The following is a 57,671-nucleotide window of genomic DNA, read 5'->3' as shown; positions in this document are numbered from 1 at the left end:
GTGCCGTTCCTCGTGCAGGAACTTGAGCGCCGCCAGCGAGACGCCCGGGAAGCGCGCGAGCTTGGCGAGTTCGGGGTCCGGCCAGCGCTTCGACCAGTCGGAGCGCACCATCACGACCGAACCCTCCGGAATGCGGCCGTTCGCCTTCTCCCACGCTTCGATGTCCTTGGCCTGCAGCGCGTAGTTGTCATCGGTCCGCAACTGCTCGACAATCGGGATCACCGCGAGCGGGCGCACGGCGTAGGTCGGCGGCAACTCGTCGATCGCCGGATATTCCGGCGCCCAGTGCGCCGGCGGGTCGAGCTGCGTGCCGAGCTGGTCGGTGGTCAGGCGGTACTCCGTCGCCTCGAAGCCGTTCTTGGCCCAAGTGAAGGTCTCGCCCTTCGTCGCGAAGCCCTCGACATCCGCGCCCGCCTTCGCCGGACCGAAGCTCGGCGGCCCGAAGCCCGCCCAGACCGGAATCTTCGGCGTGATCGTATGTGTCAGGTCGACGTATTTCGCCGATTTCAAGCCGTTGTCGTAAAGACTCCAGAGCCCTTTCGCGTCGTCGGCCTTCGCCGCCGCGCCCGCCGCCAGAAGCACGACCATCGAGACGGCCGGCAGCTTTTTCCATGCGGTCATTTCGCATCCCCCCGATCGATCCGCCGGATCGAGCCCGGCAATTCGGATGGGACGCGATTCGACGACTGTTTGTCGAGGGTTTTCCGGGCTTCGACGGAGCGCGCCGGAGACGTCTATTCCTTCCGGACCTTGGAAAACAGCACGATCGAACTCGGCTCGATCCGAAGGCCCTGGACGCTCGGCCCGGCCACCGCGTTCTCGCGCTCGCTGGCGACGAAGGCGAAGGGCGCGTCGTCCTGCACGATGCGCTGCAGGTCGCGATAGAGCGCGGCGCGCGCCTTGCGGTCGCCGATACGCCGCGCCGCTTCGACGAGCCGGTCGACTTCCGGGTTCGAGTAGTAGCCCGCGTTGAAGCCGCCTTCGTTCGGCATCGCCCCGCTGCGCAGCGCCAGGAACGGCAGGGTGTCGGGGTCCTGCGTGGTCCAGGCCATCTCTGCCATGTCCGCCCGGTCCGACAGGCCCGGATTGACGTTGGCGAGGAAGGTCGTCCAGTCGTAGGTCTGGACCTTGACGTCCAGCCCGACCGCTTCGAGGTCGCGCTCGATCGCGTCCGCCATCGCGCCGGGATCGAGCATGCCGACGCCGTTCTGCGCGACGAGGAAGGACAAGCGCGCGCCTTCCGCGCCGGCCTGGCGGATCAGCTCGCGCGCCTTCGCCGGATCGTAGGGATAGGGCCGGAGCGACTTGTCGTCCGCCCAGTCGAAGGCGGACGGCACCGGATCCCCGGCGACCTCCGCCCCGCCGCCGAGCACGTCCTCGACGATCCGCCGCTTGTCGATCGCGTAGTTCACGGCCTGCCGCACCCGCTTGTCGGAAAGCGGTCCCTCGCGCGTGTTGAGGATCAGGAACCAGAGATGCGGCGCGGTCGTGGTGGCGACGGTGAAGCCCGCCTGCGTCCCGATCTCGGGGAGGTCGCGGAAGGGCGCGTCCATCATCACGTCGATCTGGCCGGACTGGAGTGCGGTGCGACGGGCGCGGGGATCGGCGATCGGCCGGAACACGAGGCGCTTCAGGGTCGGCGGCTCGCCGACGAAGGCGCCGTTCGCGGCAAGCGCCACCTCGGTGTTCGGCGTCCAACTCTCGAAGGCGAACGCACCTGTGCCGACCGGATGGCGGCCGAACTCCGCGCCGTACTTCTTCACCGCCGTCGGCGAGACGATGGAACCGGTCGGCGTCGCGAGCGCCGAGAGCAGCGGCGCGTAGGGCTGGCGCAGGCGGAATTCGACGGTCGTCGCATCGATCGCATGGACGCTCTCGATCGCGCCGAAGGTGAAGGCGAGCGGAAAGCTGCCGGTCGCGTGCTCTGGGTGCTTCGGATCGAGCATCCGCTCGAACGTATACTCCACCGCCGCAGCGTCGCAGGGCGTGCCGTCCTGGAACCGGATGCCGTCCCTGAGAATGAAGCGCCAGACGAGGCCGTCGGGCGAAACCGTCCACGAGGCGGCGAGCGCCGGCGCGACGTCGAGCGAGCCGCGCTTGAACCGCACCAGCCCGTCGAAGACGTTGGCGACGATGCGCATGTCGTTCGGGGAAACGGCGGCCTGCGGGTCGAGGGTCTGCGGTTCCGCGACCGCGCCGACCACGAGGACGTCGTCGGCGGGCTTCGCCGGGGCGGCGGCGGGCGCGAGCGATGGCGACAGGCCCGCGACGGCGACGGCGATCGCGAACCGGACGAACATCATGCCATTCATGGAATCATCCGGAGGTGACGGAAGGCCGCCACGAACACGATGAATGTGTTCGCAGCGTGGGAGCCGGCCGCGGCGAATGCTGGAGAGCGTATCCGCCGCGGTCGGCGTCGCTGCGAACCGATTTTATTCCGTGCCGCTCGGGAACCCGCTCTTTACGCGGTGCATGTGCCGCGACAGAACAGCGTCCGACGATGACTGCCGAAGTTCCGGAAGAAGGCGAGCGAGCATGATCAGAACCGAGACCGTCAGGAAGATCCTCTCCTGGTACGAAGGCGAAACGCCGGGGCTGAAGAGTAACCTGTCGCGGCTACTCATGCACGGCCGGCTCGCCGGCACGGGGCGCGTCGTCATCCTGCCCGTCGATCAGGGCTTCGAGCACGGCCCGGCCCGCTCCTTCGCGCCGAACCCCGCCGCCTACGACCCGCACTATCTCTACGAGCTCGCGATCGAGGCCGGCGTGTCCGGCTATGCCGCGCCGCTCGGTCTTCTGGAGCACGGCGCCGATGCCTTCGCCGGCGAGGTGCCGCTCATCATGAAGATGAACAGCGGCAATTCGCTCGCCGCCAATTCCAGCGATCAGGCTCTGACCGGCACGGTGGACGACGCGATGCGCCTCGGCTGCGTCGGCGTCGGCTTCACCATCTATCCGGGTTCCGACCACGCCTACGACATGATGGAGGAGCTGCGCGAGATCAGCCACGAGGCGAAGTCGAAGGGCCTGCTCAGCGTCGTCTGGTCCTATCCGCGCGGCGGCAAGATCAGCAAGGAGGGCGAAACGGCGCTCGATATCGTCGCCTATTCCGCCCACATGGCGGCGCTGATGGGGGCGACGATCATCAAGGTGAAGCTCCCGAGCAACCGCATCGATCTCGACGCCGCGAAGAAGACCTACGAGAAGAACCACATCCCGAGCGAGACGATCGCCGACCGCGTCCGCCACGTCATGCAGGCGAGCTTCGCCGGCAAGCGCGTCGTGGTGTTCTCCGGCGGCGAGGCGAAGACGCGCGAGGACCTGCTCGAAGAGGTTCGCGGCATCCGCGAAGGCGGCGGCAACGGCTCGATCATCGGCCGCAACTCGTTCCAGCGCTCGAAGGAGGACGCGATCGCGCTTCTGCGCGAGGTGATGGACATCTACGCCTGATGCGACGTCGCGATTTCCGTTGCGGCAGATGCACGGAAGATCGTTGACGTCAATATAACGGACTCGTGATCCCCGCCGCTCGGCATGACGCTGGCCGGCGGGGTTTTCGTTTCCGAAAACCGTTTGAGATCAGTGCACCGACACCGCTCCGTTGCACGAAGACCGGCGCCTTGCGGCTCCGGATCTGTGGCGTTCGGGATACACCGGTCTGGAATAAGGGTTCGCTGCCGCTTGATAGCCGCATCTGCGTGGATCACTTGCCCCGACAGACGAGTTCGGATGCCAGCGGAATCATCGCGCCGGCGACGAGCCGAACGGATGTCGAATAAGTGCCGCCTCCGGGCGGAAAGAAGATTGGAGTACGGATCATGAAGCGTTTTGCCATTTTGCTGGCAGCCACTGCCCTCGCCACCCCGGCCTTCGCCGCCGACATCATCACTGAGGAACCGCCGGCGCCGGCGCCGGTCGAGATCGCCCCGGCCTACAACTGGACGGGCCTCTATGTCGGTGGACAGGCGGGCGCGGCCTTCGGCGGCTCGTCGGGCGCCATCGGAACCGATCTCGGCGTGCCGCTGGACGCCGTGACGTTCCAGAAGGATACCGATGTCGGCTTCACCGGCGGCGTCCACGTCGGCTACGACTACCAGCTTCCGAGCAACATCATCATCGGCGGCGTCGTCGACTTCAACTACATCGACAACGACCGTAAGGTCGGCGTCGATCTGGTCGACGGAACGGGCGACAACACGACCTTCTCGAACAAGGTCGACCTCGACTACTTCGGCACGGTGCGCGGCAAGGTCGGCTATGCCTTCGATCGCGTGGCCGTCTACGGCACGGGCGGTCTCGCCTACGGCAACCCGAAGAACAAGGTGAACGACGGCGAAGCGCTCGCGCTGCTGGGCACGGGCTTCACTTCGGACACCAACTCCGACAAGGACAGCATCGGCTATTCCGTCGGCGGCGGCGTCGATTTCCTGGCCACCGAGAAGCTCTCGTTCGGCCTCGAATACCTCTACACCGACCTCGGCAAGGCGAAGACCGAGACGACGTTCACCAACGTCGCCACCGGCGACGCTTTCTCGGTCGACACCAAGACCGACGTCGACTTCCACACGGTGATGGCGAAGGCCTCGTACCGCTTCAACTGAGGTCGCCGCGACCTCACGAAATCGCTATCGCGCTTCGCCCGCCGGACGCCTCGTCCGGCGGGCATTTTAATTCAAAGGAAAGGGTTCGGCCTTAGGAAGGATTCACCAACGCGGGTCCGCAAGCTTCAGGCAAGCGGAAACTGCATCGGAGCGGCCAGGGTGATTCGCACCTGCCGGCCCGAAGGAGAACCCGTCCGACTCCCCGCGAGCCGGGCACAACATCCCGTCTTGGGACCGCGATGCCCCCGCATCGTCCCGAGGCCCAAGGAGTACCCAAGTTCCATGAAACGTCTTGCGATTCTCTTCGCGGCCACCGCCTTCGCCGCTCCGGCCCTTGCCGCCGACATCACCTATGACGAGCCCCCGGCGCCCGCGCCGGTCGACATCGCCCCGACCGCGAGCTGGACCGGCGCCTATGTCGGCGGCCAGGTCGGCGGCGCGTTCGGCGGCTCGAAGGGCGCGGCCGGTGCGGACGACTTCGGCGCGGCCACCGACACGTTCCACAAGCGCAGCGGCGGCGTGACGGCGGGCGTCCAGGCCGGCTACGACTACCAGATGCCGAACAACGTCATCGTCGGCGGCGTCGCGGACTTCAACTACATCGACCACGAGCGCAAGAGCGGCGTCGTCCTGCAGCAGGGCGGTTCCGCGACCGGCCAGGACTACGACACCAAGACCGAGATGAAGTATTTCGGCACGGTGCGCGGCAAGGTCGGCTACGCGATGGACAACGTCGCGGTCTACGGCACCGGCGGCCTCGCCTACGGCCACGCCAAGGTGAAGACGGACGGCGACAACTTCAACACGCAGGCCGACGGCACCGGCACGACCTACACGGTCGACTCGGACACCAGCAAGGACAAGGTCGGCTACACGGTCGGCGCCGGCGTCGACGTGCTCGCCACGCCGAACGTCTCCTTCGGCCTCGAATACCTCTACACCGACCTCGGCAAGGCGAAGTCGGAGAGCACCTTCACCGAGGCGAACGGCGGCGCGACGCCGGACACCTTCACCACGAAGTCGAAGACCGACCTCGACTTCCACACCGTCATGGCGAAGGCCGCGTACCGCTTCAACTGACAGCGGATCGCCTCGCCCAGGAAGGCCCGCCGGAGACAATCCGGCGGGCCTTTCCTATTTGCGGGCGGGGAGAGCGGACAGGCCGAGATCGGCCCGGCGCGGCAGGTCCGCCCCGCGACGGGTGCAGGTGACGGCGGCTGCCCGGATCGCCGCGCCGAGCAGCGCCTGCAGGTCCGCCTCGCCGAAGCTCGTGACCGCCTCGCGCGACAACGCGCCGTCCTCCGACAGCTTGGCGAGCGTCATGGCGAGGAAGGTGTCGCCCGCGCCGACCGTGTCGACCACGTGCACCGAAACGCCGGGGAGCGACGCGCCCGTGCCGGAAGCCGCCAGCGCGACCGCGCCCTTCTCGCCGCGCGTGACGATGCCGAGCGCCGCGCCCGCCGCGACCCAGTCGGCGAGAACCGCGTCGATCGAGCGGCCGGGATAGAGCTGCGACAGGTCCTCGTCGCTCGCCTTGACGAGGGTCGCGAGCGGCCCGAGCTCCGCGACCTTCGCCCGCCAGACGTCGAGATCCGGCACGACGGAGGCGCGGATGTTCGGATCGTAGGACACGAAGCGGCGGTCCCGCTCCTGCCGCACCAGCTTCAGGATCGCCGCGGCCGTCGGTTCCGACACGGTGGAATAGGAGCCGCCGACATGCACCGCTTCGATCTCGTCCGGCAGCGGCGAGGGCACCTCGTCCGGCTCGACCGAGCGGTCGGCGGTGCCCTCGATGTAGAAGGAATATTCCGGCACGCCGGCCTGCGACAGCGACACCATCGCGAGCGTGGTGTTGCGCGTAGTCGGGATCAGGAAGCGCTGGTCGATCTCCTCCTGTTCCATGAAGGCGCGGAGTCGCCGGCCGTAGAGATCGCCGGAAATCTTGGAGAAGTAGGCCGAGCCGTGGCCGAGCCGCGCGAGGCCGAGCGCGGCGTTCAGCGCCGAGCCGCCGATGCGGGCGGAAAGCCCGATGCGCGAGACGTCGGCATCGAGATCGGCGAAGACGTCGAACAGCGAGTCGCCGCAGGACAGGAACATCTCGGGTTTCTCCTCCGGGCGGCGGTTCCCTGCCGCCCCATCGTTCCGCTCCGGCTAGCAGGAATTCCGCCGGCGCGAAACAAGCTGGACGATCAGCCCGTCCACCGGGCCGACAGGCGCGGTTCCGGCATGAAATCGAAGTCGCGCCGAAACGGGAAGGCCGGCTCCCGACGCCGCCGGTTGGCCAAGCGCGGAATGTCCTGGTTCACGACGCCATCGGTCAGCGCCATCAGGTTCGGGTTCGCGACGGGTCTGAGTTCCGGCGACAGGTAGCCGGACTTCACGACGAGGAGCCGCACCGCCTTCGGATCGAGCCCAAGCCGGCGGAAGTCGGCGATGTCGTGATAGGGCCGGCGCCGCGCCGCGAGGACCACGGTGATGCCGCCGACCCGCACGACGGCCTGCCGCTCGCGCGCTTCGCCGGAATCGTCAAGCCGCACGACCGCGGCGTCCACCTCCGCCGGCTTGGAGGACGGATCGAGGCTGGAGCCGATGCGCAAGCGGAGCGTCGCGCCTTCGCCGGCCGCGAAGCACGCTTCGACCGCAGGGCGGTCGGTGATGCCGGCGAGGAGCGCGTCCTGCCAGTTCCGCTCGATCAGGGCACGCAGCACATCCGCGCGGTCGCCGACGCCGCCGCCGGTCGGGTTGTCTCCGGAATCGGCGAGGATGACGGGGCGCGTCTCGGCTTTCGCCGCGATATCGAGCATCTCCGCGAGCGGTCCCGTCACTGGGCCGAAGCCGAAGCGCTCGCGCGTCTCCCAATAACCGATCGCGATCTCGGCGGCGGCTTCCTTCGCGGCGTCCCGGTCGAAGCCGGTGACGACGGCGGCCGCCGTCGCCCGCGGCTCGTCGGCCCAGACGTAGCCGATCATCAGGTTGGCGTCGGCGATGCCGGGGCGGCGGTCGAAGTCCGACAGGCGAGCGTAAAGCGAGGCGGCCGGCTCGTCCTCGGTCGAGGTGCATTCGCCCGGCAGCAGCACCGGCACCGACGCCCAGGCGATGCCCGGCTTTTCGCCGGAGCGGAGCGCTTCCACCAGCATGTTCCAGGCGCGCAGCATCGTCGGGCGCACGTCGATATGCGGCGCGGTGCGGTAGGCGGCGAAGATGTCGAGGCCGTCGACGACGCGCTGCGAGACGTTGCCGTGGAGATCGTAGCTCGCGGCGACGACGCAGGTCTCGCCGACCGTGGCGCGCGCGGCGGCGATCCAGTCGCCCTCCGCATCGTCCATGCCCTCGACGTTCATCGCGCCGTGCATGGCGAGGTAGAGGCCATCGAGGGGGAGGGCGGCCTGGAGGCGGTCGAGGAACTCAGCCTTCAACGCCTCATATGTTTCACGTGAAACCGGCCCACCCGGCACGGCGCGGGCATGGAGTAGCGGCAGCACCTCCACGCCGTCCGTCGCGAGGAAGTCGAAATAGGCCGCAGCTAGGAGGTCGCCGTCGCGGAGGATGCGGAAGTCCTCGACCTCCATCAGCACCGGCGAATAGGTGCTGCATTCGGTATGGATACCGCCAACGGCGATGCGCATCAGAGCACCGGGCTCAGCGGAACGATGGCGGCGAAGCGCTCCCAGCTCTTGTTCTCCGCCGGCGTCCAGGCCGCTTCCGCGATGGCGGGCAGGCGCGGGAAGACGAGGCGGTTGAAATAGCCGCGCGACAGGAAGTGCTCCGACCAGATGCAGGCCTGGACGCCCTTCAGGAGATGCCGCAGCTCCTCCGGCAGGTCGCCGGCCGCCTCGTAGGCGTAGGTGTGTGCGGGCGGCACCGTGCCGGCCCAGCTAGCGCCCGGCTCCTGCCATTCCTCGGCCTGCACCATGTCGAGATAGTAGGCCTGGCCCGGCGTCATTACGACGCCGTAGCCTTGGCCGGCCAGCTCGATGCCGACTTCCGGCTTCTCCCAGGCCATCAGGATCGTGTCCTTCGGATCGACGCCGCCGCCATGCGCGACCTCGTTCCAGCCGACCAGCACCTTGCCGCGGCGGGTCAGCATCTCCTTCACGCGCTTCAGCAGATAGGACTGCAGCTCGAACGTGCCGCCAAGGTTCTCCTTGCGCATCAGCTCCTTGGCGAGCGGCGAGGCGAGCCACGCGCCGTGCGCCACCTCGTCGCCGCCGACATGGACGTAGCGCGAGGGAAAAAGCTCGGCGACCTCGTCGAACACCTTCTCCAGGAACTCGTAGGTCAGCGGAATTGCGGGGTTCAGCGCGTTGTTCGCGTAGCCCTGGACGGAGCGGTAGCTGTCCGGCGCTTCTTGCCCGTCGGTGAGGTCCGGCAGGGCGACCAGCGTCGCGGCGTTGTGGCCGGGAATCTCGATCTCCGGCACGATCTCGACATGGAGCCCGGCTGCGTGCGCGACGAGCATGCGGACGTCCGCCTTCGAGTAGAAGCCGCCGACCGGCTCCGCGCCGTTGCCGAGCTGCGGGCGGAGCGGCTCGTCCGGTCCGCGCAGCACGCCGAGCGTAGTGAGGGCGGGATAGGCCTCGATCTCCAGCCGCCAAGCCTCGTCGTCGGTCAGGTGCCAGTGGAGGATGTTGAGCTTCAGCCAGGCGAGGATGTCGACGAAGCGCGACACGTCGGCGACCGGGTAGAACTGGCGCGACACGTCGAGATGGCAGCCGCGCCATTCGTAGCGCGGCGCATCGGCGATCGTGCCGGAGGCGGGGAAGCCGAACTTCGCCGGCTCGGAGCGCGCGCCGTGGAGAAGCTGGGCCAGCGTCGTCAGCGCGTACTGGCGGCCGGCGGCGTCGCCATAGGCCAGCTCGACCACATCGGCGGCGAAGCGCAGCTCGTAGGCCTCGCGGCCGAGCTTCGTGTCGGAAGTGAAACGGATCGCGCGCCCTTGCGCGTCGGCTGCGAGCGAGAAGGGCGCGTGGCCGCTCGCGAACAGCCGGCGGAACAGCGCCAGCACGCCGTCGACCGCGCGGACATCCTCCAGCGCCGAAGCCTCGGCGGGGTAGAGCACGGTGGGGAAGGTCGCGCCGGCCTCGCCTGTCGCGTCCATCCGTTTCGGCCAGGGCTGGATCGCGAAGGGGAGGTCGAGCCTGCCTTCCGGCAGGAGGCGCGGCGGCGGCTCGCTGGTGCGGCCGTCGAGCAACATATCCGACACCGAGACCGGCAGGTGGCTGCCGTCGGCGAGCGTCAGGTAGGCGGACTTCGGCCCGTCCGTGCAGTGACGCGCGGCGCGTTGCAGGCCGCCGGCCGAGAAGCGCCAAGCCGCCCCCGGCTCCAGCCGGAAGCCGTCCGGGGCGGCGAACTCGTGATAGTTCGCGTCGCGCAGGGTCAGCCGGGCGTTCTCGACCGCCCCGTCCTCCACGACTCGCGTCAGCGAGGTGTAGACGAGCTTGAAGCCCTCGATCGCGGTTTCCCCGAGGTTGAACAGCGTCAGGACGAGCCGCCCGTTGCCGCCGTCCTCCGGGCGGAAAGCGCTTTCGAGCCGAAACGGTACGGATGCCATGCTCATGCCTCGCATGCTGGAAAGGGTGGCGGCGCCTCAAGCGCCTATTGGATAACCCCTCGGGTCGGTTCGGCGGTGCTTTTCCGCCGTCGCTACGTTGCCGAGCCTCGCCGATGCCGCCGGCATCACTCATGTTCGGCGCCTCGCGAGCGACGAAAAATCCCTCGCCGACCCTCCGCCGGCGGGTTGTCCAATAGGCCCTCAGGCGGCGGCCGCCTTCATGATCGCGAGATCGACGTCGGTGAGATCGACGCGCCGCTCGAAGGCCATCCCCTTCTCGTCGAAGAGGTGGCAGTCGCCGGCGCGGATGCCGGCCTCGATCGCCTCGCCGGGGCGCACCGCCGCGGTGCCCGGCAGGATGGCGCAGAAGTTCTCGGCCTCCGCGCCGCCCAGCGCCGCATAGGCGACCGTGTGCGCGCCGAGACGCTCGATGACGGTCGGCATCATGGACAGGCGGAAGTCGCCTTCGCCGGCCTGGACGTGCTCCGGCCGGATGCCGAGCGTCAGCGTACGGCCGACGGCGTTGGCGTCCGGCGCGACGGGGATCGTCGCCTTCTGGCCCATCAGGTCGACTTCGAGGCCGGCCTCGCTCGCAGCGGTACAGGCGACGGGCAGCATGTTCATCTTCGGATTTCCGATGAAGCCGGCGACGAAGACGTTGTCCGGCTTGTGGTAAAGCTCCAGCGGCGCGCCGGTCTGGGCGATGTGGCCGCCGTCGAGGACGACAATGCGGTCGGCCATGGTCATCGCCTCGATCTGGTCGTGCGTGACGTAGATCATCGTCGCCTTCAGCTCGCGATGGAGCTTGGCGAGCTCGATCCGCATGTCGGACCTGAGCGCCGCGTCGAGGTTCGACAGCGGCTCGTCGAACAGGAAGATCTTCGGCTCCCGCACGATCGCGCGGCCGATCGCGACGCGTTGGCGCTGGCCGCCGGAAAGCTGGCCCGGCCGCTGCTCCAGCCGCGCGTCGAGGTGGAGGATGCGCGCCGCGCGCTCCACCCGCGCCCTGAGCTTGTCCTCGGCCATCTTCTCGACCCGCAAGGGGAAGGCGATGTTCTCGAAGACGCTCATGTGCGGGTAAAGCGCGTAAGACTGGAACACCATCGCGATGCCGCGCTTCACCGGCGGCAGGTCGTTGACCTTGCGGCCGTCGATGGCGATCTCGCCGGCCGTGATGTCCTCGAGGCCCGCAATCATGCGGAGCAGTGTGGACTTGCCGCAGCCGGACGGTCCGACGAACACGACGAACTCGCCGTCGCGGACGTGGAGGTCGACGCCCTTGATCACTTCGAGCGCGTCGTAGGATTTCCGCACCTTGGCGAGGGCTAGCTGTCCCAATCCATGTTCTCCGGTCGCCGAGCGGGGTGGCCGATGGGGGAAATGGGCTGCGGGGGCGAGCCCCGCAGCCCGGCTCGATGCTACTTGTACTGCTCGACGTCGGCGGCCGCCTTCTTCAAGGCGTCCTCCGGGCTCGCCTTGCCGGTCACGACCGACTGGACCATCGCGATCATCGCGTCCTGGAAGCCCTTGTAGTCGGTGAACAGCGGCTCCGGACCGCCGTACTGGATTCCCTCGACGAAGGGCTTCCAGGCCGGATGCTTCGCGACGAACTCGTCGACGGTGGCGGACGGGCGCAGCGGCACGAGGCCGTCGTTGCCCTGCAGCTCGTATTCCTCCTGCCGCTTCGGCTCGGTGATGAACTTGGCGAACTCGATCGCCTTGTCCTCCATGCCGGTGCCCTTGAAGACGGCGAGGCTGTCGGTGATCAGGAGCGTGCCCGGGCCTTTCGCGTCCGGCCCGAGCGGCAGGTTCGCGACGCCCCACTTCAGCTTGGTGCCTTCCAAGCGGCTGATCGCGCCGGTGGAGTTCTGGATCATGCCGGCCTTGCCGTCGAGGAAGATGGCGCGGACCTCGTTCTGCTCGTAGGCGGTCGGGCCCTCTTCCGAGTACGGCGTGATGTCCTTCACCGCTTGGAGCGCCGCGAGGATCTGCGGGCTGTCGAGCGTGACGTTGCCGTCCGCGTCCGTCACCTTGCCGTCGTTCGTGTACACGTAGTGCAGGAACTGGTGCATGGTGTTGTCGAACGTCTTGGCGGGCAGGCCGTAGCCGGCGATGCCGGTCTTCTCCTTGATCTGCTTGGCGAAGGCGATCTCTTCGGCCCAGGTCTTCGGCGGCTTTTCCGGGTCGAGTCCGGCCTTCTCGAACAGCTCCTTGTTCCAGAACAGCGCCTTGGTGGAGAAGGCGATCGGCACGCCCCACTGCTGGTCGTCGAAGGTGACGGTGTCGACGATGTGCGGCTGGTAGCTCTTCTTCTCCTCGTCCGTCATCGGGATCGGCACGATGAGGTCGTTCTGGGCGAACTGCTTCAGCGTGCGCGAGCCGACATAGGCGAGGCCGACCGGGTTGCCGGCGGCGGCGAGGGTCGTCGCCTTGTCCTGGCACTGCTCCCAGCCGACGAGTTCCGGCGCGACCTTCGAGTCCGGGTTCTTCTCGTTCCACTCCTTGAAGGCCTTGTCGTGGACCGGGTTGATCGCGTCGCCGCAATAGATGAACGAGATATCGGCCGCGCTCGCCGCGGAGGGCAAGGCCGCCGAGGCGAGGAGCGCCGCGGCGCCCGCGAGAAGGGATAGGCTGGTTCGCATTTTCACGGTCTCCGACAGTCGGGAACAGGGAAGGGTGGTCACTGCTTCACCGCCCCCGCTGTGAGGCCGGCGACGAGGTAGCGCTGCAGGAGAAAGATCACGACGAGCGCGGGCAGGATGCCGACGAAGCTCGCCGCCATCAGCTCGTTCCAGATCACCTCCTGCTTGCCGAAATAGCCGAAGAGGCCGACCGGCAGCGGCATGTATTCCGTCTTGGAATTGAACGTCAGCGCGTAGATGAACTGCTGCGCGTAGGAGCCGATGAATGTCGTGATCGTGACGACGACGATGCCCGGCATCGCGAGCGGCAGGATCACCCGGCGAAACGTGTAGAGGTAGCTCGCCCCGTCGACATAGGCCGCCTCCTCCAGCTCGCGCGGGATGCGCAGCATGTAGGTGCGAAGCAGCCAGACGGCGGAGGGGATGAGAAAGGCGACGCCCGGCACGATCATCGCGAAGTAGGTGTTGAGGAGGCCGAGCGAGCGCATCAGCCGGTAGAGCGGGATCAGCAGCACCGCGCCGGAGAACATGTTCACTGCGAGGAATATCCCGAGCAGCGGACCCCGGCCACGAAAGGGGAAGCGCGCGAAGACGTAGGCCGCCGGCACGACGAGAAGGAGGACGACCGCGGTCGCGGTGAAGGAGATCAGGAAGGAGTTGAAGATGTACCAGCCGAAGCCCGGCACGCTCTGCCACATCGTCCGGTAGGCGGCGAAGGAGCCATTCTCGGGCCAGAAGCGATAGGGCGAGGAGAACAGGAGGCTGAGCGGTTTCAGCGAGACGAGGAAGCCTTCGACGAAGGGCGCCAGCAGGAAGGCGAGGAAGACCGCGATGCCGCCGTAGATGAGGATCGTCTCCCACCAGCGATAGCGGTTGATCAGCGCCGGCCGCCCGCTCATCGCGCCGGCTCCGTCGACAGGCGGCTGGTGACGCGGAAGTAGAAGTAGCAGAACACCGACAGGAACAGGCAGATCAGCACCGCCCGCGCGGCGCCTTCGCCGTATTTGTACGAGCCGATCGCGGTCTTGTAGGTGTCGATGATCATGGTCGTGGTCGATCCCGACGGGCCGCCCTTCGTCAGGATCCAGATGATATCGAAGGAATTGAAGGTGGAGATCAGCGAGATCATCGACATGGTGATCATCGCCGGCACGATCAGCGGCAGGGTGATGCGGCGGAAGCGGTAGAAGCGGCCTGCACCGTCGGTCCAGGCGGCCTCGTAGAGGTCCTGCGGGATCGCCTGCATGGCGGCGAGGAGGTACAGCGTGACGAGCGGCACGCCGATCCAGACATCGGTGACGATGGTCGCCCAGAAGGCGCTGGTGCCGTAGGCGAGGAAGGCGACCGGCCCGCCGACCAGCCCGAGGTTCTGCAGGACGCCGGAGATCATGCCGAACTGGCCGTTGTACATCCAGCCCCACATGAAGATGCCGATCGCCATCGGCACGATCCAGGGCGGCATGGTGAGGATGCGGAACAGCGTGCGGCCGGGCACGGCGGCGTTGAGCAGCACCGCGCCGCAGGTGCCGATGATCATCTTCAGCAGCACCGAGAAGAAGGTCCAGACGAAGGTGCGCACCACCACGTCGGCGAAGGTCTCGTTGAAGATCCTGGCGTAGTTGACGAAACCGACCCAGTTGGTGGTCCGCTTCAGCGAGGCGTCGGTGAAGGACAGGATGCCGGTCTCGACCAGCGGATAGGCGACGATCAGCGCGAGGTAGAGCGTCGCGGGAGCCAGAAGGGCGAAGGCGAAGACCGTCGCGCCGCGCTTGTCGAACAGGGCTCCCACGGCGCCGCTCAGGCGGCCCGGCGGAGGAGCGCTTCGTCGAAGCGGTCCCAGACGGGCCGGAGATCGACGACGGAGCGCTTCGCCCGCGCTTCGTCCATCGAGAGCGCGAGGATGCCGGCCTCCAGCGCATCCTGCGTCGAGACGGGCAGGTCGACGCCCTGCTGCAGGTGCGCGACGATGTCGGCCGCCATCTGCTCGTCGGCACCGTAATGCTGCGACAGGGCAGTCTCGTTGGCGTAGCGGTTCGACACCGCCTTCTCGCCGGTCAGCATGCGGTGCACGTCGAGATAGCCGCGCACGAAGTCGCCCTCCGCCATGCCGCGCGAGCCGATGACGCAGAAGCGGCGGAACTGGTCCGGCACGTTGAGGTTCGTGTGGAAGTTCATGCCGACGCCGTTGGCGTATTCGACGATCGCCACCTGGTAGTCGATGATGTCGGCATCGGAATCGAACACCTTATCGGTCGATTCCCAGCCGCTCGGCTTGCGGTAGAAGAGCTCGAGGTCGTTGACGCCTTCCTTCGCCGGGTCGTTCGCGGGCACGAAGCTCTTGCGGCCGCCGAAGCTAGCCACCCGTTCCGGCCGCGCGCCCGCGACCCCGTTGTAGAGGTCGAGGTCGTGGCAGCACTTCTCCAGCATGAACGAGCCGGAATAACGCTCGTAGCGCCGCCAGTCGCGCATGAAGAAGGCGCCGTGATAGGGCTCGATATGCTCGGACGCCTCGATCGACACGACGTCGCCGAGGAGGCCTGCGCCTTGCGCCGCACGGAGGTCGCGGTAGAGCGGCGAATAGCGCAGCACGAGGCCGACCATCAGCCGCTCGTGGCCGTGCCGTCCCATGAGGCCCGCGAGTTCCAGGCTGTCCTCGATCGTGGTGACGATCGGCTTCTCGCAGAAGACCTTGAGGCCGGCTTCCAGCCCGATCCTGATGTGGTCGAGATGCAGGTGGTTCGGCGAGCCGATCATCAGAAGGTCGAGACGCTCGCCCGCGATCAGCTCGGCGGGCGAGGCGTACTGCCGGCCGGCGGAGACGCCCTTCGCTTCGAGCTCGGCCAGGCCGGCCGGCGCGGGGTCGACGTAGCCGGCGATCTCGAAGCTCTCGTCGATCGCGCGGAAGACGTAACCGAGATAGCCGAGCCGATGCCCGAGCCCGATGATTCCGACCCGCATGCCGTTCGATGACCCCACGCGACGCAAGTTGTCGGACAAGCTTGGTATGGATTGGTATGGTGCGTCAACCGAAAATCCGACGCCTATGCAGCTTGTGACCACTCCGACAGCCGGCTTGCAATGGAAAAGCGGAAGCGGGCTGCATAGAAACGGGGCGGTTCCGGACGGCGCTCAAAAATTCGCAAGACCAACTCTTGACCACCGCCGTAAGCTTCGCTCCTACTTCCTCCCGGTGTGCCGAGCCGCCGGCGATGGCGGTGATTCGAGTCGACGGCGGGAGATCGCGATGTCCTGGAAGACCCTGGCGCTTTGCGCTTCCGTGCTCGTTCCAATGGCGGCGGCGGGCGGCGCGAAGGCCGAGACGATCACCATGTTCTGCGGTGCGACCGACTACGACCTCTGCGTCAAGGCGGCGAAGAACTGGGGCGAGAAGACTGGCAACACCGCCAACATCAACAAGATGCCGGCGCAGCTCGACGACGCGATCCCGCTGTTCCAGCAGCTTCTCGCGGCGAAATCGACGGACGTCGACGTCCTGTTCCTCGACGTGATCTGGCTCGGCATCTTCAAGAACAACCTCCTCGACCTTTCGACGCTCGTGCCGAAGGAAGAGCAGGACCAGCACATCAAGGCGACGCTCGACGCCGGCCTCCTCGACGGCAAGCTGATCTCGATGCCGATGTATATGGACGTCGGCCTGATGTACTACCGCAAGGACCTCCTCGACAAATACGGCATGCAGCCGCCGAAGACCTGGGACGAGCTGGCGAGCGACGCCAAGACGATCCAGGACAAGGAGCGCGCGGCCGGCAGCGCCGACATGTGGGGCTATACCTGGCAGGCGAAGAGCTACGAGGGCCTGACCTGCGACGCGATCGAGCTCGTCGCCTCCAACGGCGGCGGCACGATCATCGACCCGGACGGCAAGGTGACGATCGACAATCCGGCGGCGGCCGAGGCGATCGGGAAGGCGAAGGACTGGATCGGCTCGATCAGTCCGGAAGGCACGTTGAACTACGACGAAGAGGCGTCCCGCGCGGTGTTCGAGGCGGGCAACTCGGTGTTCCACCGCAACTGGCCCTATGTCTGGGGTACCTCGAACGGCGACGGCTCGAAGGTCGCGGGCAAGGTCGGCGTCATGCCGCTGCCGGTCGGCAAGGAAGGCCAGAAGTCGAGCGGCTGCCTCGGGCCGATGTACGTCGCGATCTCGAAATACTCGGCGCATCCCGACGCCGCGGCGAGCTTCGTGCGCTATATCACCGGCCCGGAGATGCAGAAGATCCGCGCCGTCGACGGGGCCTACAATCCCTCGATCACCAGGCTCTACCAGGACCCCGACATCCTGAAGAAGCTGCCGTTCCTGAAGGACAACACCGTCGCCTTCCAGGACGCGGCGACGCGTCCCTCCGGCTATACCGGCTCCAGCTACAACCGCGTGTCGCAGACCTTCTATCGCGGCGTCCACGACATGCTGACCGGCGGCGACATCCCTGGGGGCCTGAAGTCGATGGCGGCGCGGCTGGAGAAGCAGAAGGAAAGCCGCTGAAGGCTCCGGCGGCATGGCATCGGTCGAGCTTCGCGGCGTCTCGAAGAGCTTTCATTCGGTCGACGTCATCCGCAACGTCGACCTCACCGTCGCCGACGGCGAGTTCGTGGTCTTCGTCGGCCCGTCCGGCTGCGGCAAGTCCACGCTGCTGCGGCTCATCGCCGGGCTGATCTCGGTCTCCTCCGGCGAGGTCGCGATCGACGGCGAGGCGGTGACGGACGTGCCGGCCTCCGCGCGCGGCATCGCCTTCGTCTTCCAGTCCTACGCGCTCTATCCGCACATGAACGTCGAGCGGAACATCGGCTTCGCGCTGGAGACGTCCGGCCTGAAGCGCGACGCGATCCGCGCCAAGGTCATGGAGGTGGCGAAGCTCCTGAAGGTCGACCACCTGATGGGGCGCCGGCCACGCGAGCTTTCGGGCGGACAGCGGCAGCGCGTCGCCATCGGCCGGGCGCTGGTCCGCAAGCCCGAGGTGTTCCTGTTCGACGAGCCGCTGTCGAACCTCGATACCGACCTTCGTGCCGAGATGCGCGTCGAGATCGCGCGCCTCCACAAGGACCTCGGCGTCACCACGATCTATGTGACGCACGACCAGGTGGAGGCGATGACGCTCGCCGACCGGATCGTCGTGCTGAACGCCGGCGTCATCGAGCAGGTCGGCACGCCGCACGAACTCTACCACTCGCCGCGAAGCCGCTTCGTCGCGGGCTTCATCGGTAGCCCCCGCATGAACTTCCTCGCCGTCCGCGAGGCCGGCGGCGTGCTGGGCGGCGCCGGGGAACTGTCGATGTTGGTCGCGGCGCAGGGCGTCGCCGAGATCGGCGTCCGCCCGGAGGCGCTGACGCTGGTCCCGGCCGGCGAGGGCGCGGTCTCCGGCACGCTGGAGCGGATCGAGGATCTCGGCCACGAGCACCACGCCTATGTGCGCCTGTCGGAGGACGACGTCTGGGCGCTGCGGCTGCCCGGCCGCGTGCCGGCGGTCGCGATCGATGCGCGCGTCGGCCTCGCTTTCCGGCCGGAGGACGCGCTCCTGTTCGGCGCGGACGGCCGGCGGCTGGAGCCGGGCGCGTCGGCGGCACTGCGGCCGGCGGCGGTGCCGGCATGAGCACGAAGCTCGAGCGCCGCGACCATCGCGCCGCCTGGCTGTTCCTGGCGCCGATGGCGGCGGCGCTCCTGCTCGTCGCGGTCTGGCCGCTCGGGCGCACCTTCTTCTTCGCCTTCACCGACGCCTATCTCGACGATCCCGCCACCTATTCGATGGTCGGCTTCGAGAATTTCCGCGAAGTCTTCGGCGATCCGAGCTGGTGGCAATCGGTGCGCAACACGCTGGTCTTCACCGTGGTCTCCGTCGCGATCGAGACGCTGCTCGGCCTCGGCATCGCGCTCCTGATCAACGAGGCGATTCCCGGCCGCGGGCTGGTGCGGGCGGCGATGCTGATCCCGTGGTCGATCCCGGTCGTGGTCGCGACGAAAATCTGGGACTGGATGCTGAACGACCAGTTCGGCGTGGTGAACAAGGCGCTGTTCGAGATGGGCGCGATCGATCGCGGCATCGCCTGGACGTCCGGCTCCTGGCTGATCATGGGCGTCACGATCTTCATCGACGTCTGGATGACGACGCCGTTCATGGTGCTCCTCATCCTCGCCGGCCTGCAGCTCATGCCGGCGGACATCCTGGAGGCGGCGCAGGTCGACGGCGTGCCGGCCTGGAAGCGCTTCTGGTCGATCACCCTGCCGCTGCTCCGCCCGGCGCTGGGCGTCGCGGTGCTGTTCCGTGTGCTCGACGCGCTCCGGATGTTCGACCTCGCCTACATCCTCTCGGCGAGCAACGAGAACATCATGACGATGTCGATCTACGCCCGAAACCGGCTGATCTCGTTCCAGGAGCTCGGCGCCGGCTCGGCGGCCTCGACCTGGGTGTTCCTGATCGTCGCGCTGATCGCCGTCGTGCTGATCGGCCTCCTTCGCCTCGACCGCGCGGCGGGGGAAGTCTGATGGCGTCGGACGCCGCGCTGCGGCTTCCGGCGACCTCGGCACGCCGCCGCGCTGCTGGCAGCTTCCGCCGCCAGCGGCTGGTGAAGCGCATCCTCTTCTACCTCGCGGTCGCGCTGTCGCTGTTCTACACGCTGTTTCCCTACTACTGGGCGATCGTCTCCTCGACGAAGCAGGGCGACCGGCTGTTCGACCGCGCGCTCCTGCCGGATTTCGACTTCACGCATTACCGGGCGCTGTTCGAGAACGCCTCCTTCATGCGCTCGCTGCTGAACTCGGTCTTCGTCGCGAGCGGCACCACGGCGGTTTCCCTCGTCCTCGGCATCTCCGCCGCCTACGCGCTCGGGCGGATCAGCTTCCCGCAGCGACGCTTCGTCCTGATCCTCATCCTGATGATCTCGATCTTTCCGCAGGTCGTGGTGCTGTCCGGCATGTTCGAGCTCGTGCAGTGGCTCGGCCTGTTCAACCGGCCGAGCGCGCTGATCCTGACCTACCTGCTGTCGACGGTGCCCTTCACCACCTGGATCCTGACCACCTTCATCCGGGAATTTCCGCGCGAGCTGGAGGAGGCTGCGATCGTCGACGGCGCCTCGCACTGGCGCATCCTGACGCGCATCCTCCTGCCGCTGATGGGGCCGGCGCTGGCCTCCACCGGCATCCTCGCCTTCATCCTCGCCTGGAACGAGTTCCTGTTCGCGTTGACCTTCATCCTCACCGACGAGAACCGCACGGTGCCAGTCGCGATCGGGCTGATCTCCGGCTCGTCGCGCTACGAGTACCCGTTCGGGCAGATCATGGCGGCTTCCGTCACCGTGACGCTGCCGCTGATCGTCCTCGTGCTCCTGTTCCAGCGCAAGATCGTCTCCGGCCTCACCGCCGGCGCGGTGAAGGGGTAGGCCCCGTATCGATCGACATGCCGGCCGAGGCCGAGCCGGTCTGCGCCGACGATCCGGGACCGCGACCGTAGCGCCGCCCGGCCGGCCTCACGCCGCCTTCGAAGCCTTCATGCCTTCGCTGTCCAGCGCCGCGAAGTCCGCGTCGGAAAGCTCGATCGCGGCGGCCGCGACGTTCTCCTCCAAATGCTGGATGCTGGAGGTGCCGGGGATCGGCAGCATCACCGGGCTGCGCTTCAGCACCCAGGCCAGCGCCAGTTGGCCCGGCGTCGCGCGGTATTGGCCGGCCATGCGATCGAGCAGCGCGCCGGGCTTGGCGAGGTCGCCGGCCGCCAGTGGATACCACGGGATGAAGCCGATGCCGTTCCGCTCGCAATGGTCGAGCACGTCCTCGCTTGCCCGGTCGGCGAGGTTGTAGCGGTTCTGGACGGTCGTCACCTGCACCAGCTTCGAGGCCGCCTCGATGTCCTCGACGGAAACGTTGCTGAGGCCGAGATGCTGGACGAGGCCCTGGTCCTGCAGTTCCTTCATCGCGCCGAACTGCTCGTCGCGCGGCACCTTCGGATCGATGCGATGGAGCTGCCAGAGCGGGATGCGGTCGAGCTTCAGGTTGCGCAAGCTCTTGTGCGCCTGCTGGATCAGGTATTCCGGCCGGCCGACCGGGATCCACTGGCCGGGGCCGGTGCGCGTCAGGCCGCCTTTCGTCGCGACGATCACCCCCGCCGGATAAGGATGGAGCGCCTCGCCGAGAAGCCGCTCGGAAACGTCCGGGCCGTAGGAGTCGGCCGTGTCGATGAAGTTCACGCCGAGTTCCGGCACGCGCTTCAGGACGTCGAGCGCTTTCCGCCGGTCCGCCGGCTCGCCCCAGACGCCTTGGCCCGTCACGCGCATCGCGCCGAAGCCGAGGCGGTTCACTTCCGTCTCGCCGCCGATGCGGAAGGTGCCGGACTGCTTCGCGTTCACGTCGGCCATCGCCTGTTCCCTCCGCTGGTTCCGCGCGGGAGATGGCGCGCATCCGGCGAACGGGAACCGTCCGCTTCCGATCGCGGTGGAACGAGATGGCGAGCCGGCCACGGAAGCTTGTTCCCGGTGCGGCGCGTCTGCCATGAAGGCATGGGGAGCGGGAAGGGGGCGGCGAGGATGAGCGAGGATGGAGGGGCGCCGACGCTTCGCGACGTCGCTCGGCGCGCCAATGTCAGCCTCGCCACCGCCGACCGTGTTGTGAACCGACGCGCCGGCGTCCGGCCCGTCACGATCGACCGCGTCGAGGCGGCGGTGCGCGAACTCGGCTTCGAGCGCCATGCCGGCGCTGCGGCGCTCGCCCGCCGGACGGGCTTTCGCGTCGCCGCGATTCTGCCGCGCCTCGCCAACCCGTTCGTCGCGCGGCTGGCGGAGGAACTCGGCGAGGCCTGCCGGATCGAGGGGCAGCGGCGGCTCGCTTTGACCCTGCACGAGATGGAGGGCTTCGCGCCCGAACCCCTCGCTAGAGCGGTGCGCCATGCGGCGGAAGCGGCGGACGGCATCGTCGCGATGGGGTTGGACGACGCCGAGGTCGGGGCGGCGATCGACGCGGCGGCGTTGCGCGGGGTGCCCGTGGTCACGCTCGTCTCCGACGTGCCTGGCTCTGCGCGGCACCGCTATGTCGGCATCGACAACCGCGCGGCGGGCCGCGTCGCGGCGTCGCTGGTCGGCCGGTTCGCGGCAAGACCCGATGGCCGCGTGCTGGTGGTTCTCGGCTCCCGGAACCTCCGCGACCATCGCGACCGGCTGGAGGGCTTCGAGGCGGCGCTCGGCGAAAGCTTTTCCGGCATGCGCATCTGCGGCGTCGCGGAAGGCCGCGACGACGTCGCGTCGACGCGTGAAGCGGTTCGGGAGGCGCTCGATCGGTGGGGAGCGCCCTGTGCCATCTACAGCGCCGGCGCGGGAACGTCGGGGCTCGCCGACGCGCTCGCCGATGCCGCGATCCGGCCGGTGGTGATCGCGCACGAGCTGACGGCGGAAACGCGACCGCTGCTGGAAGCGGACAGGCTCGATGCGCTGATCGTGCAGGACCCCGGCCACGAGGCGCGCTCGGCGGTGCGGATCCTGATGGCGGCGCTGACCGGCACCGCAGTCAACGACGACCAGGAACGCATCCGCATCGAGATCATCCTGAAGGACAACCTGCCGAAATGAGGAATTGCCTGCCGCTGCCGTTCTGAGGTACGTAGCTCAAATCGAATCGGGGAGGCATCGCATGGCAACCGAAATCGGTTTCTTCGGACTGGAAAAGCCGGTCAGCTTCGAGGGCGAGGGCAGCCGCGACCCGCTGGCGTTCCGCTTCTACGACAAGGACCGGCAGGTCGCGGGCAAGCGCATGGAGGACCAGCTCCGGTTCGCCGTCTGCTACTGGCATTCCTTCACCTGGCCGGGCGGCGACCCCTTCGGCGGCGAGACCTTCATGCGTCCGTGGATGCAGGGAGGCGATCCGATGGCGCAGGCCCGCGCCAAGGCCGATGTCGCCTTCGAGCTGTTCCGCCTCCTCGACGTGCCGTTCTTCACCTTCCACGACGCCGACGTCGCGCCGGAAGGCGAGAACCTGTCGGGCTCGATCGACAACTTCAACCGCATCGTCGACGTGTTCGCTCAGAAGATGGAGACCGAGCGGGTGCGCCTGCTCTGGGGCACGGCGAACCTTTTCTCGCACCGCCGCTACATGGCGGGCGCGGCAACGAACCCGGACCCGGACGTCTTCGCCTATGCGGTCGGCCAGGTGAAGGCGGCGCTCGACGCGACGCATCGCCTGAAGGGCGAGAACTACGTCTGCTGGGGCGGGCGCGAGGGTTACGAGACGCTGCTCAACACCGACATGAAGCGCGAGCTCGACCAGCTCGGCCGCTTCCTGTCGATGCTGGTCGACTACAAGCACAAGGTCGGCTTCCAGGGGCCGATCCTGATCGAGCCGAAACCGAAGGAGCCGACGAAGCACCAGTACGACTTCGACACGGCGACGGTCTTCGGCTTCCTGCAGAAGTACGACCTCGTCAGGGACGTGAAGCTGAATCTCGAGCAGAACCATGCGATCCTCGCCGGCCATTCCTTCGACCACGAGGTGAAGCTCGCCTACGCCAACGACCTGTTCGGCTCGCTCGACATCAACCGCGGCGACGACCTCCTCGGCTGGGATACGGACCAGTTCGCGATGAATGCGAGCGAGATGGCGCTCGTCTTCCACGAGATGCTGAAGCACGGCGGCTTCTCGACAGGCGGCCTCAACTTCGACGCCAAGATCCGCCGCCAGTCGATCGACCCGCAGGACCTCGTCATCGCGCACGCCGCCTCGATGGATGCCTGCGCGCGGGCGCTCGTCGCGGCCGAAGCCATGCTGGCCGACAAGGCGCTGGAGGGCCCGCTGGCCGAGCGCTACGCCGGCTGGGATTCGGCCGAGAACAAGGCGATCCTCGCCGGCGAGCGGAGCCTCGAACAGGTGGCGGAGCGCGGGCGCACGCTGAACCCGCAGCCGCGCTCCGGCCGGCAGGAATATCTGGAAGCGATCGTCAACCGCTACGTCTGAGGGCGGCGGTTTCCGGGAAGTCGTGCCAAGTCTTCCCCTTTCGTCATCCGGAACGGGCTCCCGGATGACGGCCTCCCGAAGGGAGCGAAATTGCAGCCGGGGCGGTGGGCTGTCGTGGTTGGCCTTCGCCGAGGCCGCCTCGCGGATGCCGGCCTACGCTGCCCACTCGCCGCGGCGGAAGACCGGTGTGCGGCTGCCGTCGGCGCCGACGCCGTCGATGTCGATCTCGCCGGAGCCGATCATCCAGTCGATGTGGATCAGGCTCTTGTTGCCGCCTTGGGCGGCGATCTGATCCGGCGTCAGCGACGCCCCGTCGCGGAAGCACTTCGCGTAGCACTGGCCGAGCGCGATGTGGCAGGCGGCGTTCTCGTCGAACAGCGTGTTGAGGAACAGGAGCCCGCTCTGCGAGATCGGCGAGGAATGCGGCACCAGCGCCACCTCACCGAGCCGCCGCGCGCCCTCGTCAGTGTCGAGCACCTTCAGGAGCACCGCCTCGCCCTTCGAAGCATGCGCTTCCACGATGCGCCCGCCTTCGAAGCGCACCCGGATGTCGTCGATCAGCGAGCCCTGGTGCGACAGCGGCTTGGTGCTGGAGACGTGCCCGTCGACGCGTCGCGCGTGCGGCGTCGTGAACACCTCCTCGGTCGGGATGTTCGGGTTGCAGGTGATGCCGTTCTTCGCGGTCGAGGCGCCGCCCTGCCATTCGTGGCCGTCGGCGAGGCCGATCGTCAGGTCGGTGCCCGGCCCGGTGAAATGCAGCGAGGCGAAGTTCTGTCCGTTCAGCCATTCGGTGCGGCGGTGAAGCTCGGCATTGTGCCTATCCCACGCCGCCACCGGATCGTCGCTACCGAGCCGCGAGGCCGCGAAGATCGCCTCCGCCAGCTTCGCCACCGCGACCGCCGGCTCGTCGTTCGGGAAGACGCGCGCCGCCCAGGACGCGCCGGGATAGGCGACGATGTTCCAGTTGATGTCGAAGCCCGCGATCTTCTGCAGCGCCGGCTCGTAGGCCAGCGCGTTCGCCTTCGCGGCCCGTCCGACCTTGGCCGGATCCTCGTTGGACAGCAGCATCGGGTCGTCGCCGACGATGGCGAGCCGCGCCGTGTTGCCGTCGAAGCCCTTCGCGACGCCTTCGTAGAGCCAGCCCGGCGCGCGGTCGAAGCTCTCGTCGCGGGCATGGCGATAGCGGGCGAGCGTCACCTCCTCGTCCGACAGGATCGGCGTGACGAGACCAGCGCCCGCCCGGTAGGCATGCTCGGCGATCAGCCGAACCAGCGGCAGCGCAGTCGCCGGCGCGGTCAGGAAGAGGTCCTGCCCCGGCCGCAGCCGGAGGCCGACATTGACGGCGACCGAGGCGAAACGGTCGAGCATGGCCGGGTCGATCGCCGGCGTGAGGTTCTGGGAATGGATAGTCATTTCTTCGTTCTCGCAAACCCGTCGAATGCCTGCAAGGGTGTGGGCCGCGCTGGCGTCAGGTCGAAAGGATGCGCGGCTGCGCGAAGAGGCCGGAGGGCACCGGCTCGATGACGTCGAGGTCCTGCAGGACGGCGCGCTGGCCGAACTTGTCGGCGAGCGCCGCCATGTCCGGCAGCGTGCCGCCGGCCGCCATGCGGTTGATGCTGGTGTTGAACACCTCGATCTCGACCTCGTTGTCGCCCTCACGCAGGAGTTCGGTCACGTCCCGCCGGAACGGCGGTGCCCAGACGGTCCCGGCGTCCCGCCCGTTGACGCGCAGCCGCGCCACCTCACCGACCGGCGCATGGATGAGCGCCGCGAAGGAATTGCCGCGCAGCGTGCCGTTCGGCAGGGGCTCGGGCTCGCGCGGCCGGCTCTCGCCGAGGTCGAGCCAGTAGCGCTTGCCGGTCTCCACCCGCGCCAGCTGGACGCGACCGGCGAAGAGCGCCGAGCCGGAATAGAAGCGCGTCGGCTCGCGGCTCGCCCAGTCGTAGGGGAGGCTGACGGTGCGCTCCGGCTGGTCGCCGATCCGCGCCGTCCAGCTTCCCCAGTCCTGCGGCGCCTCGCCCTTCGGCATGGCGACCGGTGCCGTTCCCGGCCAGGGCGCATCGTGGAAGACGACGATCCGTGCCTCGTAAGGCTGGAGCGTAAGCGCGACGGTGTCCGCCGTTTCGGCTGCGGCGACGGTATCGGTCATCGCGTCGAGGATCGTCGCGTGGGCGCGGCCCCTTCTCGGCCGCAGCCGGACGGTGCGCGGCGTGTTGCCGGTGTTGGCGACGAAGAAGATGTCCTCGGCTTCCGTCGCCCGGTGCGCGAAGCCGACCCGACTTCCGCCGCCTTCGATGCCAAGAGCCGGGCCGATCGCACCAGTGAGCCAGGCGGAGAGGTTGCCCGCGTCGACCGCCTGGAAGCCGTCGACCTCGGACCTGTCGGCGGCAACCGCGACGACCCAGCCACCCTCGGCCGCGAAGCGGCGCAGCCGCTCCAGCGTGCTTGCCTCCAGCATCCGCAGATGCGGCACCACGACCGCCCGGACGCCGAGGCCGAGCGCCTGTTCCAGCGTGCCGTCATCGGCTGCGACGTAAGAGTTGCCGGCGTCGAGGATGGCGGGAACGATACGCGGGTCGAGCCGGTCGCGTAAGCGCCGCCAGAGGTCCATGTAGTTGTCGTCGCTCGGCAGGAAGGAGGCCAGCGCGTCGCCGTTCGACAGGAGCAGCGCGACGTCGTGTACGGGCTTGCCGAGACGCAGCACGGCGCTGGTGCGCTGCAGGTAGCGCGCGACGTCCGGCATCGCCGGCCACCAGGCGTTTTTGTCGCTGAGCGCCGAGGACGCGTAGAACATCCAGCCCGGCTCGCCGGCTTCCGGCGGCGAATAGGGCCAGCCATGTCCGATGAGCTGGTTGATACCGATCAGGAAGTGCTCGTGCGCCTCGCCGCGCATGTCGGCCGGCGTCAGGCGGAAGGCGGGCGAATGCGCCCAGGTCCAGGTCTCCGAGCCGACCACCGGCTTCCCGAACAGCGCGCCGGCGGAAGCTGCCCACTTGCTGGAGGTGAAGGTGCGCCAGCCCCAGCCTTCGCCGTTCGCGATGTCGGCGAAACGGTGGCTCGCCAGCGTCGAGGGCGGCACGCCGTAGTTCTGCACGCGGAAGCGGATGCCGCGTTCCTTCGCGAAGGCCTGCATGGGCTGGAGGAAGTTCTCGGCGTAGAGTTCGGCCAGCGTCTGGCCGTAGTCGCGCCGGAATGCCTCGTAGTCGCTGCCGGTCTTGAAGAAGAGCTGCGGCAGGCGGGGCAGGAGGTCGTAGCCGCGCCGACGCGCAAATTCCTCCGGCAGCCGACGGGTCCAGTTCGCCTTGTAGACTTCGAGGCTGTCGCAGAAGACGCAGGTGACCGAGCCGGGCTCCGCTGCGTCGAGCAGCTTCGCGGTCGTATCGGTCAAATGCTGTCGCACGGCGTCCGGGTTGTAATGGTCGAGCACGTAGCCTTCCGCGCCGACCGCCGCGCGCTTCACTACCTGCCCGGTGCGGCCGGCGTAGTAGAGGTGGACGACGCGCGGACCGTCGCCGTCCGGAATGAGCACCTCCGTTTCGGTGATCTGCAGCGGCTCCAGATGGCTCGGCGTTTCCTGGATCGAGCCGCGGCCGACGAAGGCGGCGACCAGTTCGTCGCCGTCGAAGGGCGCGAGCTTCGGCAGCCGTTTGAGACTCGGCGCGACCTCGCGCGTCTCGACGCGGAGCTGATGAGCGGCGAGATCGCCGGCGATCGTCGCGCCGCCATACGACCAGCCGCTGCCGCCGGTGATGTCGAGGCGCATGCCCAGCGCCTTCGTGCGCTGCGAGATGAAGCGGAGGTTCGCGGCGAACTCGTCCGACAGCAGCGAAACGTTGCGGATGGAGTCGCCATCGTCGCCGAGCGCCAGCGGGTAGACGAAAGCGAGCTCCACGCCGCCGAGGCCGGCGTCCCTCATCGCCTGCAATTCGCGGCCGAGCTCCTCGTTCGTGACGCCCGGGCCGAACAGCCACCAGCGCATCATCACGCGGGCGTCGTCGGGCGGCGAGCGGAACGCGTCGAGAATGGCGGATGGATCGCCGCTCGCCGCCGTGGGGGCAGCGGTCTGCGCCGCAGCTCTCGTGGCGGCCTGCGCCAGCGCGGCCGTCGCCACGCCGCCCGCGAGAAGCTCGCGTCTGTTCATCCATCCCTCCCGGCCGTCGATGCTCCCGGACAGGAACCTGCGGCCGCCGGCCGCGAAATCAACGATCGCGGAAGCGCGTTCGCGGTTCGAAGCCGCGCTGACGCCTCAGAGAAGAATGATCAGCCAGATGACGAGCTTCACCGCGAGCCACCCGAGAAGGGCGATCCAGGCGAAGAGGACGCTCGCGACGGCGGCGATGGCCAGTCCCAATGCGGAACGCTCCGCGACGGCGCGTATCATGCCGAAACGCGTCCTCGTTCCGATCTGATCGAATTGAGCCACCGGCCGTCGCCCCCAGGTGCCTTCACAAGTTCGATGGGGTCGATGCAAACGGTGTGCCGTGTGCTCGACGACGCAGCGACCGGCCCGTGAACGCGGCGGAACAGGCGGATGTTGCGCCGCTCCCGATGTTTCCATCACATTCTTTCCGTCATAAGCAGGAACGGTGCGGCGGCGCGAACCAGCCGCGCCGCGGGCCCTGCAAGCGAACGATCGGAATCAGATGCAGGACATCCTCGAACAGCTCGAAGCCAGACGCGCCGCCGCCCGGCTAGGCGGGGGCGAGCGGCGCATCGCCGCCCAGCACGCCAAGGGCAAGCTGACGGCGCGCGAGCGGCTGGAAGTGCTGCTCGACGAGGGATCGTTCGAGGAGTTCGACACCTACGTCGTGCATCGCGCGACGGATTTCGGCATGGCGGCCGAGAAGGTGCCGGGCGACGGCGTGGTCACCGGCTGGGGCACGATCAACGGTCGCCAGACATACGTCTTCGCGCAGGACTTCACCGTGCTCGGCGGCTCCCTCTCGGAGACGCACGCCGAGAAGATCTGCAAGATCATGGACATGGCGGTGCGGAACGGCGCGCCGGTGATCGGCCTCAACGATTCCGGCGGGGCGCGCATCCAGGAGGGCGTCGCCTCGCTCGCCGGCTATGCCGAGGTGTTCCGGCGCAACGTCGAGGCCTCCGGCGTCGTACCGCAGCTCTCGGTCGTCATGGGGCCTTGCGCCGGGGGCGCGGTCTATTCGCCGGCGATGACCGACTTCATCTTCATGGTGCGGGACAGCTCCTACATGTTCGTCACCGGGCCGGACGTGGTGAAGACCGTGACGAACGAGGTCGTCACCGCCGAGACGCTGGGCGGCGCGGCGACGCATACGCGCGTCTCCGGCGTCGCGGACGCAGCGTTCGAGAACGACGTCGAGGCGCTGGAGGAAACCCGCCGGCTGTTCGACTTCCTGCCTTTGTCGAACCGCGAGCCGCCGCCGGTGCGGCCGTTCTTCGACGATCCGGACCGCGTCGAGATGCGGCTCGACACGCTGGTGCCGGCGAGCCCGACGCAGCCCTACGACATGCGGGAACTGGTGCTCGCGGTCGCCGACGAGGCCGACTTCTTCGAGATCGGCGAGGCCTTCGCCCGCAACATCGTCACCGGGCTCATTCGGATCGAAGGGCGGACTGTCGGCGTCGTCGCCAACCAGCCGCTGGTGCTGGCCGGTTGCCTCGACATCGACGCGGCGAGGAAGGCCGCGCGCTTCGTGCGCTTCTGCGACGCCTTCGCGGTACCGATCCTGACGCTGGTCGACGTGCCGGGCTTCCTGCCGGGCACCGCGCAGGAGCATGGCGGCGTCATCAAGCACGGCGCGAAGCTGCTCTTCGCCTATGCCCAGGCGAGCGTGCCGATGGTGACGCTGATCACCCGCAAGGCCTATGGCGGCGCCTACGACGTGATGGCCTCGAAGCACATCGGCGCCGACGTGAACTACGCCTGGCCGACGGCGGAGATCGCCGTGATGGGTGCGAAGGGCGCGGCCGAGATCCTCTACCGCTCCGAACTCGGCGATCCGAAGAAGATCGCGGCGCGGACGGCGGAATACGAGCAGCGCTTCGCCAACCCGTTCGTCGCCGCCGAACGCGGCTTCGTGGACGAGGTGATCATGCCGCACTCCTCCCGCCGCCGCATCGCGCGAGCCTTCGCGGCGTTGAGGGGCAAGCGCGCCGAACGGCCGTGGCGCAAGCACGATACGATGCCGCTGTGAGGCGCGACGCGTGCCGAGGGTTTTTGTCTGGAAGGGTTGGGAATTCCTTTTCTATAGCTTGGATGGTTCCGAGCCGCCGCATATTCACGCCAGATCCGGCCGGAAGGAGTTGAAGATCTGGCTGGATAGCCTGAAAGTCGCTCGCAACAGTCGGTGTCGTCCGCACGAGGTTGGCGAACTCCTAGCGGTCGTGAGCGAGAGACGCCGGGAGTTTTTGGAGCGTTGGCATGAGCATTTTGGAAATTGACGACGCCTTGGTCGAACCCGTTGCAGCCGAGTGCAACGAGATCGAACTGATCGTCACGCTCGGCAACGGCGCACGCCTCACGACCCCGCTCTGGTGGTACCCGACACTGCTCGCCGCATCGCCCCATCAGCGAAATCGGATCGAACTTTCGCCTTTCGGGTTGCATTGGCCGACCCTTGACGAGGACCTCAGCATCGAAGGAATGCTCAATGGCCGGCGTGCGAAGAACGCCGTGCCGCCCGCTGAAGCGGCCGAGTAGCGGTCACTCCTTGTTCAGCAAGCTCCTCATCGCCAATCGAGGCGAGATCGCGTGCCGCGTGATCCGCACCGCGCGGCGGCTCGGCATCGCGACGATCGCGGTCTATTCGGATGCCGATCGCGACGCGCTGCATGTGCGCGAGGCAGACGAGGCCGTGCGGATCGGCCCGGCTCCCTCGGCGCAGTCGTACCTTTCGATCGAGGCGATCCTCGCCGCGATCCGCCAGACCGGCGCCGATGCCGTCCATCCCGGCTACGGCTTCCTGTCGGAGAACGCGGCCTTCGCCGAAGCGCTCGACAGGGAAGGCGTCGCGTTCATCGGGCCGCCCGCCTCGGCGATCGAGGCGATGGGCGACAAGATCGCCTCGAAGCGTATCGCGGCGAAAGCCGGCGTTTCCACCGTGCCTGGCCATATGGACTTGATCGAAGACGCGACGCAGGCAGCGCGGATCGCCGCGGAGATAGGCTTTCCGGTGATGATCAAGGCCTCCGCCGGCGGCGGCGGCAAGGGCATGCGCGTCGCCTGGAACGAGGCCGAAGCACGCGAAGGGTTCGCCTCGTCGCGCAACGAGGCGCGCTCGTCCTTCGGCGACGAGCGCATCTTCATCGAGAGGTTCGTCACCGAGCCGCGCCACATCGAGATCCAGGTGCTCGGCGACCGGCACGGCAACGTCGTGCATCTCGGTGAGCGCGAATGTTCGATCCAGCGGCGCAACCAGAAGGTCGTCGAGGAAGCGCCGTCGCCCTTCCTCGATGCCGCGACGCGCGCGGCGATGGGGGCGGAAGCCATCGCGCTGGCGAAGGCGGTCGGCTACCATTCGGCCGGCACGGTGGAGTTCATCGTCGATCGCGACCGCAACTTCTACTTCCTCGAAATGAACACGCGCCTGCAGGTCGAGCATCCGGTTACGGAGCTCACGACCGGCCTCGACCTCGTGGAGGAGATGATCCGCGTCGCGGCCGGCGAGCCGCTGCGCTTCTCGCAGGACGACGTGCGCCTCGGCGGCTGGGCGATCGAGACCCGCGTCTATGCCGAGGACCCGTACCGCAACTTCCTGCCCTCGGTCGGGCGGCTGACGCGCTACCGGCCGCCGACGGATGGCACGGCGGCGGACGGCGGAACGGTGCGGGTGGATACGGGCGTGTTCGAGGGCGCGGAGATCCCGGTCTTCTACGATCCGATGATCGCCAAGCTCTGCACCCATGCGCCGACGCGGGAAGCGGCCGTCGACGCCATGTCGCGCGCGCTCGACGTCTTCGAGCTGGAGGGCGTCGGCCACAACCTGCCGTTCCTCGCGACGCTGATGCGGCAGGAGCGGTTCCGCGAAGGCCGGCTCACCACGGCCTACATCGCCGAGGAGTTCCCGGACGGCTTCGCGGGACGGACGCCGGACGCGGCGGAAGCGGAAGACCTCGCCGCGATCGCCGCCTTCTGCGAACTGACGCGCCAGAAGCGCGACGCCCAGGTTTCCGGCGCGATCGACAACCACCGCCGCAGGCTCGGGAGGGAATGGACCGTCGCGTTCGACGCCCACGCTTTTCCGGCGACGGTCGAGGAAGCGGACGGCCGCATGCGGGTTCGCTTCGACGGCAACCGGACCGTGGAGGTCGCGAGCGACTGGCGGCCCGGCCGGACCTATGCCGAGTTCCGCATCGACGGTGCGGCGGCCAAGGTGAAGGTGGCGCTCTCCGGCACCACCGTGCGGCTGCGTCGGCGCGGCGTCGATGTGACGGCGCGGGTCCGGCGCTCGCGCGTCGCGGAACTGGCGCGGCTGATGCCGCTGCGGCCGCCGCCGGACACCTCGAAGCTGCTGCTCTGCCCGATGCCGGGCATCGTCACCGCCATCGCGGTCGCGGCCGGCGAGACGATCGAGGCGGGGCAGACGCTCGCGACCGTCGAGGCGATGAAGATGGAGAACGCCCTGAAGGCCGAGCGGCGCGGCCGGGTGAAGCGCGTCGCCGTCGCGGTCGGGGCGAGCCTCGCCGTCGACGAGCTGATCCTCGAACTCGAATAGGACAGGGCACAGATGGGCGGCGGGAGGAGCACCGCATGACCGACGATCCCGAACTGTCCGACTGGCGCGAGCGCGCCCGGCGGGAGATCAAGGCCGAGGCCGAGACGCTGGTCTGGCAGACGCCCGAAGGCATCGCCGTGAAGCCGCTCTACACGGCTTCCGACATCGACGGGCTGGACCATATCGGCACATTGCCGGGCGCGGCGCCCTATACCCGCGGCGTCCGCGCTACGATGTATGCCGGCCGGCCCTGGACGATCCGGCAATATGCCGGCTTCTCGACCGCCGAGGAGTCGAACCGCTTCTACCGCCGCGCGCTGGCCGCCGGCCAGAAGGGCCTGTCCGTCGCCTTCGACCTCGCGACGCATCGCGGCTACGATTCCGATCATCCGCGCGTCGAGGGAGATGTCGGCAAGGCCGGCGTCGCGATCGACAGCGTCGAGGACATGAAGATCCTGTTCGACGGCATCCCGCTCGGCGAGATGTCGGTGTCGATGACGATGAACGGCGCGGTGATCCCGGTGCTGGCGAGCTTCATCGTCGCCGGTGAGGAGCAGGGCGTGCCGGCGGAACGGCTGTCCGGCACGATCCAGAACGACATCCTGAAGGAGTTCACCGTCCGCAACACGTATATCTATCCGCCCGAGCCCTCGATGCGGATCGTGTCGGACATCATCGCCTATACGGCGCGCCAGATGCCGCGCTTCAACTCCATCTCGATCAGCGGCTACCATATGCAGGAAGCGGGGGCGACGCTCGTGCAGGAGCTCGCCTTCACGCTGGCGGACGGGCGCGAATATGTCCGCGCCGCGCTGGCGCGGGGACTGAAGGTCGACGATTTCGCGCCGCGCCTGTCGTTCTTCTTCGCGGTGGGCATGAACTTCTTCATGGAGGCGGCGAAGCTTCGCGCGGCGCGGCTGCTCTGGACGCGCGTCATGGCGGAGTTCGCGCCGCGAAAGGCCGAATCCTCGATGCTGCGGACGCATTGCCAGACGAGCGGCGTGTCGCTGCAGGAGCAGGATCCGCTGAACAACGTCGTGCGGACCGCCTACGAGGCACTGGCGGCGGTGCTGGGCGGCACGCAGTCGCTACACACGAATTCCTTCGACGAGGCGATCGCGCTGCCGAGCGAGACGTCGTCGCGCATCGCCCGGAACACGCAGCTCATCCTCGCCCACGAGACCGGCGTGACGCGGGTGGTCGATCCTCTGGCCGGTTCCTACTACGTCGAGAGCCTGACGGCGGAACTCGCGACACAAGCCTGGGCGCTGATGGAGGAAATCGAGCGCGAGGGCGGCATGACGGCGGCGGTGGCGAGCGGCAGCCCGAAGCGGCAAATCGAGGCGGCGGCGACGGCCCGGCAGGCGCGCGTCGACCGCGGCGAAGAGGTGATCGTCGGCGTCAACCGCTACCGGCTGGAGGAAGAGGAGCCGATCGAGTTCCGCCGCATCGACAATGCCGAGGTGCGCCGGGCGCAGGTGGCGCGAATCGAGCGCGTCCGGCGGCAGCGCGACCCGGATCTGTGGTCGTCCACACTGTCGGCGCTGGAAGCCGCCGCGCGGAGCGAAAGCTCCAATATCCTGGAAGCGGCGGTGGAGGCGGCGCGGGCTCGCGCCACCGTCGGCGAGATCTCGGACGCGCTGCGGCGCGCCTTCGGCGCGCACCGCGCGGAGGCGGAAGTCGTCGCCGACATCTACGGGGCCGCCTATCGCGACGAGCCGGAATACCGGATGCTGGTCGAGCGGCTGGAGGCTTTCGCCGATGCGAACGGCGGCAAGCCGCGCATCCTCGTCGCCAAGCTCGGCCAGGACGGGCACGATCGCGGCGCGAAGGTGATCGCCTCCGGCTTCGGCGATCTCGGCTTCGAAGTCGTCGCCGGGCCGCTGTTCCAGACACCGGAGGAGGCGGCGGAGTTGGCCGTCGCGACAGGTGTGCAGGTGATCGGCATCTCCTCGCTCGCCGCCGGCCACCGGACGCTGCTGCCGCAACTCGTCGCGGCGATGCAGGCAAAGGGCGCGGGCCACGTCGCGGTGGTCTGCGGCGGCGTCATCCCGCGGGAAGACTACCGCTTCCTTCTGGACAGCGGCGTCGCGGCGGTGTTCGGCCCCGGAACCAACGTCCTCGACGCGGCAAGGGCCGTGCTCGACATCCTGGAAGGGCGGCGGCGGAACGAGGCGACGGCTTGATCGGCCGGTTGAACCACGTGGCGCTGGCCGTGCCGGACCTTGCCGCCGCCAGCGCTTTCTACCGCGACACGATGGGCGGCCGCGTGTCGGAAGCGCAGGCGCTGCCGGTGCACGGCGTCACCGTCGCCTTCGTCGACCTGCCGAACACGCGGGTCGAACTCATGGAGCCGCTGGGCGAGGGGTCGCCGGTGGCGGCCTTCCTCGCCAAGAACCAGGCCGGCGGCATGCATCATATCTGCTACGAGGTGCCGGACATTTACGCCGCGCGCGCGCAGCTCGTGGCGAGCGGCATGCGCATCCTCGGCGACGGCGAGCCGAAGCCCGGCGCGCACGGCAACCCGGTGCTGTTCCTCCACCCGAAGGACGGGTTCGGAACGCTGATCGAACTGGAGGAAGTCCGCTAGTAGGTGGCGGCGTCCACAGCGGCGCCGACGATGTAGAACGGGCTGTCGGTTTCCGGCGGCTCGGCGCGGACATAGCGCGTCGCCGGGTCGCAGAACGAGCCGCGACCGACGGTCGGGTCGCGCGACGTGTTGCGCTCGTCGAAAGGCACGTGCTCGCGGATCGCGGCGCAGCGCGCTTCCGGCACGCTGTAGGCCTCCAGCGGCGAGCCCGGATTGGTGCTCATGCAGCCGCCTAGGAACGCGAGCGGCGCGAGACCCAAGAGAAACTTCATCGACGTCCTTCCCGGCAAGGCGTTCGCGCTTCCCGTACGCCCGCCCGACCGACGCAGCGCCGGAGCCGGCGGAATCACGCAACCGCGACCACTGTTCGCCGCGGCGTCGCGTGCCGTCAACTGCATTACGAAACGCAGTGCACTGGAAGCGGGGCGCACATGCAAAAAACCCGCCGGCTGTGGCCGGCGGGTCGTATCAAGGTGTCGGTGACTGGAGGGTCAGACCGGCTGGCGGCGGGCTTCCTTCAGCCGCAGCTTCATCGCGTGCAGCGCATCCTTGAAGGATTGCAGCACTTCGCGGCCGCTTCGGAAGGCCTGACGGTCGCCGCGCGCCTCGATCGCGGCGAGCCGCTGCTTCTGGCGGTCGACATTGGCTTCGGCCTCGCGAACCCGGCGCTCCGCACGCTCGATCCGGCTCTCGTGAAGTCGCATGGCTATTATCCGTTCATTGAATGGTTCGTCGCCCGAATAACGGCGGAGCCGGCTCGCGGTTCCCCGCAATCATTTGGAAAGATACGGCTTTATCAACGCGAGGTCGGCCTGCGACAACCGGTCCGAGGCGGTGTTACGCTGATGCCAATAGGGATACATCAGGTTCGGCCGGCTGGCTTCCTCGAGCCGATCGACCTCTTCCTGCGACAGCGTCAGTTCCGCCGCCTTCAGGTTGTCGGCGAGCTGCTCGTCGGTGCGTGCGCCGACGATCACCGACGCGACGCCGGGCCGCGCCAGCAGCCAGGCGAGCGAGACCTGCGCCGCGCTGACGCCCCGCCCTTTGGCGATTTCCGCCAGCACCTCGACGATGTCGTAGAGCTTCTCGAAATCGTAGACCGGCGGCTCGCTCCATTCGGCGGCGCGGCGCGTGCCCTCCGGCTCAGGCTTGCCGCGCCGATACTTGCCGGACAGGAGCCCGCCCGCGAGCGGCGACCAGACGAGAATGCCGACGCCCTGGTCCACGGCGATCGGCAGCAGTTCGTTCTCCGCGTCGCGCGCCTGCAGGGTGTAGTGGATCTGCTGCGCGACGGGGCGCACGAAGCCCTCCCGCTCGGCGATGCCGAGGGCCTTCATCAGGTGCCAACCGGAAAAGTTCGAGACGCCGACGTATCGGACCTTGCCGGCTTCGACGAGATCGTCCAGCGCGCGAAGCGTCTCCTCCAGCGGCGTCTGGCCGTCCCACTGGTGGCACTGGTAGAGGTCGATGTGATCGGTCTTGAGGCGCTTCAGGCTCGCCTCGCAAGCCCTCACCAGATGGTGGCGCGACAGGCCGCGGTCGTTGCCGTCCTCGCTCATCGGGAAGCGCGCCTTCGTCGCGATCAGCAGCCGGTCGCGCCGGCCTTCGATCGCCTCGCCGACGATCTCCTCGGACAGACCGGTCGAATAGACGTCGGCCGTGTCGTAGAAATTGACGCCCGCGTCGAGGCACATGTCGATCTGCCGGCGCGCGCCGGCGACGTCGGTGGAGCCGGTCTTCTGGAAGACGCCGCCGCCGCCGAACGTCATCGTACCGAGCGTCAGCGTGGAAACCTTGAGGCCTGAACGGCCGAGCAGCCTGTATTCCATGGGAATCTCGTCGAAACGGGTGCGGGCTTCGCTAGATATGCCGGAAGCTGGCCGCGGCGACCCGTATCGAGGCGCCGGGGCGCTTGGATGGGTAGGTGGGATGACGGGCACAAGCGCCTCCGCGTTCGGGCGGATTTCCTGGCGGCAGGGCGTGATGCCCTTCGTCGCCGCCGGCCTCCTGCTGATCGCGGCGCTCGCCGCCTATGCCTGGGCGACCGGTAACTCGAACGGACGTGCCGCGAGGATCGACGCCGAAACCGCGCTCCTGAACTCGACGGAGCGGGTGCTCGCTTCGCTCACCACCATCGAAACGAGCGCCCGGGGCTTCGTCCTGACCGGATTGGAGGACTTCCTGGAGCCGTACAGGGCGACCGTGCCCGAGATACAGCCCACGCTGGCGCGCCTGCGGGCCGACTGGCAGGCGACCCCTGCCGACACGGAGACCCTGAAGCGCATCGAGGTGCTCGCCAGCGACGAGCTTGTCTACATCGACAACATCATCCGCGTCCGTCGCGAGCGCGGTTTCGAACCGGCGGCCGACATCGTGCGCCAGGGGCGCGGCAAGGCCAACATGGACGCCTTCCGCGATGAGATCGGCCGGGCGCAGGACGCCGCGCGGCAGCGGATCGCGGCCGAGGAGCGGGCGGACCGCACGAACGGCCGCATCTCCAGCGTCGCCTTCGCGCTGGCGGTGCTGGTTGGCCTGGCGCTCGCGGGGCTGGCGCTCCGCCGGCACCGAGACGGCCGGCGCACCGGCCAGCTGCTCTCGCGGGTGCTGGAAAACGCCCCGATCGGACTCGCCTTCGTCGACGCCGAGCGCCGGCTGCAGCGCGAGAACCCGCCTTTCGCCGCCGCGCTCGGCGGCACCGAACACGCCGCGACCGGGCAGGACATCTTCGAAGCCTATCCGGAACTCGCGGAGAAGCTGCGCCAGCCGCTGGACGCGGTGATCGCCGGGCGGGCCGGCACCACGGACCTCGAGGTCATGCTCCGCACGCCCGGCGGCGAGGGAGAGCGGGTGCTGATCTTCAACGTCTTTCCGCTGTCGCTGACGAAGCGCGGCGACAAGTCGATCGACAACGGCGCCGGGCTCGTCGTCACCGACGAGACCGAGCAGCGGGAATCGCAGCGGCGGACGCGCGACAGCGAGGCCCGCTTCCGGATGATCGCCGAGTCGATCCCGCAGATGGCCTGGATCGCCGACGCGGAGGGGAAGATCTCATGGTATAACCGGAGGTGGTACGACTACACCGGGACGACGCTCGAGGACATGCAGGGCTTCGGCTGGCGGCGCGTGCACCATCCCGACCACGAGGAGCGCGTCGTCGCCGACTTCCGCAAGGCGCTGTCTAGCGGCGAGGTCTGGGAGGACACGTTTCCGTTGCGCGGCGCGGACGGCTCGTTCCGCTGGTTCCTGAGCCAGGCGCTGCCGATCCGCGACGATACCGGCCGCGTGTTCCGATGGTTCGGTACCAATACCGACGTGACCAAGCAGCGGGCCTTCGAGGAGGAACTCGCGGCGGCCCGCGACGCGGCCGAGCAGGCGAACGTCGCGAAGAGCCAGTTCATCGCCAACATGAGCCACGAACTCCGCACCCCCCTCTCGGCGGTGATCGGCTATACGGAGATGCTGGAGGAAGAGGCGGAGGACCTCGGGCACGCGGAATTCCTCGACGACCTGAAGAAGATCAAGGGCAACGCCCGGCATCTCCTCAGCCTCATCAACGACGTGCTCGACCTGTCGAAGATCGAGGCCGACCGGATGGAGATCTTCGTCGAGCGGTTCGACCTCGGCGAGACGATCTCGGACGTCGCCTCGACCGTCGAGCCGCTGGTCGAGAAGAAGAACAACAAGCTGGAGATCGACATGCCGGCCGACCTCGGCGCCGTGCAGTCCGATCAGGTCAAGATCCGGCAGTGCCTGATCAACCTCCTCAGTAATGCGTCGAAGTTCACCGAGAACGGCACGATCGCGCTGAAGGCCGAACGGGGCTCGCGCGACGGCCGCGACTGGCTCGCGCTTTCCGTCCGCGACACCGGCATCGGCATGTCGCTGGAGCAGACGCAGAAGCTCTTCGAGCGCTTCACACAAGCCGACGCCTCCACCACGCGCCGCTTCGGCGGCACGGGGCTCGGCCTAGCGATCACCCGCTCCTTCTGCCGCATGCTCGGCGGCGACATCACCGTTTCCAGCGAGGAAGGGAAGGGCTCGACCTTCACCATCCAGATCCCGGCCGAACTGGAGAAGCCGCAGGATGAGGAAGCGGCGGAGGACGCCGCGCCCGCTGCGCCGACCGCGACGGAAGGCACCGCCGGGACGATCCTCGTGATCGACGACGACCGGTCGGCGCGCGATCTGATGAGCCGCTTCCTGACGAAGGAGGGCTTCTCGGTCCACACGGCCGGCGACGGCGAGCAGGGACTGCAGCTCGCGCGTGACCTTCGCCCGAACCTCGTGCTCCTCGACGTCACCATGCCGCGCATGGACGGCTGGGCGGTGCTTCGGGCGATGAAGGGCGATCCGGCCCTCGCCGGCATCCCGGTCGTTATGGTCACGGTCATCGACGAGCACAGCCTCGGCTATTCGCTGGGCGCTTCCGACTATCTCCTGAAGCCGGTGGAATGGGACCGGCTGAAGGGCGTTGTCGATGCGCTCAGCGTCTCGGGCCCGGCGCGCGTGCTCGTGGTCGACAACGACGCTGCCATGCTAGAACGCGCGTCCGTCACGCTGATGCGCGAAGGCCTCGTCGTCGACACCGCGGAGCACGGGCAGCAGGGGCTGGAGAAGGCGACGGCGGTGAAGCCCGATCTGGTGCTGCTCGACCTGATGATGCCGGTGATGGACGGGTTCGGTTTTCTCAGGGAATTCCGCAAGCGGCCGGAATGGGCGGAGATCCCGGTCGTGGTGCTCACCTCCAAGGACATCACGCGGGAGGACTGGCGGCAACTCGAAGGCCGCGCCGATAAGGTGCTGGCGAAGGACAAGGTCGCGATGCGCGACCTGATGGGCGAAGTGCGCTCGATCCTCAGCGACGCAGGACGGAGCGAGGCACCGGCCGCGGCCGTGCCCGCCATCGAGCCCGCGGCGGCGGGATAGGGCGCGCCGCCACCCGAATCAGGCGAGGGCGGGTTGCGCGGCTTTCGCCTTTTCGCCCGCCGCGGCGATCGCCGGCACCCGGTCGCTCGACATCTCGAAGATCGTCGCCAGCGCTTCGTTCAGGGTGGTGACGACGGCGTTCACCCGCAGCCGGTTCTTCAGCGTCGCGACGATTTCGGGATCGCGCTCGCGCCAGATGCCAATCAGCACCTTCGCCTTCGGGGCGACGCGATGCACCTGCAATGCGGTGTGACGAAGGTGAAGCGTGCTCAGCGGCTCGACGAAGCAGAGGCAGACGAGCGCCACGTCCTCGACGTCGGCCTTGGTCGGCGGGTTCTGCGCGACCTCCTTCATCGTCGTCACATGCGCGTTGAGCCCGTGCTTGGTCAGGACCTGCCCGAGCATCGAGGCGATCGGCAGATCGAGCGGGTCGCCGCCGGCGATGCAGACCACCGGCGTCGCGCCGCGCCATTCCGGCGCGAGCTCGGAGGGGCTGCGGACGATCCGCGCGAAGGTCGTGTCCGGGCCGACGGCATCCGCCGCCGCCGCCGCCTCGGGCCGCAGCGACCCGCCCTTCGGCACCGGGCTCTCGATCGTCTCCAGGCTCTTCACGAGGCCGAGCGTCGAGGCGCGCAGCGTCTCCAGGCGGTCGCCCTCGACGGCGAAACGCGCGACGTCCTCGTGCGCGAGACGGAGCCCCTCCAGCGCGATCTCGTCGTAGTAGGTCGCCAGCGCCCGTTCCTTCAGGAGTTCGCGCGCCTGGCCGGCGGCCTCGCGCGTCGCGCCGCCGAGCATGCGCTGGTAGAAGATCTGCGACGGCGACAAAGCCGGCCGGTCGCCGAGCATGATGTCGATCACCGCGAGGCGCTGGACGTAGCGACCCATCACCACGAGGCAGATCGTCAGCGGCGTCGCGAGGATGAGGCCGACCGGCCCCCAGATCAGCGCCCAGATCGCTGCCGCTAGGATCACCGCGATCGGCGACAGGCCGCTGGAATGACCGTAGACCAGCGGCTCGATGATGTGGCCGAGCACCGGTTCCACGACGAGGAACAGCGCCACGGTCCAGATCGCCATGCTCCAGCCCGGATCGACGGCGAAGGCGAGCGCGAGCGGCAGGGCGCCGCCGATCACCGCCCCGACATAGGGAACGAAGCGCAGGATGCCGGCGATGATGCCCCAGAGGAACGGGCTCGGCACGCCAATGACGAGCAGCCCGAGGCTGATCACGACGCCGAAGGCGGTGTTGATCGCGAGCTGGGTGAGCAGCAGCTTGCCGAGCCGGCGCGCAGCGTCGTCGATCGCGGCCGTGGTCTGCTGCAGGTCGTCCGTGCCGGCGAGACGGATGAAGCGGTTCCGGAGATCCTCGCGCTGCGCAAGGATGAAGATCGAGAAGATGATGACGATGCCGACCGTCGCCAGCGGATGCAGCAGCGGCGACACGAAGCCGCTGACCGTGGAGAAGGGGCTCGTCTCCTCCGCGATCGTCACCGGCTGCGGTTTCTGCTCGTTCGGAGCCTGATCGGCCGTCTGCCGGCGCGCCTGCCCGATGTTCGACAGATCCTCCTGCATCTCGTTCAGCATCACGACGAGGCCGGCGATCGGGCCGCGCTCGGAACCGGTGGTCGAGGCCAGCCCCTCGATCTTGCGCTGCATCGTGGTCTGGTAGTTCGGCAGCTCGGTCGCGAGCGCCGACAACTGGTTGAGGATGACGTAGCCGACGAGTGCGATCAGCACGAGCGCGGTGGTCACCGCGCCGGCGATGGCGAGGCTCGACGGCACGCGCGCCCAGAGCAGCATGTTGACGATCGGCGCGAGCGAGAAGCTGAGCAGCACCGCCAGCGCGAAAGGCACGAAGATCTCGCGCCCGAGATAGAGGATGCTGCCGATCGCCAGGATCAGGAGGCTGACCGCCAGAGCGTTGAACAGCGGCAGGGCGAACCGGAGCTTCTGGGAAGTGACGATGTCCAAAAGCAGCCCACCCGCGCGGCGGCGCCGGGAGGGCGCCTTTCGAGCGTGGAGATAGGCCGCGCGGGCAGCGACGCCAGAGCGCCGCGACGCCGGCGTATCAGGGCTTGTTCGATGCCGCTTCCGGCTTCAGGCGGCGGTCGAGCGAGGCGACGATCTTCGCGGCCAGCGCCGGATAGTCCTCGTCGAAATGGTGGCCGCCGGCGATGCCGAGCATCTCGACGCCGCGGTCCTTCAACTGCTTGCAGGCGTCGTCCTCGTCCTCCGTGCCGTAGACGCACTGGATGAGCTTCGGGTCGATGGCCTCGGCGTCCTTGACGCCGTTCGTATCGCCGCCGTTGTCGACGCCGAGCCAGCCCGCGACGGAGACCTGATAGTCGCCGGTCGCGGAGAAGGCGAGGAGCGACACCATCGCGACGCTGTCCTTCTGCGCTTGCGGCAGGCGATCGTAGGCGGCGGGCAGGATGTCCGCCCCGAAGGAGTAGCCGATCAGGAGGACGTTGCGCACGCCCCAACGCTTGCGGAAGCGGTCGATCATGCCGGTGAGGTCGGAGGCGACCTTCTCCGGCGTCTGCTTCGTCCAGAAATAGCGGAGCGAGTCGACGCCGACCGTCGGCAGTCCCTCCTTCTGGAAGATGTCGCCGATCTCCTTGTCGAGATCGCGCCAACCGCCGTCGCCCGAATAGATGATCGCCAGCGTGTCGCGCGTCGGCTTGGCGTCGAGGATCGTGAGGGGCAGCCCGGCGGTGTCGGGGTCGGTCTCGGTCGCCTGTTCTATCAGGTCGCCGACCGCGAGGCCGAGTTGCGAGAAGGCGTCGTCGTCGTCGGTTTCCCGGATGTCGATGCCGTCCGCCTGATCGGCGAGCGCGGCCACGTGGTTGCGGCCCTCCTTGTCGGCGTCCGGCGTGAAGATCACGGTCGCCGGATCGGGCAGGGCGCGATCCTCCAGTCCGTAATAGGCGCGGCCGTGGCGGTCCTCGCGCTTGGCGCCGGTGCAGAGGTCCTTCTTCAGCGTGATGCCGCCTTCCGGATCGACGGCGACCGTCGCCTGGATGGTGTTGTCCGGCGTCTGCGCCAGGATGGACAGGGCGAGCGAGCCGCCCGCGCCGATGCCCGCGAGGATCGGCAGGCTGAGGCTGTCGTCCTTGGCGGCACGCTGCACCTCCTGCCCGAGCGCCTCGATGTCGGAGACCAGATAGACGCAGTCGTCGCCAGCCTTCTCCAGTTCCGCCAGATAGCTCGGCAGATCAATGCCGATCACCACGGCGTCCTGATCGAGGAAGGTCGCGGCGAGGTCGTCCTCGTCGTCGTTCCAGCCGTCCGAGTCGGAAATGAGGACCACCTCGGCCGCGATGTTGCCGCCCGTGGGAACGGAGATGCGCGCTCCCGGAATCATGCCGGTGTGGACGGTCTGCTTGCTGCCATCGGGGAGGGTGATCTCGGCGGTGTGGCCTTCATCCTCCTCGGCCGGCTGCGGCGCGGAGGCCGCGGGAGCGGGGGTCGGCGGCGGCGGCGATTGCGCGAAGGAGGGCGCGGCCGCCAGCAGGGTCGCCGCGAGCAGGATCGAGGCCGCCGCCGCTGTTTTCGTCGCGCTCACTTGGCCAGCACCCCTTTCAAGCCGCCGCCGATGAGGAGCGTCGCATCCATCAGGGCGAAGACCGGGTTGATGCCGCCCGACACGGCGAGATAGCGCGGAGCCCAGGTCGGATGGAACTTCGCCTTGAAGGCCCGGAGGCCGCGGAAGTTGTAGAACCGCTCGCCATGCTCGAAGACGGTGCGGCCGACACGGTTCCAGATCGGCGCGATCTGGCGTTCCGACATGCCGGACAACGGGGCCATGCCGAGGTTGAAGGTGCGGAAGCCTTCAGCCTTCAGATGCTCCATCAGCTTCAGGAACAGGAAGTCCATCGAGCCCTTCGGGGCGTCCGGCGAAAAGCGCATGAGATCGATCGAGCCTTCCTGGCGCGTGTCGGTGAGGAGCACGTTGGCGAAGGCGACGATGCGGCCGTGAAGGCGGAGCACGGCGGCGGGCTGGGACAGGATGTAGTCCGGGTCGAAGCCGCCGAGCGAGAAGCCCTTCTCGCGCGTGTTGTGCTGTTCGAGCCAAGCGTCGGAAACGCTTGCCAGATCGTCCATCAGCGGTGGCAGGCCGGCGGGCTCCACGAACTCGAAGGTCAGCCCGTCGCGGCTGCCGCGCGTCATCGACTGGCGGAGCGCCGCGCGCTTGCCGCCCGTCAGGTGGAACTCGGCGAGGTCGACGCTCGCGATCTCGCCGAGCTTGTAGGCCTGGAGGCCGGCATCGGCGTAGAGCGCCAGCGCTTCCGGCGAGACCTGATAGAACACGGCGCGGCAGCCTTCGGTGCGGGCCATCTCGACGAATTGCCAGATGAGTTCGGGCCAGGCCTCCCGATCGCCGATCGGGTCGAACAGCGCGACGAAGGAGCGGTTCTGGCGCGCGTACATGATGAAGGCCTTGCCGTCCGCCGAGAGGAGGACGTTCTTGTCGCCCATGCGGACGAGGTTGCCGTCCGCCGCATCCTGTTCGCCGACGATCGCGGCGGCCATCGCCAGCGCTTCGGAAATCGGCGGCCCGGCGCGGGTCAGCGCCGGCCGCAGGAGGCTCCAGATGGCGATGCAGCTCGCCAGGATCGTGAAGCCGAGCGCGGCGCGCAACGAGCGCGGCGCTTCCGACTCGAAGGTGAACTGCCACCAGAGCTCATTGGAATAGTCGACGTCGCGGTAGACGAAGAACAGGACGACGATCGCGCCGATGACGACGGTCGCGAGCGCGAGGATCCAGGCGGGCGTCAACGCCTGCCGCAGCAGCGAGGCGGAGCGGGTGAACTCGCCGCGGCTGGCGAGGAGCGCCAGCGCGAAGAACACAAGGAAGCCGGCCTCGACCAGGGCAACGGCCTTCAGGAGCGACAGCGCCAGCGCGGCGAGCGATGCGCCGACCGCCGCCCACCACGCGCCGTCGAGCCGCTGGGCGAGGCCGCGCGAGATGACGATGAGGAAAAGCCCGAGGAGGCTCGCGATGAAGTGCGCGCCTTCCACGAAGGGCAGCGGCACGAAGGCCGCGAGGTAGGCGAGGTTTTCGGCCGGCGTCGGCGTCACGGCGGAAAAGATCAGCATCGCGCCGAGCGTCAGCGACAGCGTCGCGAGGATCGGGGGCACGAGGCGCCCGCCGGTGACGCGGATGGCGCGGCCGACCGGACTCGTCGCGGCGCGCTGCAGCTCGATGACGCTGACGAGGAGGCTCGCCAGCGCCAGGGGCAGGATATGGTAGACGATGCGGTAGAGGACGAGCGCGCCGAGCACCTGGTCGACGTCGATCTGCCGCCCGAGCGCGGCGACGATCACCGTCTCGAAGACGCCGAGCCCGGCCGGCACATGGCTGAGGACGCCGAGCGCCACCGCGACGGAATAGACGCCGAGGAAGGACGGGTAGTCGATGTTCGCGTCGGGCGGCAGGAGGACGTAGAGGACGCCGGCCGAGGCCATGACGTCGAGCGCGGTGACGAGGAACTGCCGGCCGACCGCGGCGGGGCGGGGCATGCGCAGCGCGATGCGCGACAGGCGGCCGAAGCGCGTCTCGCCGCCGAGCCTGCCCGCGAAGGGCAGGGCGACGAGCGGCACGAGGATCGCGAGGCCGATGAGGCGGAGCGCCAGCGCATCGACGTGAACGAGGGGCGCGATGCCCTCCGCCATGACGAGCAGCGAGACGGCCGCGACGCCGGCGAGGCCGAGGCCGAAGGCCAGCGTGACGAAGGCGATGACCTTCGCGATCTCCTCCGGCGTCAGCCCGAGGCGGGAATAGGCGCGGTAGCGGATCGCGCCGCCGGACAGCGGCCCGAAGCCGGCGGTGTTGCCGACCGCATAGGCGCAGAAGGCGGTGACCGCGACGGTCGGCAGCGGCGGCCGGTGCCCGACATAGGTGAGGGCGCCGAAGTCGTAGAAGGTCAGGGCCGCAAAGCTCAGCCCCGTGAGCAGCACCGCGCCGATGAGCGTCGGCCAGCCGGTATCGCTCCAGGCGGCGAGAATGTCCTCGTAGCGGACCTCGGAGGTCAGGCGCGAGATCGCGATGCCGACCGCCGCGAGAACGAGGAGCATCGCCGCGAGGTTGATCAGCCGGCGGTTGCGGGAAAACCAGCTTTCGCCGGCCTCCGCAACGTCTTCGCCCGCCCCCATGCTGCGACGTTGAACGCCGACCGACATCGTCAATCCTTGCAACCCGAATACGTCAGTCGCCGAACGCGACAATGGCGGAACGCCGTCGCAGGTCCGCGACGCGGCGCCCGCATGACACGGCGAATGCGTCCGAAATGCGTCACGCCGCCGGGCTCGGCGACGGCGATCCCGCGAGTGGCGATAGGGCGGCGCGCTTGCCCGAAACCGGTCGCACGAAGACCCGTGTGATCGACGGATTCAGTGCCGACAGCGCGGCGGTGACCTCCCGGACGCCGGTCTCGATCGCCTCGCCGTCCAGACCGTCGTCGAAGTCGAGCGAGGCGGCGAGCAGGATTTCGTTCGGACCGAGCTGCATCGTCAGGACCTCCTGCACCTCGACGATGCGGGGATCGGCATCCAGAACTCGCCGGACGCCTTCCTGCACCTCGCGCGACGCGCTCTCGCCGGTGATGAGGCTGAGCGTCTCCCTTGCCAGGAAGATCGCCACGGCGACGAGGATGAGGCCGATCACGATCGAGGCGATGGCGTCGAAGACCGGCAGTTCGAGGAAATGCGCGATGGCGACGCCGACCAGCGCCACGACGAGGCCGGCGAGCGCGGCGGCATCCTCGCAGAGCACGGCGAAGACGCTCGGGTCCTTCGAGCGCATCACCGCTTCCAGCGGCGACAGGTCCGGATGGGTCGCCTTCAGCTCGCCCCAGGCGATGGCGAAGGAGTAGCCTTCGAGCGCGAGGCTGACGCCGAGGACGGCGAAGCTCACCCAGACGCTCTCGATCGGCTCGGGTGCACCGAGCTTGGCGATTCCCTCGTAGATCGAGAAGGCGCCGCCGAGCGCGAAGATCAGGAGCGCGACGACGAAGGCCCAGAAATAGATTTCGATGCCGTGGCCGAACGGATGGAGCGGGCTCGGCGGCCGCGCCGCCCGTTTCAGCCCGACCAGCAGAAGGCCCTGGTTGCAGGTGTCGACGAGGGAATGGATCGCCTCGCTCAGCATGGCCGACGAGCCGGTCCAGAACGCGGCCCCGAACTTCGTGACGGCAATGCCGAGATTGCCGGCCAGCGCCGCGTAGATGACCTTCTTCGAGCCGTGCCCCGCCATGCGCCGTCCGCTTCCGCAACCAAGAGCTCCTTAAGTGTGGCATCGGCGCGAAACGTCCCGTGCCGCAGCGCAGCACCATTTGTTCGACTTAAACGAAAGTTTGATCTTTTGCCGCCTAAGGTAGTGGATCGCCGGCGCATTCCCGTTCGACCCCGGCTCGCGTGAAGGATTCGGACGTCCGATGCCGATCCGCTTGAAAATCCTGTTGGGCTGTCTCTGCCTGACGACGCTGACGATCTTCGTCGGCGTTCTCGCGCAATCGTCGCAACGCGAGATCGGCGAGCTCGCCGGCCGTCTCTACGACAATTCGCTCGTTTCCACCGGTGCGCTGCGCTCGGCGCAGGGCGGCGTCATGAAGCTGAAGGCGCAGGTCGACGCGGACGCTTCGGGAAGCGAAGGCGAGCCGCTCGCCAAGCCTCTCACCGAGCGGGTGGATGCCGCCCTTTCCGCCGTCGAGGCCGACCTCACCATCGCCAGCAACGGCTCGATCTCGGAGGCCGGGCGCAACCTCGTCGACCAGACGCGCCGCCGGCTCGGCAAGCTCGCGCTGTCGGGACAGGCGCTGACTCCGCGCCTGATCCGCAAGGAACTCCTGCTCGCGCAGGACGACATCGACGCGGCGGTCCGCGTCTTCGCGGCCGACGCCTACGACGTGAAGGGCGAGGTCGGCACCACGATGCAGTCGAGCATCGCGCGGACGCAAGTAGCGCTCGGCGGCGCGGCGGCGCTGACGCTCTTCGTCGCCTGGCTGCTGACGCGCACGATCGTGCCTTCGCTGCGCCGCGCGGCGGCGCTGGCGAAATCGATCGCCGAAGGAAACCTCACGAACGCGATCGACCAAACGGGCGGCGGCGAGACGGGCGAGCTTCTCAGCGCCCTCGCCACGATGCAGAGCAACATCGCCGAGAAGCTCGACCGCTTCGAGACGACGGTCGCGAGCCAGGCGGACGCCTTCGACGCCGAACGCTCGGTCCGGAACGGACATCTGCAGGTCGCGTTGGAAACCGCGGCGCAGGGTCTCTGCATGTTCGACGCGGCCGGGCGGATCACCCTCGTGAACCCGTGCTTCGCGGAGATCTTCGCCCATCCCGACGTGAAGCCCGGCGCGACGCTGCAGCAGCTCTCGAAGCTCGCCGAGCTCGGCCCGCTGCTCGCCACCGCCCGAAATGCCACCGCCTTCGTACACGAGACCGCCGATGGGCGTTTCCTCGCCGTGTCGAAGCGCAAGACCGCGGATGGCGGCCGAGTGCTGACGGTCGACGACGTGACGCGGTTCCGCGACACGGAAGCGCGCATCGACCATGCCACCAACCACGACGGCATGACGGGCCTCGCGAACCGCATGGCGCTCGCCACCCGCCTTCAGACGATCTTCGCCGACGCGGAGCGGGCGCGGCGCACGGTGCTGCTCGCCCTCGACATCGAGGGCTTCCGGGCCGTCAACGAGGCCTACGGTCATCCGGCGGGCGACGCGCTCCTGAAGCAGGTCGCGGGCCGGTTGCTCGAACTCGCGGAGCCCGACGACATCGTCGCGCGGATCGGCGGCGACGACTTCGCTTTCGTGCGGACCGATTCGCAGCATCCGGACGGGGTCGAGGCGCTGGCCGAGGCGGTGCTCGACCTGTTCCGGCAACCGTTCAGCGTCGACGGGCGGCATGTCAGCGTCGGCGTCTCGATCGGCATCGCGCCCGCCAAAGGCGAAAGCGCGGAACCCGGCGCGGTGGAAGCGCTGCTGCGCATGGCGGACCTCGCTCTCGCCGATGCCAGCTCGCTCGGCCGCAACCGGTTCCGCTTCTTCGAACCGGCGATGGAAGCGGCGGCGCAGCAACGCCGCCAGACCGAAGCCGACCTCGACCGCGCGCTCGCCAACGGCGAGTTCGAGATGTTCTACCAGCCGTTCGTCGACGTGCCGATGCACACGATCGCCGGCTTCGAAGCGCTCCTGCGCTGGCGGCACCCCGAACGTGGCATGGTCTCGCCGGGCGAGTTCATCCCGATCGCGGAAGCCAGCGGCGCGATCGCGCCGATCGGCCTCTGGGTCCTGGAAACGGCCTGCCGCCAGGCCGCGGCCTGGCCGACCGGCCTGACGCTGGCGGTGAACCTCTCGCCGAAGCAGTTCGAGAGCGAGAACCTCTATGCCGACATCGCGGCGATCGTGAAGCGCACGGGCTTCGAGCCCTATCGCCTGCAGCTCGAAGTGACGGAGGGCGTGTTCCTGAACAACAGCGAGCACGTGATGTGGACGCTGACGGCGCTCCGCAAGCTCGGCATCCGCATCTCGATGGACGATTTCGGCACCGGCTATTCCTCGCTCGGCTATCTCAGCCGGTTCCCGTTCGACAAGGTCAAGATCGACCAGTCCTTCGTGCGCGACCTCGCGAAGCGCGAGAACCTGATGATCGTGCGCGCGATCATCGGCCTGTCGAAGGCGATGGGCATCTCGGTGATGGCGGAAGGCGTCGAGACCCGCCGCCAGATGGAGACGCTGGTCGCCGAATCATGCGCCGAGATGCAGGGCTACCATTTCGCGACGCCGATGCCGCTGTCCGACCTGCCGCGCTTCATGATGCAGTTCTCGCTCGACCGCGGCAATGCCGACCGGGCGGGATGGGGCCGGGCGGGCACCATCGCTTCCTGATTCGCCGGCATTCGCGCCGCAGTCCGGCGGAACCGCGCGTTCAACGCCGAGCCCGACAGGCGCGGCCCGTGCGGGCAGGGCGGCTGGATGTCCGCAAGCCAGCCGAGCGCGTCGCGCACCGCCAGGTGCCGGCCGGCGTCGTAGCGGGCGCTCTCGCCCCGCGCGAGCCGCCCCAGACGGTGGCGTTCCCGTTCGAGCAGTTCGGTCAGCCGGGACCGCAGCGACGGCGGGATGTCCGAGGGCGAACTCGCCCGCGCGAGCAGCGCGAGGTCCGCCCAGGGCAGGCCGAACTGCATCGCGAGCAAACCGTAAGCTCCGCTCGCCGGCCGCCTTTGAGATGACGCCGCCCTGGCGCGCATGAAGCCCGCCGCGGCGCCGGCCAGCGCCTTTTCCAGCCGATCCACGCTCGACACGTCCGCCAATGCTCCCGCTCTTTCGATGGGGGAGCATCGCGCCGCGAAGAGTCGAGTGAATAAGTGCGCCGCCGGGGCATGGAGGCGCGCGGGCGACCGCGTACTCCGCCGGAGCCTCCGCGACCTGTGGACGACTCGACATCGTAAATAGGAAAGTTATCCTACATACCCGTCCCGGATGTAATGCTCGGCATGTCAGAGCGACGGAGCCTCTTCATGTCCCACGTCCCCCGAGAACCGGAGCGAGCCTTCGGCTTCGCCCGTTCAGGCAGCGGGGACGACGACCGACGGGCCGAACTGCGCCGGCTGCGGCTCTGCCGCGTGGCGCGCGGCATCGCCAGCGCCGCCTTCGGGGTTCCGGAAGCGGAGATCCAGAAGCCCAACCGCTCGGTGGCGGCGAGCTGCGAGGCGCGGCACATCGCGATGTATCTGGCGCGGGTGATCTTCGAGGTGCCCTATGCGGTGATCGGGCAGGAGTTCGGCCGCGACCGGACCAGCGTCTCGCACGCGATCCGCCGCATCGAGGACCGGCGCGACGACCGGTCGTTCGAGGAGAAGCTTTCGGGCCTCGAGCGGCTCGCGGAGAACTGCCTGTCGCTGACGGCGGGAGAGGAGGACGAGACGTGAGCGCCGCCGCCATGCCGGGCTTCAACCCCGCCGAGTCGCCGCTCGGCCGGCTCGCGACGCGCAAGGGTGCGGACGGCGCACCGTTCCTTGCGCCCGCCGAGGCGATGGCGGGCGAGCGGCTGCGGCTCGACTTCACGCGCGGTAGGCTGGAGCCGTCCGTGACGCAACGGTGGGAGGCGAGTCCGCGCGGTTCGGGCGGCGCGCGTGGGGCGGGCGACCTCTCCGATTCGGCGATCGACGCGCGCAAGCGGGTCGACGCGGCGGTGCGGGCGGTCGGGCCGGAACTCGCCGGCGTCGTGCTCGACGTCTGCTGCTTCCTGAAAGGGCTGGAGATCGTCGAGCGCGAGCGCCAATGGCCGGCGCGCTCGGCGAAGCTGCTGCTGAAAGCCGGGCTCGCGGCCCTCGCTCGACACTATGGGTTCGACCAACGCGGCGGAGGCCGCGAGGGCCATATTCGCGCTTGGGCCGCGCCGAACGGCCGCCCAAAAGGAAGGCGCTAAATAGATTCTTAGATAAACGGCAATACAGTAAATTCTGATGCTGCTAGGCTAAAATTAAAGATGTAAAAAATATCAGGAAAGCGAAAGCAATAGTGAGAGATATTCTCATTTCCACCTTCCTGCGCGCGCCAGTTACGTTCGCATGATGGCCGATCTCAGAGGAGTTGATTCTTCTCAAGTCCAGTTCATAACGGATTCGCCAGAGGATGCACAGAAGTCCGGCGAGAACGACGATAGCCATGAATATCACGTGAAATCCATTTCGGTCAGGCCGCCATCGCCGCCTGGGCGTCGCCCTTGATCCGGTTCACCATCGACTTCAGGCCATTGGAGCGCTGCGGCGTCAGGTGCTCCTGCAGGCCGAGGCGCGCGAAAGCGGCTTCGGCGTCGGTCGCGACGATCTCGGCGGCGGTGTGCCCGGAGAACAGCGCGAGCGCGATGGCGACGAGGCCGCGGACGATATGGGCGTCCGATTCGCCCTGGAAGAACAGGCGCGGCGGCGCGCCGCTGTCGGTCTCGCTGACAAGCCAGACCTGGCTGACGCAGCCGCGCACCTTGTTCGCCTCGCTGGTCGCGGCTTCCGGCAGCGGCGGCAGCTCGCGCCCGAGTTCGATCAGGTAGCGGTAGCGATCTTCCCAATCGTCGAGAAGCTCGAAATCCGCTTCGATCTCAGCGATGTCGCGCATGGCATTCCGAACATGAAGGCGGCCGAACCATCCGGCCGAGCCTCCATATAGGCATTCGGCGGCGGGGCGTCAGCCGCGCGGCGCGGGCGTCGGGATCGCGACGGTCTGCCGGGCGAGCGTATGCACGGCGGTCTCGGCGACCGTTTGCGGCGCAAGCGGGCGCGGCGGCGTGTAGGGGCGGGGGCCGGCCGGCGGTTCCACCGCGCCGGTCGTCACCGGATCGGGACGCGTATCCTCGGCCGCGACCACCGGTTCGGAAGACGGGGGCTGCGGCGTCGCGAGATGCTCGTTCAGATAGCCGTAGCCGATCCGGAGGCCTGTCTCGATGCGCTCGCCGGCGAAGACCACGACCTCGCGCCCCGCCTCGCAGGCGGCGGGCGCACGGGTGCAGAAGCCGCCAAGGTCAGCCGCCGCTTCCCGGACGCCGTTCGCGACGCCGAAGAGGTCGAGCCCCGGCCCGTCGCCGTTCGACGGCGCGCCGAGCGGCACGATCATGGCGACGAGGCCGAGGGCCAGCGCCGATTTCAAAACGAAGCGGATCATGCCGACGACGTCCTTGATTCCCTGTGGCTCGGGCATCGCGGTCGCGATCCTGCCCGAACCACCGGACCATGACATAGCGGTGCCCAAGCCGGCGTTCAAACGCGGCGCGCAATTCGAATCGAATGCGAGGCACGATCGCAACGGAATCGAAAGGTTCGATCGGCCGGCGACAGTGCGTGCCTCCCATGGTGAAGGCCACGTCGCTCCAGGTTCGGCGGCGGTCACGCTTAAGCCTTCCTTGAAACGTTCCCGCCATAGTTCGGACCACGCGAACGGGCGTTCGCCGGCATGGGTCTGCCCTGCCGCGCCGCCGGATCGCAACGAGTATGCGGCAAGGCGTCGGGCAGCGGGAGGAAGCGTTTGAGGATCCCCATTCACGCGCTCCGGAACGGCATGATGGCGCGCTTCGACGCCATCGTCTCCGACCGTGTCCGCGATGGGGACGAACGCCGCCGCCTCGCCGGGCTGATGGCCGTCTTGTGGGCGGCGGGACTGGCGAGCGCGCTCGGTATTCCGCTCGCCGGCTTCGTCTTCGAGCATTCGGGCGTCGCGATTCTCGCCGCGGTCGCGTCCGGCGGCTGCCTGGCGCTGGCCGCGCTGGCGGCCTCCGGCGCGTTCGACGCGGTGGTGGGGGCGGCCGTCGCCGGCGGAACGTTGCTCGTCGCGCTCGCCGCCGTCTCGACCGGCGGGGTGGCCTCGCCGCTCCTGTGGCTGCTCCCGGTCGTGCCGATGGAAGCGGTCCTGTCCGGCCGGCGCAACCTGTTCTGGACATGCTTCGGCATCGCGAGCCTCGCGCTCTGCTTGCTTCTCGCGACGACCGCCTTCGGCGTCTCGTCCGGCGCTCCGTCGCCGGGGGTGACGCTCGGCGCGGCCGTGGCGGCGTGCGGCTGCCTCGCGCTGCAGGTCGCGCGGCTCCTGCGCCGGAAGCCGCGGCACGCGGCGAGCGACGAGGCCGTGGGCGAGGACGATGACGCTTCCGCCGTCGTCCGCTTCGCGCCGGACGGCGAACTGGTCGATGCCTCCGACGAGGCGACGCGCCTCTTCGGCGAACGGCTCCGCAGCGACCGCCTGCCGTTCGCCCTGTCGCTCGTCCATGTCGGCGACCGAGTGCGCTACCTTTCGGCCTTCGGCGAGGTCCGCGCCGGCGCGGCGCGCGCCGGCTGCGAGGTGCGGCTCTGGGATGCCGCGGCGGGCGGCTTCGCCGAGCGGCGGGTGGAACTGCGGGCCGTCCGCGACGGGGCGGCGCTCGTCGCGATCCGCGCGGCCTGCGCGATCGCGCCGCACGAGACGGCGGAGGCATCGCGCGATCTCGAAGCGGCGCTGGAAGCGGCGACGGCTGCATCCGAAGCGAAAAGCAGCTTCCTCGCCATGGTCAGCCACGAGCTGCGGACGCCGCTGAACGCCATCATCGGCTTCTCGGACGTGCTCGACCGGGAGATGTTCGGGGATTTCCGCGATCCGCGGCAGAAGGAATATGTCGGCCTCATCCGGCAATCCGGCGAGCACCTGCTCGGCGTGGTGAACGGGCTCCTCGACATCTCGAAGATCGAGGCCGGCCGATACGAGCTGGTGACGGAGCGCTTCCATATCGCCGCCGTGCTCGACGCGGCGCTGGCGACGGTGCGCTGCGAAGCCGAGCGCAAGGGATTGGCCCTGAGCGCGCGGAACGACTGCGCGTCGGGCTGGCTCGTGGCGGATCGCCGGGCCGTCCAGCAGATCATCCTCAACCTCCTCGCCAACGCCGTGAAGTTCACCGACGGCGGCGAAGTGAGCGTGACGGTGCGGGAAGCGGGCGACCTGATGCGCATCACCGTCGCCGATACCGGGATCGGCATCGAGGCGAGCGAACTGCCGCGCCTCGGCCAGCCGTTCACGCAAGGGTCGGCCGGCCTGACCCGCCGCTATCCCGGCACCGGGCTCGGCCTGTCGCTGGTCAAGGGCTTCGCCGAACTGCATCGCGGCGCGATGCGCGTTGCCAGCGAGCCCGGCCGCGGAACCACGGTCGACGTCACCTTGAGCCTCGACTGCGACGCCGCCGTCGAGCAGAATGAATCCACGAAGAGAGTCGTAGCGCTCAGGCATGCGAGACACCAGGAAACCCAACTCCCGATCCCGGAAGCCCGTCGCACGGCGTAAGGCGGGCCCTCGCGCGCTGGCCGGCGTCGCGCGGCTCGCCGTGGCCGCGGCGCGGCCGATCGCGCGGCGGCCGGCGACGTCGGCGAGCCTCGCGGCCTTCGCCGCCTTCTTCGGCATCCTCGCGACCAACGCGCTGACGGCGCAGACGGGCCGGCACATGCACCCGCTGCTGGCAACGCGGCCGGGCGCGGCGTCCGCGCCGGTCGCCGGCAACGACGCGGCGCCCGGCGGCTTGTCGGTGCCACTCGTCGTCGAGGTGCAGACTGCGCTGGCGGAGGCCGGCTATTACGGGCTGCCAGTGGACGGCCGGCCGGGGCCTGCGACCTCCGCCGCGATCCGATCCTATCAGAGCGACCACGGCCTCGGCGTGGACGGCGAGGCTTCGCCGCGGCTGCTTGCCGCGATGCGCGGCGATGGTGAGACGCGCGGCACGGACGACCGCCGCGTCGCCAGCCTCGACGATGTCGAGACGGGCACGGCGAGCGATGCGGCACCCGCGAGCGTCGCTGCGCCGCCGGCTGCGGACCGGCCGAACCGCGACCTCGTCCGGCGCATCCAGGAGGGGCTGAACTCGGCGAAGATCGCCGAGCTCGAAGCCGACGGCGTGATGGGCAGCCGCACGGAAGCGGCGATCCGCAACTTCCAGGCGATGCAGGGACTGCGCGTCACCGGCGTACCGGACGAGACGGTGCTGTCGAAGCTGAAGGCGGTCGGCGCGTCGCACCGTTGAGGATCACCTCCGAACTCTTCGTCGCGCAACTCGTGCGGCGGGCCTTCGGTGCGGGCGGCTTCGCGGCCGTCGTCCGGAAGGGAGCGGAAGCGGCCGGGGCGATCTTCGTGATCTCGCGGGCGCGCGGCGGCGCGGTGACGCTGTTCGGGCCGGCCGTGCAGAGCTTCGCCGCCGACGACGGCGGGCGCCGCTTCATGCGCGAAAGCGCCATCGACGATGCGGCCGTGGCGGCGCGGCTGGAGCGCGAGGCGCGGTTCGATCCGGACTTCTGGGTGGTCGAGATCGAGGACCTCGCGCCGGACGACTTCCTTGCCGTCGTCGGCGACGACGGCTGATCGTTTCAGGGGTTGCGGCGGCGGCGCTCGACGCCGGCCGGCAGCGAGATCCGGCGGCCGAACACCCTGCGGGGTTCGGCGCGATGCGGCGCTTCGGTTTCGACATGGGTGGGCTGCAGCGCGGGCGTGACGGGCATGCGGCCGACATCGAAGCGGGCGGCGCATTCCGAGGCGTCGAGCGAGCCGTAGAAGGCGCCCATCGTTTCGAACGCCGCGACGTCCGAACCGAGCTCCTCGTTCAGCATCATCAGCATGGTGAGCGCGTCGGCGCGCTCGGCGCCGGTGGCCTTCAGCGCGGCCGCCAGTTCGCGGCCACTCCTGTCGGCGCGGATCGTCGCCAAGGCTTCCGGGCCGAGCAGCAGCTTGTTGGCGAGCAGCGAATGGAAGCCCTCCGCGTCGCGGGCGAGCGCGAAGCCCATCAGGTCGGTGCGGGCGGCTGGAGAGGGAGCGGGGGCGGGCACCCGAGCGGCGGCGCGCGGCCGGCCCGATAGCACCAGCTTGCGAAGGAGGGCCAGCGCCTCCTCGGCGGATTGCGGCTCCGGTACGGTCGGCAGCGATGCCGCGACGGCCGGGGCAAGGTTCGCCAGGCTCGGCGCTGGTTCGGGCGTGCCGGCGGAAAGCAGCGCGGTCTGCCGGGCGGACGACAGGCGGCGCGGCGCAACGGGCGCTGCGGCATCCGGTGCGGTTGCGGGGGATACCGTCTTACGGCGGCGCGAGGTCGCCGGCTTCTCCGACTTCGGCGGTGCGTTGCGCGCCTTCAGGATCTTCTTCAGGCCGGGATCGCGCCGAACGGCGAGGGCGGCAAGGTCTTCCGGCGTCAACAGTGGGCTCGCGAGGAGGAACGGCGCGGCTACGGCGGCGGGTTCGGCGAGGAGCTTTTCGACCAGCACCCGGGGGAGGGCTGGGCTGGGAGACAGCGCGGCGGCCAGCCGGCGGCGCGTTTCCGCCGCGGTCCTGTCGTAGAGCGGGGCGACCAGGCGGCCGAAGTCGCGCGACTGCGCCGCGGACGGGCGCTCCAGCGCGGCGTAGTCGGCGACAGCTGCAAGCACGATGTCGTCGAAGCTGTCCCGGCCCCCGGATTTCTCCAGGTTTCGGAAGATGCGCGGGCTTGCGTCCGTCATGGGGATCCGGGTCGATCGGGATGGGCACGCGCATGATGGCGCGGCAAGCGTTAGCGGACTGTTAACCTTGGTGCGGTTTTCTAAGCTTCAGGAAAGGTCGCGCCGGGATAGTCGCGAAACGCAACGTCGAGCCCAACGAAAGCCCCGATATGGCAACGGTTCTCCGTTTTCCGGACCGCTTCGCGGCGCGTCCCTCGCAAAATGCCCCGATATCGCGCCCCTCGGCGTCGATCGTGATCCTGCCCTGCATAAGGCGCGAGGTTCTGGTCGCGGCGGTGGTCGATGCGCCGCCCTCGGCCCAGCGCCACGCCTAAGAGGCTGTCTGGAAAGTCGGCCGGGTCGGTCTGGCGGGTCTTTCCGCCGTCCGCTTCGTCGCCGAGCCTCGCCGATGCCGCCGGCATCGACTGCGTTCGGCTCCGCGCGAAGCGACGAAAATCCCTCGCCAGCCCTCCGCCGGGGACTTTCCAGACAGCCTCTAATCCGCAGGCTGCCCGTCGCCGGATGCCGCCGCTTCGTCGGCGGTGGCGCATTTCAGGCCGCGCAGGAAGGCGTCCGCTTCCGGCCTGACGCTCTCGTCGTCCACCAGCGCGCGGATCGTCATGTAGCCTTCGGTCTCGGCGAACTCGACCGGGATCATCGTCTCGTTCGGATCGGGCGAGGTCGCCTTGGTATCCACGAGTTGCTCCGAAGAACCGACGAGGAGATCGAACCGGCCGCCAACGGAGGAGCGGTCGTT

Annotated in this window: 47 protein-coding genes (2 of these 47 cut by a window edge); 22 read left to right on the top strand and 25 right to left on the bottom strand. The window is 68.6% G+C overall.

Annotated elements, in window-relative coordinates:
• Together F6X38_RS10555 and F6X38_RS10550 are read right to left on the bottom strand one after the other, a co-directional pair.
• On the bottom strand, window positions 1–621 hold the 5' portion of the coding sequence (locus F6X38_RS10555; protein ID WP_150969695.1) for a cyclase family protein. The gene continues 312 nt to the left of window position 1, outside the view; 621 of the gene's 933 nt are visible here — the first part of the coding sequence; the start codon lies at window positions 619–621; its stop codon lies off the left edge, out of view.
• A gap of 113 nt (window positions 622–734) precedes the next feature.
• Window positions 735–2,312, bottom strand: a complete 1,578-nt coding sequence (locus F6X38_RS10550; protein WP_150969694.1) for an ABC transporter substrate-binding protein — start codon at window positions 2,310–2,312, stop codon at window positions 735–737.
• 226 nt (window positions 2,313–2,538) lie between these two features.
• Between F6X38_RS10550 and F6X38_RS10545 the strand changes: the two genes are divergently transcribed.
• From F6X38_RS10545 to F6X38_RS10535, 3 genes are all read left to right on the top strand, one after another.
• The gene (locus F6X38_RS10545) at window positions 2,539–3,453 is read left to right on the top strand and encodes a class I fructose-bisphosphate aldolase (RefSeq protein ID WP_150969693.1); all 915 of its coding nucleotides are present in this window, start codon (window positions 2,539–2,541) and stop codon (window positions 3,451–3,453) included.
• Window positions 3,454–3,821: 368 nt separating this feature from the next.
• The gene (locus tag F6X38_RS10540; RefSeq protein WP_150969692.1) at window positions 3,822–4,604 is read left to right on the top strand and encodes an outer membrane protein; all 783 of its coding nucleotides are present in this window, start codon (window positions 3,822–3,824) and stop codon (window positions 4,602–4,604) included.
• Window positions 4,605–4,886: 282 nt separating this feature from the next.
• Entirely contained in the window at window positions 4,887–5,684 is a 798-nt protein-coding gene (locus F6X38_RS10535) for an outer membrane protein (protein WP_150969691.1), read from the top strand.
• 54 nt (window positions 5,685–5,738) lie between these two features.
• On the opposite strand, the gene F6X38_RS10530 is transcribed toward F6X38_RS10535, so the two are convergent.
• From F6X38_RS10530 to F6X38_RS10495, 8 genes are all read right to left on the bottom strand, one after another.
• Window positions 5,739–6,701, bottom strand: coding sequence for a carbohydrate kinase family protein (locus F6X38_RS10530; protein WP_150969690.1), 963 nt, complete (start codon window positions 6,699–6,701; stop codon window positions 5,739–5,741).
• Between the two features lie 92 nt (window positions 6,702–6,793).
• Window positions 6,794–8,230, bottom strand: a complete 1,437-nt coding sequence (locus F6X38_RS10525) for a M81 family metallopeptidase (protein ID WP_150969689.1) — start codon at window positions 8,228–8,230, stop codon at window positions 6,794–6,796.
• Window positions 8,230–10,155 (bottom strand): beta-N-acetylhexosaminidase, encoded by a 1,926-nt coding sequence (locus tag F6X38_RS10520; RefSeq protein WP_150969688.1) that lies wholly within the window; start codon window positions 10,153–10,155, stop codon window positions 8,230–8,232. Before F6X38_RS10520 ends, F6X38_RS10525 begins: the two co-directional genes overlap by 1 nt.
• Window positions 10,156–10,356: 201 nt before the next feature.
• A complete protein-coding gene (locus F6X38_RS10515; protein ID WP_150969687.1) occupies window positions 10,357–11,493 on the bottom strand; it encodes an ABC transporter ATP-binding protein in 1,137 nt (378 codons plus the stop codon).
• 80 nt (window positions 11,494–11,573) lie between these two features.
• Complete coding sequence (locus tag F6X38_RS10510; RefSeq protein WP_150969686.1) at window positions 11,574–12,797, bottom strand: ABC transporter substrate-binding protein; 1,224 nt, start codon at window positions 12,795–12,797, stop codon at window positions 11,574–11,576.
• 38 nt (window positions 12,798–12,835) lie between these two features.
• Complete coding sequence (locus tag F6X38_RS10505; protein WP_150969685.1) at window positions 12,836–13,696, bottom strand: carbohydrate ABC transporter permease; 861 nt, start codon at window positions 13,694–13,696, stop codon at window positions 12,836–12,838.
• On the bottom strand, window positions 13,693–14,577 hold the full coding sequence (locus tag F6X38_RS10500; RefSeq protein ID WP_150969794.1) for a carbohydrate ABC transporter permease: 885 nt from the start codon (window positions 14,575–14,577) through the stop codon (window positions 13,693–13,695). The genes F6X38_RS10505 and F6X38_RS10500 overlap by 4 nt, the downstream gene beginning before the upstream one ends.
• Window positions 14,578–14,594: 17 nt before the next feature.
• On the bottom strand, window positions 14,595–15,755 hold the full coding sequence (locus F6X38_RS10495; protein ID WP_150969684.1) for a Gfo/Idh/MocA family protein: 1,161 nt from the start codon (window positions 15,753–15,755) through the stop codon (window positions 14,595–14,597).
• Between the two features lie 286 nt (window positions 15,756–16,041).
• Here F6X38_RS10495 and F6X38_RS10490 point away from each other — a divergent pair, with 286 nt between their 5' ends.
• Genes F6X38_RS10490 through F6X38_RS10475 form a run of 4 tightly spaced genes read left to right on the top strand, consistent with a single transcriptional unit; the run spans window position 16,042 to window position 20,189 of the window.
• Window positions 16,042–17,301: an ABC transporter substrate-binding protein gene (locus F6X38_RS10490; RefSeq protein WP_202617968.1), complete on the top strand. Its 1,260-nt coding sequence runs from the start codon at window positions 16,042–16,044 to the stop codon at window positions 17,299–17,301.
• Window positions 17,302–17,314: 13 nt separating this feature from the next.
• Window positions 17,315–18,406, top strand: coding sequence for an ABC transporter ATP-binding protein (locus tag F6X38_RS10485; protein ID WP_150969683.1), 1,092 nt, complete (start codon window positions 17,315–17,317; stop codon window positions 18,404–18,406).
• On the top strand, window positions 18,403–19,296 hold the full coding sequence (locus tag F6X38_RS10480; RefSeq protein ID WP_150969682.1) for a carbohydrate ABC transporter permease: 894 nt from the start codon (window positions 18,403–18,405) through the stop codon (window positions 19,294–19,296). Before F6X38_RS10485 ends, F6X38_RS10480 begins: the two co-directional genes overlap by 4 nt.
• On the top strand, window positions 19,296–20,189 hold the full coding sequence (locus F6X38_RS10475) for a carbohydrate ABC transporter permease (protein WP_150969681.1): 894 nt from the start codon (window positions 19,296–19,298) through the stop codon (window positions 20,187–20,189). Before F6X38_RS10480 ends, F6X38_RS10475 begins: the two co-directional genes overlap by 1 nt.
• 87 nt (window positions 20,190–20,276) lie before the next feature.
• Here F6X38_RS10475 and F6X38_RS10470 read toward each other — a convergent pair whose 3' ends face one another.
• Entirely contained in the window at window positions 20,277–21,158 is an 882-nt protein-coding gene (locus F6X38_RS10470) for an aldo/keto reductase (protein ID WP_150969680.1), read from the bottom strand.
• Window positions 21,159–21,326: 168 nt separating this feature from the next.
• On the opposite strand from F6X38_RS10470, the gene F6X38_RS10465 reads away from it, so the two are divergent.
• Together F6X38_RS10465 and xylA are read left to right on the top strand one after the other, a co-directional pair.
• Window positions 21,327–22,361 (top strand): LacI family DNA-binding transcriptional regulator, encoded by a 1,035-nt coding sequence (locus F6X38_RS10465; RefSeq protein ID WP_150969679.1) that lies wholly within the window; start codon window positions 21,327–21,329, stop codon window positions 22,359–22,361.
• Between the two features lie 61 nt (window positions 22,362–22,422).
• The gene (xylA, locus tag F6X38_RS10460; protein ID WP_150969678.1) at window positions 22,423–23,739 is read left to right on the top strand and encodes a xylose isomerase; all 1,317 of its coding nucleotides are present in this window, start codon (window positions 22,423–22,425) and stop codon (window positions 23,737–23,739) included.
• A 153-nt stretch (window positions 23,740–23,892) separates the two neighbouring features.
• Here xylA and F6X38_RS10455 read toward each other — a convergent pair whose 3' ends face one another.
• On the bottom strand, window positions 23,893–25,152 hold the full coding sequence (locus F6X38_RS10455; protein ID WP_150969677.1) for an aminopeptidase: 1,260 nt from the start codon (window positions 25,150–25,152) through the stop codon (window positions 23,893–23,895).
• A 55-nt stretch (window positions 25,153–25,207) separates the two neighbouring features.
• Complete coding sequence (locus F6X38_RS10450) at window positions 25,208–27,880, bottom strand: glycosyl hydrolase (protein WP_150969676.1); 2,673 nt, start codon at window positions 27,878–27,880, stop codon at window positions 25,208–25,210.
• A gap of 502 nt (window positions 27,881–28,382) precedes the next feature.
• Here F6X38_RS10450 and F6X38_RS10445 point away from each other — a divergent pair.
• From F6X38_RS10445 to mce, 6 genes are read left to right on the top strand one after another with little or no spacing between them, the layout of a single operon-like run.
• A complete protein-coding gene (locus F6X38_RS10445) occupies window positions 28,383–29,915 on the top strand; it encodes an acyl-CoA carboxylase subunit beta (protein WP_150969675.1) in 1,533 nt (510 codons plus the stop codon).
• Between the two features lie 10 nt (window positions 29,916–29,925).
• The gene (locus F6X38_RS10440) at window positions 29,926–30,162 is read left to right on the top strand and encodes a DUF4160 domain-containing protein (RefSeq protein ID WP_150969674.1); all 237 of its coding nucleotides are present in this window, start codon (window positions 29,926–29,928) and stop codon (window positions 30,160–30,162) included.
• Window positions 30,143–30,421, top strand: a complete 279-nt coding sequence (locus F6X38_RS10435) for a DUF2442 domain-containing protein (protein WP_150969673.1) — start codon at window positions 30,143–30,145, stop codon at window positions 30,419–30,421. Before F6X38_RS10440 ends, F6X38_RS10435 begins: the two co-directional genes overlap by 20 nt.
• A complete protein-coding gene (locus F6X38_RS10430) occupies window positions 30,372–32,435 on the top strand; it encodes an acetyl-CoA carboxylase biotin carboxylase subunit (protein WP_150969672.1) in 2,064 nt (687 codons plus the stop codon). The genes F6X38_RS10435 and F6X38_RS10430 overlap by 50 nt, the downstream gene beginning before the upstream one ends.
• Window positions 32,436–32,470: 35 nt before the next feature.
• Window positions 32,471–34,621 (top strand): methylmalonyl-CoA mutase, encoded by a 2,151-nt coding sequence (gene scpA / locus F6X38_RS10425; protein WP_150969671.1) that lies wholly within the window; start codon window positions 32,471–32,473, stop codon window positions 34,619–34,621.
• Entirely contained in the window at window positions 34,618–35,025 is a 408-nt protein-coding gene (gene mce, locus F6X38_RS10420) for a methylmalonyl-CoA epimerase (RefSeq protein ID WP_150969670.1), read from the top strand. Before scpA ends, mce begins: the two co-directional genes overlap by 4 nt.
• Here mce and F6X38_RS10415 read toward each other — a convergent pair.
• The 3 genes from F6X38_RS10415 to F6X38_RS10405 form a co-directional block, all read right to left on the bottom strand.
• Complete coding sequence (locus tag F6X38_RS10415; protein ID WP_150969669.1) at window positions 35,022–35,297, bottom strand: hypothetical protein; 276 nt, start codon at window positions 35,295–35,297, stop codon at window positions 35,022–35,024. The two genes, mce and F6X38_RS10415, sit on opposite strands and share 4 nt — an antisense overlap.
• Before the next feature lie 219 nt (window positions 35,298–35,516).
• Entirely contained in the window at window positions 35,517–35,729 is a 213-nt protein-coding gene (locus tag F6X38_RS10410) for a hypothetical protein (protein WP_150969668.1), read from the bottom strand.
• A gap of 69 nt (window positions 35,730–35,798) precedes the next feature.
• The gene (locus F6X38_RS10405; RefSeq protein ID WP_150969667.1) at window positions 35,799–36,854 is read right to left on the bottom strand and encodes an aldo/keto reductase; all 1,056 of its coding nucleotides are present in this window, start codon (window positions 36,852–36,854) and stop codon (window positions 35,799–35,801) included.
• Window positions 36,855–36,954: 100 nt separating this feature from the next.
• Between F6X38_RS10405 and F6X38_RS10400 the strand changes: the two genes are divergently transcribed.
• Window positions 36,955–39,951: a response regulator gene (locus tag F6X38_RS10400; RefSeq protein WP_161992707.1), complete on the top strand. Its 2,997-nt coding sequence runs from the start codon at window positions 36,955–36,957 to the stop codon at window positions 39,949–39,951.
• A gap of 18 nt (window positions 39,952–39,969) precedes the next feature.
• Here the strand turns inward: F6X38_RS10400 and F6X38_RS10395 are convergent, their stop codons facing one another.
• The 4 genes from F6X38_RS10395 to F6X38_RS10380 all read right to left on the bottom strand — a co-directional run bounded on the left by F6X38_RS10395 (window position 39,970) and on the right by F6X38_RS10380 (window position 47,206).
• Entirely contained in the window at window positions 39,970–41,922 is a 1,953-nt protein-coding gene (locus F6X38_RS10395) for an AI-2E family transporter (RefSeq protein WP_161992706.1), read from the bottom strand.
• A gap of 97 nt (window positions 41,923–42,019) precedes the next feature.
• Window positions 42,020–43,516: a virulence factor family protein gene (locus tag F6X38_RS10390; protein ID WP_150969664.1), complete on the bottom strand. Its 1,497-nt coding sequence runs from the start codon at window positions 43,514–43,516 to the stop codon at window positions 42,020–42,022.
• Entirely contained in the window at window positions 43,513–46,107 is a 2,595-nt protein-coding gene (gene mprF, locus F6X38_RS10385; RefSeq protein ID WP_150969790.1) for a bifunctional lysylphosphatidylglycerol flippase/synthetase MprF, read from the bottom strand. The genes F6X38_RS10390 and mprF overlap by 4 nt, the downstream gene beginning before the upstream one ends.
• A gap of 139 nt (window positions 46,108–46,246) precedes the next feature.
• On the bottom strand, window positions 46,247–47,206 hold the full coding sequence (locus F6X38_RS10380) for a cation diffusion facilitator family transporter (protein ID WP_150969663.1): 960 nt from the start codon (window positions 47,204–47,206) through the stop codon (window positions 46,247–46,249).
• Window positions 47,207–47,387: 181 nt separating this feature from the next.
• Here F6X38_RS10380 and F6X38_RS10375 point away from each other — a divergent pair, with 181 nt between their 5' ends.
• The 3 genes from F6X38_RS10375 to F6X38_RS10365 all read left to right on the top strand — a co-directional run bounded on the left by F6X38_RS10375 (window position 47,388) and on the right by F6X38_RS10365 (window position 51,384).
• Window positions 47,388–49,844, top strand: a complete 2,457-nt coding sequence (locus F6X38_RS10375; RefSeq protein WP_150969662.1) for a putative bifunctional diguanylate cyclase/phosphodiesterase — start codon at window positions 47,388–47,390, stop codon at window positions 49,842–49,844.
• Window positions 49,845–50,473: 629 nt separating this feature from the next.
• Window positions 50,474–50,884, top strand: coding sequence for a helix-turn-helix domain-containing protein (locus F6X38_RS10370; protein ID WP_161992705.1), 411 nt, complete (start codon window positions 50,474–50,476; stop codon window positions 50,882–50,884).
• The gene (locus F6X38_RS10365; RefSeq protein WP_150969660.1) at window positions 50,881–51,384 is read left to right on the top strand and encodes a DUF6456 domain-containing protein; all 504 of its coding nucleotides are present in this window, start codon (window positions 50,881–50,883) and stop codon (window positions 51,382–51,384) included. The genes F6X38_RS10370 and F6X38_RS10365 overlap by 4 nt, the downstream gene beginning before the upstream one ends.
• Window positions 51,385–51,650: 266 nt before the next feature.
• Here the strand turns inward: F6X38_RS10365 and F6X38_RS10360 are convergent, their stop codons facing one another.
• Together F6X38_RS10360 and F6X38_RS10355 are read right to left on the bottom strand one after the other, a co-directional pair.
• Window positions 51,651–52,070 carry a SufE family protein gene (locus tag F6X38_RS10360; RefSeq protein ID WP_150969659.1) on the bottom strand — a complete coding sequence of 140 codons (420 nt, stop codon included), beginning with the start codon at window positions 52,068–52,070 and terminating at the stop codon, window positions 51,651–51,653.
• 69 nt (window positions 52,071–52,139) lie between these two features.
• Complete coding sequence (locus tag F6X38_RS10355; RefSeq protein ID WP_150969658.1) at window positions 52,140–52,649, bottom strand: DUF5330 domain-containing protein; 510 nt, start codon at window positions 52,647–52,649, stop codon at window positions 52,140–52,142.
• A 324-nt stretch (window positions 52,650–52,973) separates the two neighbouring features.
• Between F6X38_RS10355 and F6X38_RS10350 the strand changes: the two genes are divergently transcribed.
• The 3 genes from F6X38_RS10350 to F6X38_RS10340 are packed head-to-tail and all read left to right on the top strand — an operon-like array spanning window position 52,974 to window position 55,814.
• The gene (locus tag F6X38_RS10350; RefSeq protein WP_161992704.1) at window positions 52,974–54,749 is read left to right on the top strand and encodes a sensor histidine kinase; all 1,776 of its coding nucleotides are present in this window, start codon (window positions 52,974–52,976) and stop codon (window positions 54,747–54,749) included.
• Entirely contained in the window at window positions 54,694–55,479 is a 786-nt protein-coding gene (locus F6X38_RS10345; RefSeq protein ID WP_150969656.1) for a peptidoglycan-binding domain-containing protein, read from the top strand. Before F6X38_RS10350 ends, F6X38_RS10345 begins: the two co-directional genes overlap by 56 nt.
• Window positions 55,476–55,814, top strand: coding sequence for a DUF1491 family protein (locus tag F6X38_RS10340; protein WP_150969655.1), 339 nt, complete (start codon window positions 55,476–55,478; stop codon window positions 55,812–55,814). The genes F6X38_RS10345 and F6X38_RS10340 overlap by 4 nt, the downstream gene beginning before the upstream one ends.
• Window positions 55,815–55,819: 5 nt before the next feature.
• Here the strand turns inward: F6X38_RS10340 and F6X38_RS10335 are convergent, their stop codons facing one another.
• The 3 genes from F6X38_RS10335 to F6X38_RS10325 all read right to left on the bottom strand — a co-directional run.
• Complete coding sequence (locus tag F6X38_RS10335; protein WP_150969654.1) at window positions 55,820–56,935, bottom strand: hypothetical protein; 1,116 nt, start codon at window positions 56,933–56,935, stop codon at window positions 55,820–55,822.
• An 80-nt stretch (window positions 56,936–57,015) separates the two neighbouring features.
• Window positions 57,016–57,336, bottom strand: a complete 321-nt coding sequence (locus F6X38_RS10330) for a hypothetical protein (protein WP_150969653.1) — start codon at window positions 57,334–57,336, stop codon at window positions 57,016–57,018.
• 74 nt (window positions 57,337–57,410) lie between these two features.
• Window positions 57,411–57,671, bottom strand: the final stretch of a protein-coding gene (locus tag F6X38_RS10325) for a DUF1254 domain-containing protein (protein ID WP_150969652.1). 351 nt of this gene lie beyond the right edge of the window; the window shows 261 of its 612 coding nt (coding positions 352–612); its start codon lies off the right edge, out of view — the gene reads right to left on this strand; the stop codon is at window positions 57,411–57,413.

Origin of the sequence: Plantimonas leprariae, from assembly GCF_008802405.1 — a bacterium.
In the GTDB taxonomy this organism is placed as follows: Bacteria; Pseudomonadota; Alphaproteobacteria; order Rhizobiales; family Rhizobiaceae; genus Plantimonas; species Plantimonas leprariae.
This window is presented reverse-complemented; position numbering and strand designations above follow the sequence as displayed.

Coding starts and splice junctions, on each gene's coding strand:
- F6X38_RS10550 (WP_150969694.1), bottom strand. CDS start 2,312: ATGAATGGCATGATGTTCGTCCGGTTCGCGATCGCCGTCGCCGTCGCG.
- F6X38_RS10545 (WP_150969693.1), top strand. CDS start 2,539: ATGATCAGAACCGAGACCGTCAGGAAGATCCTCTCCTGGTACGAAGGC.
- F6X38_RS10540 (WP_150969692.1), top strand. CDS start 3,822: ATGAAGCGTTTTGCCATTTTGCTGGCAGCCACTGCCCTCGCCACCCCG.
- F6X38_RS10535 (WP_150969691.1), top strand. CDS start 4,887: ATGAAACGTCTTGCGATTCTCTTCGCGGCCACCGCCTTCGCCGCTCCG.
- F6X38_RS10530 (WP_150969690.1), bottom strand. CDS start 6,701: ATGTTCCTGTCCTGCGGCGACTCGCTGTTCGACGTCTTCGCCGATCTC.
- F6X38_RS10525 (WP_150969689.1), bottom strand. CDS start 8,230: ATGCGCATCGCCGTTGGCGGTATCCATACCGAATGCAGCACCTATTCG.
- F6X38_RS10520 (WP_150969688.1), bottom strand. CDS start 10,155: ATGGCATCCGTACCGTTTCGGCTCGAAAGCGCTTTCCGCCCGGAGGAC.
- F6X38_RS10510 (WP_150969686.1), bottom strand. CDS start 12,797: ATGCGAACCAGCCTATCCCTTCTCGCGGGCGCCGCGGCGCTCCTCGCC.
- F6X38_RS10505 (WP_150969685.1), bottom strand. CDS start 13,696: ATGAGCGGGCGGCCGGCGCTGATCAACCGCTATCGCTGGTGGGAGACG.
- F6X38_RS10495 (WP_150969684.1), bottom strand. CDS start 15,755: ATGCGGGTCGGAATCATCGGGCTCGGGCATCGGCTCGGCTATCTCGGT.
- F6X38_RS10490 (WP_202617968.1), top strand. CDS start 16,042: ATGTCCTGGAAGACCCTGGCGCTTTGCGCTTCCGTGCTCGTTCCAATG.
- F6X38_RS10485 (WP_150969683.1), top strand. CDS start 17,315: ATGGCATCGGTCGAGCTTCGCGGCGTCTCGAAGAGCTTTCATTCGGTC.
- F6X38_RS10480 (WP_150969682.1), top strand. CDS start 18,403: ATGAGCACGAAGCTCGAGCGCCGCGACCATCGCGCCGCCTGGCTGTTC.
- F6X38_RS10475 (WP_150969681.1), top strand. CDS start 19,296: ATGGCGTCGGACGCCGCGCTGCGGCTTCCGGCGACCTCGGCACGCCGC.
- F6X38_RS10470 (WP_150969680.1), bottom strand. CDS start 21,158: ATGGCCGACGTGAACGCGAAGCAGTCCGGCACCTTCCGCATCGGCGGC.
- F6X38_RS10465 (WP_150969679.1), top strand. CDS start 21,327: ATGAGCGAGGATGGAGGGGCGCCGACGCTTCGCGACGTCGCTCGGCGC.
- xylA (WP_150969678.1), top strand. CDS start 22,423: ATGGCAACCGAAATCGGTTTCTTCGGACTGGAAAAGCCGGTCAGCTTC.
- F6X38_RS10455 (WP_150969677.1), bottom strand. CDS start 25,152: ATGACTATCCATTCCCAGAACCTCACGCCGGCGATCGACCCGGCCATG.
- F6X38_RS10450 (WP_150969676.1), bottom strand. CDS start 27,880: ATGAACAGACGCGAGCTTCTCGCGGGCGGCGTGGCGACGGCCGCGCTG.
- F6X38_RS10445 (WP_150969675.1), top strand. CDS start 28,383: ATGCAGGACATCCTCGAACAGCTCGAAGCCAGACGCGCCGCCGCCCGG.
- F6X38_RS10435 (WP_150969673.1), top strand. CDS start 30,143: ATGAGCATTTTGGAAATTGACGACGCCTTGGTCGAACCCGTTGCAGCC.
- F6X38_RS10430 (WP_150969672.1), top strand. CDS start 30,372: ATGGCCGGCGTGCGAAGAACGCCGTGCCGCCCGCTGAAGCGGCCGAGT.
- scpA (WP_150969671.1), top strand. CDS start 32,471: ATGACCGACGATCCCGAACTGTCCGACTGGCGCGAGCGCGCCCGGCGG.
- F6X38_RS10415 (WP_150969669.1), bottom strand. CDS start 35,297: ATGAAGTTTCTCTTGGGTCTCGCGCCGCTCGCGTTCCTAGGCGGCTGC.
- F6X38_RS10410 (WP_150969668.1), bottom strand. CDS start 35,729: ATGCGACTTCACGAGAGCCGGATCGAGCGTGCGGAGCGCCGGGTTCGC.
- F6X38_RS10405 (WP_150969667.1), bottom strand. CDS start 36,854: ATGGAATACAGGCTGCTCGGCCGTTCAGGCCTCAAGGTTTCCACGCTG.
- F6X38_RS10400 (WP_161992707.1), top strand. CDS start 36,955: ATGACGGGCACAAGCGCCTCCGCGTTCGGGCGGATTTCCTGGCGGCAG.
- mprF (WP_150969790.1), bottom strand. CDS start 46,107: ATGGGGGCGGGCGAAGACGTTGCGGAGGCCGGCGAAAGCTGGTTTTCC.
- F6X38_RS10380 (WP_150969663.1), bottom strand. CDS start 47,206: ATGGCGGGGCACGGCTCGAAGAAGGTCATCTACGCGGCGCTGGCCGGC.
- F6X38_RS10375 (WP_150969662.1), top strand. CDS start 47,388: ATGCCGATCCGCTTGAAAATCCTGTTGGGCTGTCTCTGCCTGACGACG.
- F6X38_RS10370 (WP_161992705.1), top strand. CDS start 50,474: ATGTCCCACGTCCCCCGAGAACCGGAGCGAGCCTTCGGCTTCGCCCGT.
- F6X38_RS10360 (WP_150969659.1), bottom strand. CDS start 52,070: ATGCGCGACATCGCTGAGATCGAAGCGGATTTCGAGCTTCTCGACGAT.
- F6X38_RS10355 (WP_150969658.1), bottom strand. CDS start 52,649: ATGCCCGAGCCACAGGGAATCAAGGACGTCGTCGGCATGATCCGCTTC.
- F6X38_RS10345 (WP_150969656.1), top strand. CDS start 54,694: ATGCGAGACACCAGGAAACCCAACTCCCGATCCCGGAAGCCCGTCGCA.
- F6X38_RS10335 (WP_150969654.1), bottom strand. CDS start 56,935: ATGACGGACGCAAGCCCGCGCATCTTCCGAAACCTGGAGAAATCCGGG.
- F6X38_RS10330 (WP_150969653.1), bottom strand. CDS start 57,336: ATGCCGGCGGCATCGGCGAGGCTCGGCGACGAAGCGGACGGCGGAAAG.